Genomic DNA, 57,671 nt, shown 5'->3' with positions numbered 1-57,671 from the left:
GCGACGTGGGCTACGGCAAGACCGAGATCGCGGTCCGCGCCGCCTTCAAGGCCGTCCAGGACGGCAAGCAGGTCGCGGTCCTCGTCCCCACCACCCTCCTGGTCCAGCAGCACTTCGGCACTTTCTCCGAGCGGTACTCCCAGTTCCCGGTGAAGGTGCGCGCGCTCTCCCGGTTCCAGTCCGAGACCGACTCCAAGGCCACCCTGGAGGGCCTGCGGGACGGCGCCGTCGACATCGTCATCGGCACCCACCGCCTCTTCTCCTCCGAGACCAAGTTCAAGGACCTCGGCCTGGTCATCGTCGACGAGGAGCAGCGGTTCGGCGTCGAGCACAAGGAGCAGCTGAAGAAGCTGCGCGCCAATGTCGACGTCCTGACCATGTCCGCCACCCCCATCCCCCGGACGCTGGAGATGGCGGTGACCGGTATCCGCGAGATGTCGACCATCACCACCCCGCCGGAGGAGCGCCACCCGGTCCTCACCTTCGTCGGACCGTACGAGGAGAAGCAGATCGGCGCGGCCGTCCGCCGGGAACTCCTCCGCGAGGGCCAGGTCTTCTACATCCACAACCGGGTCGAGTCCATCGACCGGACGGCGGCCCGGCTGCGCGGCATCGTCCCCGAGGCGCGGATCGCCATCGCGCACGGCCAGATGTCGGAGTCGGCGCTCGAACAGGTCGTGGTGGACTTCTGGGAGAAGAAGTTCGACGTCCTGGTCTCCACGACGATCGTGGAGTCGGGCATCGACATCTCCAACGCCAACACCCTGATCGTCGAGCGCGGCGACAACTTCGGCCTCTCGCAGCTCCACCAGCTGCGCGGCCGGGTGGGCCGGGGCCGGGACCGGGGTTACGCCTACTTCCTCTACCCGCCGGAGAAGCCCCTCACCGAGACCGCGCACGAGCGGCTCGCGACCATCGCCCAGCACACCGAGATGGGCGCCGGCATGTATGTGGCGATGAAGGACCTGGAGATCCGGGGGGCCGGCAACCTCCTCGGCGGCGAGCAGTCCGGCCATATCGCCGGGGTCGGCTTCGATCTGTACGTACGCATGGTGGGGGAGGCCGTCGCCGACTACCGCGCCTCCCTGGCGGGCGGGGTGGAGGAGGAGCCCCCGCTGGAGGTGAAGATCGAGCTGCCGGTGGACGCGCACGTCCCGCACGACTACGCCCCCGGTGAGCGGCTGCGCCTCCAGGCGTACCGCGCCATCGCCTCCGCCACCACGGAGGAGGACATCAGGGCGGTGCGCGACGAGCTGACCGACCGCTACGGCAAGCTGCCCGAGCCGGTGGAGAATCTGCTGCTGGTGGCGGGGCTGCGGATGCTGGCGCGGGCCTGCGGGGTCGCGGAGATCGTCCTCCAGGGCGGCAACATCCGCTTCGCGCCGGTCGAGCTGCGCGAGTCGCAGGAGCTGCGGCTCAAGCGGCTCCACCCCCGGACCGTCATCAAGCCGGGGGCGAAGCAGGTGCTGGTCCCGCGCCCCACGACCGGGAAGATCGGCGGGAAGCCGGTGGTGGGACGGGAACTGCTGGGATGGACCGGGGAGTTCCTCACCACGATCCTGGGGTCCTGACCCCCCGCCTCCGCGCCGGGGCCCGGTCCGCTTCCCGGGGCCGGCCCCCTCCCGGGGGCCCTCCCCGGGCGGTTCAGCGCGCTGTGCGGCCGGCCCGGCCCCCGGGCGCGCGCGCGGTCAGTAGGCTGCGCCTGTGAGCGAACCCCGGGTCCCAGGACCCCTCGTCGTCGTCGGATGCGTGGCGGCCCTGAGCGCGGCGGTCGTGCTCACGGGCTGCGAGAGCCCCGGCCCCTCCGGCCCCTCCTCTCCCCGCGCCTCTTCGGGCTCCTCCTCCGGCACGAGCCCGCTCGCCAACCCGGACGGCACCCGCCCGGGGCTCGCCCCGCTCACCTCGGACGAGGACCGGGCCGCAGCGCGCCGGCTGATCGACCGGGTCGCGACCAAGGGCCGGGGCCCGAGGACGGGTTACGCACGGGACGAGTTCGGCTACGCCTGGATGGACACCGCCGACGGTGTGCCGCTCGCGCGCAACGGCTGCGACACCCGCAACGATCTGCTCGCCCGCGACGGCAAGCGGCTGAAGTATCGTTCCGGCTCCGACTGCGTGGTCATCGCGCTCACCCTGGACGATCCCTACACCGGGACCTCCGTCGAGTGGCGGAAGGCCGATGCGTCCGCTGTTCAGATAGACCATGTCGTTCCTCTCTCGTACAGCTGGCAGATGGGGGCGGCCCGGTGGACCGCCGAGAAGCGCCGGCGCATCGCCAACGACCCGCTGAATCTGCTTCCGGTGGACGGGCCGTCCAACAGCGCCAAGGGGGACGCGGGCCCCGCGTCCTGGCTGCCGCCGGACCGGAGCGTCCGCTGCTCCTACGCGGTGCGGATCTCCCAGGTCGCCGTCGCGTACGACATGCCGGTGACGGCCGCCGACAAGCGGGCGATGCTCGCGCAGTGCCGGTAGGGGGTTCAGCGGCCGAGGGCGCGGCGCGCCGCTTCCCTGGTGACGATGGACTCCGCCGGGGGCTTCGCGGCGCGGACCGGCTCTCCGTAGCCGGAGAAGACCATGACGAACGGGCCATCGCCGCCCTTCTGTTCCATGCGGAGCAGAACGGGCCTCCCCTCGGCGGCGAAGTCGACGCTGATGCCGATCCCGTCCTTCGCCGTGGTGATCCGCAGTGCCGCGCGGCCGTTCACCGTGGTCCTCGCGGCCTTCGCCGCGATGCCCCCGGTCTGGTCCCGGGTCGGCACGCTCGCCAGGACCAGCTCCCGGAAGTCACAGAGCCGCAGCCCCTGCTGGATCTCCGCGGATGCCGGGTCCCCCGCCATCCACCGGCCCGCGAAGGTCCTGATGTGCGAGGCCAGCCGCTCGGGGTCGGCCTCGCCCAGCTCCCGCAGACGCGCCTCGTTGAGCCGCAGATAGACGGAGCCGTCGCGGGTCCTGAGGACCTCGACGGTGCCCGGGCCACCGAAGGAGGAGGTGGTCCGGCACTCCTTGTCCCGGTTGGAACTCATCCGGACGGTGGCCTTCCGCCCGCCCCCGCCCCCGCGCATCGCCGCGTCGACCGTCACCGAGTGGGCCTTCCGGGTGCCCTCGACGCTCGCCAGGAAGCGGTCCACCCACTCCGCCTCGGTGCCGCCCGCCGGAGCGGGAGTCCTCTGCGCGGCGGGCGCCTTCTCCTCCGCCGTCTCCGGGGCCCGCGCCCCGGACTTCTCCGCGGCCTTCGCGCCGGTGCCCGGCGCCGGCCCGGCGGTCCCGGCCGGGCCGGCGCCGCACCCCGCCGCGCTCAGGGCGGTGGCGAGGGCGACGGCGGCGACGGCCAGAGGACGGCCGGTGGGGCGGGAGGGGAGGGGCATCGGTGGCTCCGGGGTGCTCGTACGGGGTGTGTACGCCGGGTCAGACCGTCAGCTCCCACACCGACGCGTCGAGGAGGAGGCCGGGGGTGACCTCGACGCTAAGGATCTTCGCACTGGCCGGAGCGGAGAAGACATGCGAGACCGTGGACTTCTTCCCCGGCAGCAGCGTGCCGCTGAAGCCGGTACCGATGCCCTCGTCGAAGACCTGCTCCGCCGCGACCCCGTCCTCCCCGGCGCGGGCCTCGGTGAGCACGAGAGTGGGCTCGAACTTCTCGCTGCCGGTGTTCTCGATGGTCACCGTCACCCGGTGGGCCTTGTTCCCCGCGGTGTGGCCGGCCGCGAACTCGCTGGGCGAGAAGGGCTTGGGGGCGGAGACCGTGACCTTCACACCATTGCGGTAGGCGGCCGTCTCCCCGGCCGTCAGCGCCTCCGACCCGGAGCCGGAGCCACCGCTCGCCCCCTTCGCCTTGCCCTTGCCCTTCTTCTTGCCCTTGTCCGTGCCGGAGGTGTCGGAGGTGTCGGAGCTGTTGGAGCCGTCGGACGTGTCGGAGCCGTCGGACCCGGACTCCGGCGCGGGCTCCTTGCTCGCCGACGCGGATCTGTTGACCTCGTCGACCGCGTCGTCCACGGCCTGGAAGGTGAGGACCGCGCCGACGATCGAGGCCCCCATCGCCAGCAGACCGAGCACGGCGCCGACGGTGGTCACCCCCTTGTTGGTCGCCTCGCCGCGCTTGGCCCGGCCCCGGCCGACCAGCCCCATGATCAGGGCGAGCAGACCGAAGGTGCCGCCCAGCCAGAAGATCAGCGGGATCGGACCGGTGATCACACCGAGGACGCCCAGCACCAGCGCGGCCGTGCCGAGGCCGTTCCGGACCGGCCGGTGCGACGGGTGTCCGTGCTGCTGCGGGTACTGCCCCTGCTGCTGCGGGTACTGGCCGTGGGGCTCCGGCCGCGGGTCCTGGGGCTGGTGGGTGGAGTGGGACATGAGCGCGTCCTCCCGGACATGGCTGTGAACTGGGGCCAATGGGGAGCCCCCCGTGGTGACGGGCCAATAAGACCAGAGGCTGTGAACCGAGTCAACATCACTCTCGTGATTCAAGTCCGGCAACGCTGTGAAGTGGGAAATCTTCTGTGGGCGGTTATGATCGGCGCCACAGCACAGGGGCAGAGAGGCGGCGCAGGTGCCGGAGAACGCAAGCGAGGTCACCGCGGCCGGAATCGCCCGGCTGGCCGGTGTCGGACGGGCCGCGGTCAGCAACTGGCGGCGCCGCCACCCCGACTTCCCCAAGCCCGTCGGAGGCACCGAGACCAGCCCCTCCTTCGCCCTCGCCGAGATCGAGCGGTGGCTGCGCGAGCAGGGCAAGCTCGCCGAGGTCCCGCTCCGCGAGCGGGTCTGGCAGCAGCTCGCCGACCACCCGGCCACCACCGGGGGCGCGCTCGTCCGCACCGGCTGCGTCCTGCTGCTCGTACGCGAGCGCCCGGCCGTCTGGGGCGAACTCACCGGCCTGACCGACCGGCGGATGGCCGAGCTGCTGCCGACCGCGCTGGAGGCGCTCCTCACCGCCCGCTTCGGCGCCACCGGTACGGAACTCTTCGGCGCGGCGCTCTCCCCCGTGCCGGGACCCGCCGCCGGCCCCGGGGCGTCCGGGCCCCCGCCGGCCGGCGTCGCCGCCCTGCGCTCCGCCGTCGAACTCGCCACCGGTCTCGGCGCCCGCGAGACCTTCGAGTTCCTGCTCGGCCGCTTCCTGGACGCCAACCTCCGGCAGTACACCCTCACCCCGGCGGGCCCCGCCGCCCTGATGGCCGCCATCGCCGTGCCCGGGGAGGGCGCGACCGTCCTCGACCCGGCCGCCGGTGCCGGAGGTCTGCTCCTCGCCGTCCCCCGGCCCGCGGCCCTGTGCGCCCAGGACGCCGACGCCGATCTCACCGCGCTCACCGCGCTCCGCCTCGCGCTGCACTCCGACGCGACCGTCCGCGCCCGCGCCGGCGACACCCTGCGCGCCGACGCCTTCGCCGACACCTCCGCCGACGCCGTGCTCTGCCACCCGCCCTTCAACGAGCGCAACTGGGGCCACGACGAACTCGCCTACGACCCCCGCTGGGAGTACGGCTTCCCGGCCCGCACCGAGTCCGAGCTGGCCTGGGTGCAGCACGCGCTCGCCCGGCTCCGCCCCGGCGGCACCGCCGTCCTGCTGATGCCGCCCGCCGCCGCCTCCCGCCGCTCCGGCCGGCGCGTCCGGGCCGGGCTGCTGCGCCGGGGCGCGCTGCGGGCCGTGATCGCCCTCCCGGCGGGCGCCGCGCCGCCCTACGGCATCCCCCTCCACCTCTGGGTGCTGCGCAGGCCCGAACCGGGCCTCGCCCCGCCCCCCGAACTGCTGCTCGTGGACACCGCCGGGGTCACCGGAGCCGCCGGCGGACGCGACCGGCTCGACTGGCGGGCCCTCCAGGAGGCCGCGCTCGACGCCTGGGGCGCCTTCGGGCGGCCGGGCGGGGACGGCCGCGCGGAACGGGACGGGATCAGCCGCTCCGTACCGGTGATCGAACTCCTCGACGACGATGTCGACCTCGCCCCCGCGCGGCACGTCCCGCCCGCCGACACCGGGGTCGGCCCCGACGAACTGCGGCGGGTGCGCGACCGGCTCGGCGAGACGCTCCGGCTGACCGGTGAACTCACCCCCTCCCCGGCGCTCCCCGCCGGACCCGGCACCCCCTGGCCCACCACCACCGTCGGCGAACTGGCCCGCGCCGGAGCCCTGCTGATCCGCGCGGGCACCACCCACCCGGGCCCCGCCCCCGGCGGCCCCGGCGGCCGGGAGGCCGTCCTCACGGAGCACGATGTCCTCACCGGGACCGAACCCTCCGGAACCCGCGCCGACACCGGCGACCCGGCCGACGGCGAACCGGTGCGCGTCGAGGCCGGCGACGCGGTGGTGCCCGTCCTCGGCGGCGGTTCCGTCGTCCGGGTCGTCGACGAGGCCACCGCCGGAGCCGTCCTCGGGCGCAACCTCCATCTGCTGCGCCCCGATCCCGCCGCGCTCGATGTCTGGTTCCTCGCCGGCTTCCTGCGCGGCACCGCCAACACCCGGCAGGCCAGCAGCCATGTCTCCAGCGCCACCCGGCTCGATGTGCGCCGGCTCCAGCTGCCCCGGCTGCCCCTGGCCGACCAGCGCCGCTACGGGGAGCGCTTCCGCGCGCTGGCCGCCTTCGAGGACACCCTGCGGCTCGCGGGCCGGCTCGGCGAGCAGTTGGTGCGCGGTCTGTACGACGGGCTGACGGACGGCACCGTACGCCCCGACTGAGCCCTGCCCCGAGTACCGGCCCGAGCCCCGCCCGGAGTACCGGCCCGAGCCCCGCCCGGTCCCGAGGGGCCCGTGTGACATGGCGCACGAACACCGGTCCCGTACAACCCGGGAGAGCGCGACGGTGTCGGTGTATACGCTCGTTCCCCACGCAGCCTCGTCCCCAGGCGTTCAGGAGCAGGAATGCACGGCCCAGGCCATGTCCCGCAGCAACCCGGCAGCCGAGCGGGGCTCGCCGCGCTCATCGCGCTGCGCGTGCTCTTCGTGGCCATGTCGATCGGCACCCTCGGCCTGCTCTCCTGGGCGCCGATGCTCCGGATCGCGATCCTGCGCCGGCAGCGCTCCGACTGGCTGCTCTTCTGGGGCTGTCTCGTCGTGGTGGTCGTCTGCTTCGTGATGATCGGCGATTTCAGCGCGGCCGAGTCGGCGTCGGGGGCCGAGGCCACGGCCACGGGCATCGAGGTCGTCTTCCTGCTCGTGCTGATGGCGGTCATGCTCGGGGTGCCCGTGCACTATCTGGTCGCCGAGATACGCCACTACCAGCAGCCCGCCCCGCACTGGGGACCCCCGCCGCCGCCCTACGGGATGACCGCCCCGGCGCACGGACCGCCCGCACAGCCGCCGGCGGGGTACGGCTATCCGCACGCCGTCCCGCAGGGCCCCCACCGCCCCGCCCCGCCCGCGCACCCTCCGTACGCGCCGCCCCCGCACGGCGCCTCCCCCTACACCTCCCCGCCCCCGCCCCCGCCCCCGCGGTCCCCGCGCCCCGGCGTCGCCCAGCAGCCGCCCGCCGCCGACAAGCCCCGCATCGCACAGGTCCGCGCCGAGCTGGACGAGCTGAGTGACTACCTCCGCAAGGAGCGGGGCCGGTGAACGGACGCGTCATCGCGGACCGCTACGAGCTGTCCACCGTCATCGGGCAGGGCGGCATGGGCCAGGTGTGGACGGCGTACGACCGGCGGCTCGACCGGCGGGTCGCCGTCAAGCTGCTGCGCCCCGACCGGATGGCCGCCGCCACCACCGCCGACGAGATCCGGCTCCGCTTCGTCCGCGAGTGCCGGGTGACCGCCCAGGTCTCCCACCCGGGCCTGGTCACCGTCCACGACGCGGGCACCGCCGGAGACGACCTCTATCTCGTCATGCAGTACGTCGAGGGGGCGGACCTCGCCGACCACCTCGCCGAGCACGAGCCCTACCCCTGGCAGTGGGCCGTCTCCGTCGCCGCCCAGCTCTGCGGGGTGCTCGCCGCCGTGCACGCCGTGCCGATCGTCCACCGCGACCTCAAGCCCCGCAATGTGATGGTCCAGCCGGACGGCACCGTCACCGTGCTGGACCTCGGGGTCGCCTCCGTCATCGACACCGACACCACCCGTCTCACCCACACCGGCTCGCCGATCGGCAGCCCCGCCTACATGGCCCCCGAGCAGGCGATGGGCGGCGCGGTCGGCCCGTACACCGATCTGTACGCCCTCGGCGTGCTCCTCCACGAACTCCTCAGCGGCGATGTGCCCTTCACCGGGCCCACCGCCCTCGGGGTCCTCCACCGCCACCTCCACGAGCCGCCGTTCCCCGTGCGCGGGCTGCGGCCCGAGATACCCGAGGCGCTGGAGGCGCTGGTGCTGCGGCTGCTCTCCAAGGACCCCCAGCACCGGCCGGGTGACGCCCAGGAGGTGTACGCGGCACTGGAACCGCTGCTGCCCGGCCGGGGCGCCCCCAGCGGGCCGCTCGACCCCACCCGGCCCTTCCTCCGCCCCTTCGCCCCCTGGCCCGAGCGCGCCGCGCCCCCGAGGACCGACGCCCCCGCCCCCGCGACGGCCCCGCGCCTCGATGTGGCCGCCGCCGTCGACGAGGTGAAGCGTCTCCTCGGCGAGGGCGGCATCACCCAGGCCGTGGACATCCTCGGCTCCATCCTCCCGGCCGCCGCCGCCGAGCACGGCGAGCACTCACCGGTCGTCAGAATCCTGCGCAAGCAGTACGCGACCACGCTGATGGACGACGGGCAGTACCGCCGGGCCCTGCCCGAGCTGCGCAGACTCGCCGACGACCGGGCCGCCGAGGCCGGTCCCTCCGACCCGGGGACCCTCCAGTTCCGCTACGACGCCGCCCAGTGCCTGGAGCAGCTCGGCGAAGCCGTCGCCGCGCTCGGCGAGTACCGCGCCCTCCTGCCGCACCACGAGGGCGGCACCGACCCGGCCCGTGCCTTCGACATCCGCCGGCGGATCGGGAATCTGCTCCTCGCCGTCGGCGACCACACGGCGGCCGGGCAGCACTTCAGGGCGCTGCTGTACGACGCCGAGCGCGGCTACGGGCCGTACCATCCGCTCGCCGTGGAGGTGCGCCGGGGGCTGGAGCACCAGCAGCGGTTCCACGGCCCGTGAACCGGCCGGCGGCGCCACCGTGTGTGGCACGCTGCCGGGGACCGCCGCACGCACGATCCGTCCACACCATCCGCACGGGGGCACAACCATGACAGTCCGGGGCCAGCTGCTGAGATTCGCCCTTGTGGGAGCCGTCAACACCGGCACGTACTACGGCCTGTACCTGCTGCTGCTCACCCGGTTGCCCTATGTGTGGGCCCATGTGGGCGCCTTTCTGCTGAGCATGGTCGGGTCCTTCTTCCTGACCTCGTACTTCACCTACCGGACCCGCCCGACCTGGCGGAAGTTCCTGCTCTTCCCGCTCACCAACGCCGCCAACTTCACCGTCACCACGGCGGGCGTCTACCTGCTGGTGGACATCCTGCGCCTCGACGACCGCCACGCCCCGCTGATCGCCTCGGCCGCCGCGATCCCGATCACCTTCGTCCTCTCCCGGACGATCATGCTCAGGCCGGAGGAGCGGCGGCGGGGAGCCCCGGCGGAGCCGGTAACGGCCGAATCAGTGGCCGCGAAGTAGTGGCCCACACCACTCCCTCCTGCCTAACATCATCTCCGCAGGCTTGTGAAGCGCAGCACAATCACGCCGGGAGGCTCCTTTGCACCGCCGCCGTCGCACCGCGATCACCGTCTCCGCCGCTCTGCTCGCCGCCGCACCCCTCCTCACGGCCTGCGGCAACGAGGCCCACCCCGGCGCCGCCGCCGTGGTCGGCGGGGAGCGGATCGAGGTGTCGTCCGTCCAGGCGAAGGTGAAGGACGTACGCACCGCGCAGCGGAGTTCGCCGCAGTCCGCGCAGCTCATCAAGGACAGCGGGCAGCTCAGCCGGGCCAAGCTCTACGACCTCATCGTGGCCCGGGTCGTCGAGCGCGCCGCCGCCGACGCGGGGGTGAGCGCCACCCGCAAGGAGGTCGCGGACGGGCGGGCCGCCCTCGCCCAGCAGGCCGGCGGGGACCAGCAGCTGACCGCCGTCTATCTCCAGCAGCGCGGGGTCGCCCCCGACCAGGTCGACGACGTGGTCCGCCGGGACATCCTCGTCGGCAAGCTCGCCCAGTCCCTGGGCGCCACCACCGCCCCCGACGGCCAGGAGCGGCTGAACGCCGTCTTCACCGCCGCGGCCAAGGCGCTCGACATCGACGTCAACCCGCGCTTCGGGAGCTGGAGCGACCAGAAGCTGGAGCTGGGCGACTACAAGGCGCCCTGGATCAGCCAGCTCTCCCGGCAGCCCGCACCGCCCGCCGAGGGAGCGTAGGGCCCCTCCCCACCGAGGTAGGTTCGTGGGGTGACCACAGACCACCCCGCCACCGGGCGCATCGTCCTGCTCACCGCCAGCCACCGGGTCGCGCCGGGACTGCTGTCCTGGCCGGCCTGGCGGACGCTGCGCGCGGCGGGCCGGGTGCTCTGCGCCGACGCCGCCCACCCGCAGCTCCCCTACCTCCGCGAGGCGGGTGTCACGGTGGAGACCGCGTCGCCCACCGCCCGGGAACTGGTGGACGCCTGCGCCGGGGACGGCGCCACCGTTGTGGTGCTCGCCTCCGGCGAGGGCGACCGGGCGCTCACCGACGGCCTGGCCCGCCTCGCCGGCTCGGGCCGTGAGCGGATGCCCGACCTGGAGCTGCTCCCCGGCTCGTACGACCTCCCCGGCGCCCGTCTCCTCGATCTCGTCCAGATCATGGACCGTATCCGCGCCGAGTGCCCCTGGTCCTCCACCCGGACCCACCGCGAGCTGGCGAAGTACGGCATCGAGGAGGCGTACGAGCTGGTGGAGGCGATCGAGGACGGCGACCGCGACGAGCTGCGCGAGGAGCTGGGGGACGTCCTCCTCCAGGTCGTCTTCCACGCCCGGATCGCCCAGGACGACGCGGACGAGCCGTTCTCGATCGACGATGTGGCGGGGACGATCGTGGAGAAGCTGATCCACCGGCACCCCCATGTCTTCGGCGACGAGCACGCCGGGACCCCGGACGAGGTGAAGGCCCTCTGGCTCCGGACGAAGGCGGTCGAGAAGCAGCGCGACTCGGTCACCGACGGCGTACCGCTCGGACAGCCCGGTCTGGCGCTCGCCGCGAAGCTCTCCTCCCGGGTGCGCTCGGCCGGTCTCGACGTGCCGCTGCCGTCCGGCGCGGGCGTCGGGTACGAGCTGCTCGCCCTCGCCGCGCGCGCGGAGGCGGAGGGGGTGGACCCGGAGGCGGCGCTGCGGGCGGCGGGCCGGGTCTACCGGGACGCGATCCGGGCGGCGGAGGGCCGGGCGGCCGGCTGAGCCTCCCGCCCCGCTCCGGGCCGGGCCTCCCGCTCGGGGCCGGACCTCCCGCTCCGGACCGCCCGCCCCGCTCCGGGCCGGACCGACCACCGCCCCGGCTCCCGGGGGGCCGCCGGGGCGGCCCCGCGGGTACCGTCGGGGAGTGAGCAGCACCCCCGCCCCCGGCCCCGTCCCCGAACTCTTCAGCTGGGAGTTCGCCACCGACCCCTACCCCGCCTACGCGCACCTCCGCGAGCACGCCCCGGTCCACCGCACCCGGCTGCCCAGCGGGGTCGAGGCCTGGCTGGTGACCCGGTACGCCGACGCCCGCCAGGCCCTCGCCGACCAGCGGCTGTCGAAGAACCCGGCGCACCACGACGAGCCCGCGCACGCCAGGGGGAAGACGGGGATTCCCGGGGAGCGCAAGGCCGAGCTGATGACCCATCTGCTCAATATCGACCCGCCCGACCACACCCGGCTGCGGCGGCTGGTCTCCAAGGCGTTCACCCCGCGCACGGTCGCCGAGTTCGCCCCCCGCGTCCAGGAGCTGACCGACCGCTTCATCGACGGCTTCATCGAGCGCGGCGAGGCGGATCTCATCCACGAGTTCGCCTTCCCGCTCCCCATCCACGCCATCTGCGATCTGCTCGGTGTGCCCCGCGAGGACCAGGACGACTTCCGCGACTGGGCCGGCATGATGATCCGTCACGGCGGCGGTCCGCGCGGCGGGGTCGCCCGCTCGGTGAAGAAGATCCGCGGCTATCTCGTCGAGCTGATCCACCGCAAGCGCGAGAACCCCGGGGACGATCTGATCTCCGGTCTGATCCGGGCGAGCGACCACGGCGAGCACCTCACCGAGAACGAGGCCGCCGCGATGGCCTTCATCCTGCTCTTCGCGGGGTTCGAGACCACCGTCAATCTGATCGGCAACGGCGCCTACGCCCTGCTGACCCACCCCGAGCAGCGCGAGCGGCTCCAGACGTCCCTGGCGGCGGGCGAGACCGGTCTGCTGGCGACCGGTGTGGAGGAGCTGCTGCGCTACGACGGGCCGGTGGAGATGGCCACCTGGCGGTTCGCCACCGAGCCGCTGGTGATCGGGGACCAGGAGATCGGAACGGGCGATCCGGTGCTCGTGGTGCTGGCCGCGGCCGACCGCGATCCGGAACGATTCTCCGAACCGGACGTACTCGACCTTTCCCGGCGTGACAACCAGCATCTGGGGTACGGGCACGGCATCCACTACTGCCTCGGGGCCCCACTGGCCCGGCTGGAGGGCCAGACCGCACTCGCGACCCTGCTCAGAAGGCTGCCGGACCTTCGGCTCGCCGCCGATCCGGCCGATTTGCGCTGGCGCGGAGGGCTGATTATGCGTGGATTGCGCACCCTGCCGGTGCGGTTCACCCCGGGGTCGATTGACGGAGCGTCAGAACTGTGACTTTTGTGTGATCTTCCCTGCACCGACTTGTGACGCGTGTTCGACTGCCGCTACGTTCACCCCCGTCTCTCAAGCAGTCAGGCGAAAGGCAACCGCATGCTCTCCGGGAATGGTCGACATCGCCGACCCCGTCAGGCTCCGGCTCTCGTTGTCGCGGCAGGGGTGACGGGATCGGCCATCGCGATTCCGCTCCTCGGCGCGGGCTCCGCGACCGCGGCCGAGACCACCACGTGGGACCGGGTCGCGGAGTGCGAGAGCGGCGGCATCTGGAGCGCCGACACCGGCAACGGCTACTACGGCGGACTCCAGTTCTCCCAGCGGACCTGGGAGGCCTTCGGCGGTACGGAGTACGCCTCCCGCGCCGATCTCGCCAGCCGCTCCCAGCAGATAGCCGTGGCCGAAAAGGTGCTCGCGGCCGAGGGCGCCAAGGCCTGGTCCGCCTGTGCCGCGATGGCCGGGCTCATCCCCGGCGGCAAGGACGGCGCGGAGAAGGACGGCGCGACGGCCTCGCCGTCCCCCGAGCCCTCCGCGAGCGCGTCCGAACCGTCCGGGCGCTCCGGCGGGAAGTCCGGCACCCCCGAGCCCGGACAGACCCAGGGCGTGGGCTCCGGCGCCGACAGATCCGCCGGTACGGGTCCGGGGGCCCGCGGCCCCGCCAAGAGCGCCGCCCCGGAGAAGAAGGCGGAGAAGGGCGCGGAGCAGGACGCCGGCTCCGGTTCCGCGGGCAAGGGCAGGCACCGGGGCGAGGCCGCCGAGGAGAAGCGGGCCGAGGCGGGCCGGCCCGGCACGGGCGAATCCACCGGGACCGGGACCGGAACCACCGGGCCCGGCGCCACTCCGCCGGACAAGCTCGACCATGAGCCCAAAACGGGTGATTCACCCGCTTCGGAGGAGACGGCGAAGGGGCGGGAGGCCGATCCCGGCCACATCTCGCGCGGTGACGGCTCCGCCCGGGACGGGATCGCCGCCCCGGGTGCCGGTGAGGGCGGGAAGGCGGCCGACGGCGCCGGGGCGGACGCCCCGGACGGCGCCTACACCGTGCGCCCCGGCGACAGCCTCTGGGCCATCGCCCAGGCGCGGAAGCTGGAGGGCGGCTGGAACGCCCTGTACGAGGGGAACCGCGAGGCCGTCGGCGACGACCCGGACCTGATCCACCCCGGCCAGAGCCTCGACCTCACGGCGGAACGCGGGTAGTTAGGGCTCCTTTGTCCGGGTCTGGGGAAATGAGACAAGGGTCTCTTCGTCCCAACTCCTCAACCCGGCCAACCGGAATCACGCATTCCATGCCCGACCTGCGAAAACGTCTCCTTCCGGAGTGGCAGGATGGGCGATTTCTCCCCGATGTTCTCTCTTGGACATCGGGGAGAGCTGTGTCTACGGTCTGAACCGCTCGCCACCGCGGGCACCAACGACCGTCACGCCGAATCCTGCCGCCGGTCGGGGGGAACAGTCGACGCGAGAGCGCCGAAGGCAGGAGCGGGGGACCCAAGGTAAGTGCCGGGCCCCGGCCGCTGAGGACAGCGGCCGGTACCGGCTAGGGGTGAAGCCGCGCGCTAGGACGCGCGGCCGGGCAACTCATCTGGCCCGAACCCGACAGCTCACCTCGTAGGCGTCGGTGAGGAGTAACTCCATGCTGTTTTCCGGCAAGGGCAAGCACCGCCGCCCCTCCAAGGCCACCCGTATCGTCACGCTCGCCGGTGTGACCGGTGCCGCTGTCGCGGCCCCGCTGATCGGCGCCTCCTCCGCCTCCGCCGCGACCGCGGCCGAGTGGGACAAGGTCGCCCAGTGCGAGTCCGGCGGCAACTGGTCCATCAACACCGGCAACGGTTACTACGGCGGCCTCCAGTTCTCGGCCTCCACCTGGGCCGCGTACGGCGGTACCGCCTTCGCCCCCACCGCCGACCAGGCCAGCAAGGCGCAGCAGATCCAGACCGCCGAGAAGGTCCTCGCGGGCCAGGGCAAGGGTGCCTGGCCGAGCTGTGGCGTGGGCCTCTCCAACGCCTCGTACACCGGTGGCGGCTCGGACTCGGGCACCACCCAGAAGGCCGCGCCGAAGGCCGAGCAGCCCAAGGCCGCGACCCCGGCGCCGCGGCAGCAGACCCAGGAGCCGCAGCGCTCCGAGGTCCCGACGACCCGCTCCGAGCGCCCGTCGGCCGCCCCGGCCCCGCAGCAGCAGCAGTCGGCGCCGGCCGCGAAGCCGCAGGGCTTCCAGAAGGGCGACGGCGAGTACAAGGTCAAGACCGGCGACACCCTGAGCATCATCGCCGACGCCGAGAAGGTCGACGGCGGCTGGGAGAAGCTCTACGAGCTGAACAAGGACATCGTCAGTGACGCCGATGTCATCTACCCGGGCCAGCAGCTCGACCTGAGCTGACCCGAGGCGGGCTCCCCCGGCTCCGGGAGCCGGCCCCCCGGCCGCACCCCCCTCCGGGGGCCGGCCCCCGATGGACCACCCCGGTCCGGCGCGCTTCCCCCCGATCGCGCCGGACCGGGGTTTCCTCTGTCCCCTCTCCTCTCCTCTTTCTTTTCTCTCCCCTTGTCTGTCGCGATCCGGCCGGGCGGTTCTGTTACCGATCGGTAGGTTCGTCCCAGGGGGCGGGCATCCGACGGACGACACCCGGCCGCCGGTTAGGCTCTTGTCGCAAGGCCAATGAGACCCTGCACATCACGCGTCACATCCCAGAAGGAGATGCTCGTGCCGTCCATCGACGTCGTCGTAGCCCGGGAAATCCTGGACTCCCGAGGCAATCCCACGGTCGAGGTCGAGGTTGGCCTCGACGACGGCAGCACCGGCCGTGCTGCTGTCCCGTCCGGCGCCTCCACCGGTGCCTTCGAAGCCCTTGAGCTTCGCGACGGCGACCAGAACCGTTACCAGGGCAAGGGTGTCGAGAAGGCCGTCCTCGCCGTCATCGAGCAGATCGGCCCCGAGCTGGTCGGCTACGACGCCACCGAGCAGCGCCTGATCGACCAGGCCATGTTCGACCTGGACGCCACCCCGGACAAGTCCTCGCTCGGCGCCAACGCCATCCTCGGCGTCTCGCTCGCCGTGGCGCACGCCGCCTCCGAGGCGTCCGACCTGCCGCTCTTCCGCTACCTCGGCGGCCCGAACGCGCACCTGCTGCCCGTTCCGATGATGAACATCCTGAACGGCGGCTCGCACGCCGACTCCAATGTGGACATCCAGGAATTCATGATCGCCCCGATCGGCGCGGAGTCCTTCTCCGAGGCGCTGCGCTGGGGCACCGAGGTCTACCACACCCTCAAGAAGGTCCTGAAGCAGAAGGGCCTCTCCACCGGCCTCGGCGACGAGGGCGGCTTCGCGCCGAACCTCGACTCCAACCGCGCCGCGCTGGACCTGATCCTTGAGGCCATCAAGGAAGCCGGCTACGCCCCCGGCCGGGACATCGCGCTCGCCCTCGACGTCGCCGCCTCCGAGTTCTACAAGGACGGCGTCTACGAGTTCGAGGGCAAGTCCCTCTCGGCCGCCGAGCTGACCGAGTACTACGAGGAGCTGGTGGCGGCCTACCCGCTCGTCTCCATCGAGGACCCGCTCTTCGAGGACGACTGGGCCGGCTGGAAGGTCCTCACCGACAAGCTGGGCACCAAGGTCCAGATCGTCGGCGACGACCTCTTCGTCACCAACCCCGAGCGTCTCGCCCGCGGCATCGACGAGGGCTCCGCCAACGCGCTGCTGGTCAAGGTCAACCAGATCGGCTCGCTGACCGAGACCCTGGACGCCGTGGAGCTGGCCCAGCGCAGCGGCTTCAAGTGCATGATGTCCCACCGCTCCGGCGAGACCGAGGACGTCACCATCGCCGACCTGGCCGTCGCCACCAACTGCGGCCAGATCAAGACCGGCGCCCCGGCGCGCTCCGAGCGCGTCGCCAAGTACAACCAGCTGCTGCGCATCGAGGAGATCCTCGACGACGCCGCGGTGTACGCGGGCCGGAGCGCGTTCCCCCGCTTCAAGGGCTGACACCACCCGGCCGACGGGTCCGGCCCCCGGGCCCGCCCCGTCGGTCGGCCGGTCCTCCGCACGTCCCCGGCCCCGGTCCCGTACCGTGTCCGGGGACGTACGCGTGTACGCGAGGGAACGCACCGGAGCAGGGGAGGCGGAACGACATGGCCGGGAAGGACCGGGACCGGTTCTCCACCGCGACCAGGCTGAGGCTGCTCGGCGAGCAGACCGCCGCCCGTGTCTACCGCTCCCAGACCCGGCGCCAGGCCCGCCGCTCCCGGCTCACCGGCCGGGCGGCGTTCCTCGCGCTCGTGGTCTGCTCCCTGGTGGTCGCCCTCGCGTACCCGATGCGGCAGTACGTCTCCCAGCGCGGGGACATGGCGGAGCAGCGCGAGCGGCTGGCGGAGGCGTCGGACCAGGTCGAGCGGCTCCGGGACGAGAAGGCGCGGCTCCAGGACGAGATGTACGTCCGGCGCCTCGCCCGGGAGCATCTGCACTATGTGATGCCCGGCGAGACCGGATACACGATGATCGACCCGGAGGCCGCACAGCAGCGGCGCGACCGGGACGGTTCGGACGACCGCGCCTGGTACTCCCATGTCTGGGAGGGCGTGGACAGCGCCGACCGCAACTGAGACCCCCCGCCGGTACGCCGTCCGTACCGGCAGCACGCGGGCGGCACGGCACCCACACCGCCGTACCGCCGGCCGAGACAGCGAAACGCAGAGCCAAGGCAGGCATGGAAACCCCTCCTCCCCACACCGACCCGACCGAGCCCACCGACGCCGACATCGCGGCCTTCAAGGAACAGCTCGGCCGCCCGCCGCGCGGGCTGCGCACCATCGCGCACCGCTGCCCGTGCGGGCTGCCGGATGTCGTCGAGACCGCGCCCCGGCTGCCCGACGGCACCCCCTTCCCCACGCTGTACTACCTGACGTGCCCGCGCGCCGCGTCGGCGATCGGCACGCTGGAGGCGAACGGTGTGATGAAGGAGATGACCGAGCGCCTGGCGTCGGACCCCGAGCTGGCGGCGGCCTACCGGGCCGCGCACGAGGACTACATCGCGCGCCGCGACGCGATCGAGGTGCTCCAGGGCTTCCCCAGCGCCGGCGGCATGCCGGACCGGGTGAAGTGCCTCCATGTCCTGGTGGGCCACTCGCTGGCGGCCGGACCCGGGGTCAATCCGCTCGGGGACGAGGCCCTCGCGATGCTGCCGGAGTGGTGGCGCAAGGGACCGTGCGTCTCCCCGTGCGCCCCCGCTGAAGCCTGACCCCTCATCCCTTCCTCCCCAGGAGCGCGCATGACCCGGGTGGCCGCCATCGACTGCGGTACCAACTCCATCCGTCTGCTGATCGCGGACGCGGACCCCGCCACGGGGTCCCTGGTGGACCTCGACCGGCGGATGACCATCGTCCGTCTCGGCCAGGGCGTCGACCGCACGGGCCGGCTGGCTCCCGAGGCGCTGGAGCGGACCTTCGCGGCGTGCCGCGAGTACGCGGCGGCGATCAAGGAGCACGGCGCGGAGACGGTCCGCTTCGTCGCCACCTCCGCCTCCCGGGACGCGGAGAACCGCGACGAGTTCGTCGGCGGGGTGCTGGAGATCCTCGGGGTCGAGCCCGAGGTGATCAGCGGTGACCAGGAGGCGGAGTTCTCCTTCACCGGCGCGACGAAGGAGCTGCCGGGCGAGGAGGAGCGGCTGGTCGTCGACATCGGCGGCGGGTCGACGGAGTTCGTCATAGGGCGGGGGCGGGTGGAGGCGGCCCGCTCCGTCGACATCGGGTGTGTCCGGCTGACCGAGCGCCACATCCGCAGCGACCCGCCCACGGCCGCGGAGCTGGCCGCCGTCCGCGCCGACGCGGAGACGGCCCTCGACCTCGCGTCGGAGACCGTCCCCCTGACGGGCGCCCGCACCCTGGTGGGCCTGGCGGGCACGGTGACCACGATCGCCGGGATCGCGCTGGGCCTGGAGGAGTACGACTCCGGGGCGATCCACCACGCCCGCGTCCCGCACGCGCGGGTCGCCGAGATCACCCGCACTCTCGCGGAGTCCACCCACGCCGAACGCGCGGCGATCCCCGTGATGCACCCCGGCCGGGTCGATGTGATCGTGGCGGGCGCGATCGTCCTCCTCTCGATCATGGAGCGGACCGGCGCCACGGAGGTCGTGGTCAGCGAGCACGACATCCTGGACGGCATCGCCTGGTCGATCGCCCGCTGACGCGGCCACGGGCCGCGTCAGCGGTCAGAGGTCGCGGTAGACGTTCCGCCGGTCGCCCACCTTGACGACGAGGATGGTGAGTGCGCCGTCCTCGACCTGGTAGGCGATCCGGTAGTTGCCGACTCGGAGCCGGTAGAGCCCTGAGGGGCCTGTGAGCTTCTTGATGTCGGCGTCCTCGCGGTACGGATCGTCGCCGAGCGCGGTCAGCGCTGCGAGGATGCGCATGGCCGCGGGCCGGTCGATGGCGCGGAGCTGCCGCTGAGCGGCGGTGGTGAAGCGGAACGCGTACTTCACGCCGCGTCGTCCTCGTGTTCGGTGAACAGGTCGGCCAGCAGTTCCGCCATGGTCACGGTCGGGCCGCCCTCGGCCAGGACCGCTTCCGCTTCCCGGGCCAGCAGCACATCGGCGGCCTCCTCAAGTGCGTCGAAGTCTGCGATCGGCACGACGGCGGCCACTGGCAGGCCATTGCGTGTGATCACCGTGGGAGTGCCCTGCTCGGCACGGTTGATGTGGTCCGCGAGGTGGGCGCGGGCCTCGCGGACGGTCACAGTGCTGTCGGTCATACAGAGAAGTGTACGCGCAAGCGTGTACACGGGGGAGGCGGCGAGGAACTCGGTCCGGGCCGCCCCCCCCGCACGGTGGCCCGGGTCAGAGCCTGCCGACCGCCCCGGACGCCAGGAACCCGACGATGAGCCCCCAGACGGCGGCGCCCACCGCGACCGGCACCCAGCCCTTTCCGGGGCCGGTCATGTGCGCCCCCAGTCGCCGTAGATCCTGCGCTCCCGGTTCCGCGCGCGCACATCGCTGCGGAGAGCGGCGAGGAGAGGGCTGTCGCCTTCGGCGTCCGGCGGTGGGGTGATCTTCTCCGGGCAGTCGGGGTTCGGGCACTCGCAGGGCGGGAAGTCGGCGGCCCGGACGAGACGGGCCGGCTCCGGGCCGCCCGCCGTGAGGTCAGCCTCGCTCATCGCGCACCCGCTCCCGGTGGGTGCGGAGCCCTGCCTCGGCGGCGAGCAGAAGCCCCCGCGACCGGGGCGCCCACCCCTGCCTCGGCGCCCAGGAGGCAAGCCCTCGGGGCCCACTCGTTCTTACGTGTGCGATCACCTCGGCGAGGTCGGCATCCACTGGGTGGGAATGATGCATGCGTTCTCCTTCGCTCGGCCCCCCTGACTCCATTGCGTGACCAGGTGAACACAACTGGCTCTAGACTTGCATCACTTGATGGCGAGGATTCCAGCCGTCCCCTTGGGCTGCCCATCACCGGTGAGCCACACATGCGAGGTCAAGTCCATGAGCGACCAGGTGCTGTCCGAGAACTTGAATCCATGGGAGTCATTCGGGCTGGATGTCAGAGAGGTGCGCAGAGCCCGGAGGATGACCATGAGTGCCCTGGGCAGGGCGACCGGGTACTCGGAGAGTTATGTGAGCAAGGTGGAGAGAGGGGTGACGCCGCCGAGTGCCAAGTTCGCCGCTGGTGCGGACCGCGTCCTCGGAACCGGAGGTCTCTTCGCCCGCCGGCACCAGCGCGTTCGGTCGGGCGACCATCCAACCTGGTTCCAGCCGTACGTCGACCTGGAGAAGGAAGCGGCGCGCATCTACGACTACTCAGTCGCCTTCATCATGGGTGCTCTTCAGACGGAGGAGTACGCACGCGCGGTGTTCCGCACCAGTGTTCCCCGGGAGGCTGCCGAAGTGATCGAGGGCAGGGTGGCGGCGCGCATACGGCGTCACGAGATCATCGAGCGCGAGGTGCCGCCTCTGCTGTGGGTCGTACTCCACGAAGCCTGCCTGCGGACGGTGGTGGGCAGCCCCGATGTGATGGCCCGCCAGCTCGACCATCTCGTGGGCGAGTCCGAGGCGCCCGCTGTCACCCTTCAGATCCTGCCCTTCTCCGGGGGCGCCCCCGCTCACGATCTGCCGTTCACCCTGCTCTGCTTCGAGGGCTCGCCCACGCTGATTCACGCCGAGGGGCCCGAGGGGGGAAGGCCGTACGACAGAAAGCACACGGTCGCCCTCGCCACCGATATGTACGATCGTCTGCGGGCGGATGCACTGTCGCCCGAAGATTCGGTATCCCTTCTCAAAGAGATCGCCAGGGAGCATCGTGAGCAGCAGAGTAACCGCGACATGGGTCCGGTCCAGCTACAGCGGTCCGAGCGGCGGACAGTGCGTCGAATGGGCCCCCGCCCACGCCTCCGGTCATGGCGTCGTCCCGGTTCGGGACAGTAAGGCGCCCGGCACGGTGCTGATGGTCTCCCCGGCCGCCTTCGCCGGGCTCGTGGAGATGGCGCGGCGCACCCCCGCGTAAGACGGAGCAAGACCGCTCAGGACAAGGCGCGGCAGCGGCGGCCCACCCCGGAACCGGGGTGGGCCGCCGTGCTGTGGAGCGCAGGTCAGCGGGGCCGGCGCCCCCCTCCCCGCACCCTTCCGCGAACAAGTTCGTGAAGTTCTTCACAAGGAAAAGCGCCCTGATGGGCGCTCTGGGGGGCCGAAAGCCCCCCTTTCGTGGGCCGTTGGGCCCTCCGGGGGGAGAAGTGCGGGGTTCAAGGGGTGTTACGGGCATGTGAAACCAGCCGGTGGTTCCCTTGTAAGGAACGGTTAAGTGCCAGCTCACAGGGGGTTCACACCGCCCTCACCAGCACAGTGGTCCCCTCGCGCCACCATGATCCGCGCAAAGCGAGCCGCGCAGTGTAGCAGAGGTCACCCCACACCTTGTGAAGGGGCTCACGAGCACCCCCCGGGGGCGGGGTGGATACTCGATGGCATGAGCACCACGGAGCGTCCCAGGATCCTCGTCGTAGGCGGTGGGTACGTAGGCCTGTACGCGGCGCGCCGCATTCTGAAGAAGATGCGGTACGGCGAGGCGACCGTCACGGTCGTCGACCCGCGCTCGTACATGACGTACCAGCCGTTCCTCCCCGAAGCCGCCGCAGGCAGCATCTCGCCGCGGCACGTCGTCGTCCCGCTGCGACGCGTGCTGCCGAAGGCTGAAGTGCTCACCGGCCGTGTCACCACCATCGACCAGGACCGCAAGGTCGCCACCATCGCCCCGCTGGTCGGCGACGCCTACGAGCTGCCCTTCGACTACCTGGTCGTCGCGCTGGGCGCGATCTCCCGGACCTTCCCGATCCCCGGCCTCGCCGAGCAGGGCATCGGCATGAAGGGCATCGAGGAGGCCATCGGGCTGCGCAACCACGTGCTGGAGCAGCTCGACAAGGCCGACTCGACCACCGACGAGGCCGTCCGCCGCAAGGCGCTCACCTTCGTCTTCGTGGGTGGCGGCTTCGCCGGCGCCGAGACCATCGGCGAGGTGGAGGACCTGGCGCGCGACGCGGCCAAGTACTACACCAACGTCAAGCGCGAGGACATGCGCTTCATCCTGGTCGACGCCGCCGACAAAATCCTTCCCGAGGTGGGGCCGAAGCTCGGCGCCTACGGCAAGGACCACCTGGAGGGCCGGGGCATCGAGATCTACCTCTCGACCTCCATGGACTCCTGTGTCGACGGCCGTGTGGTGCTCAAGAACGGCCTGGAGGTCGACTCCAGCACCATCGTGTGGACCGCCGGCGTCAAGCCCAACCCGGCGCTCGCCCGCTACGGCCTCCCGCTCGGCCCCCGCGGCCACGTGGACACCGCCACCACGCTCCAGGTGCAGGGCACCGACTACGTCTGGGCCGCCGGCGACAACGCCCAGGTCCCGGATGTCGCCGCCCGCAAGGCCGGGGTCGAGAACGCCTGGTGCCCGCCGAACGCCCAGCACGCGCTGCGTCAGGCGAAGGTCCTCGGCGACAATGTGATCTCCGGTATGCGGGGCTTCCCGCAGAAGGAGTACAGCCACGCCAACAAGGGTGCGGTCGCCGGTCTCGGCCTGCACAAGGGCGTCGCGATGATCGTCATGGGCAAGATGAAGATCAAGCTCCGCGGCCGTCTCGCCTGGTACATGCACCGTGGCTACCACGGCATGGCGATGCCGACCTGGAACCGCAAGATCCGGATCTTCGCCGACTGGACGCTCCAGATGTTCCTCAAGCGCGAGGTGGTCTCGCTCGGCGCGATCGAGTCCCCGCGCGAGGAGTTCTACGAGGCGGCCAAGCCGGCCCCCGCCCCCGCCGCGGTCACCGTGCCCGCGCCGGAGAAGGCCAAGGCGTCCTGACCGCCGCGACAGCGCGCTGAACGAAGGGCCGTCCGCCATCCGTGGTGCGGACGGCCCTTCGCCATGCCCTGGCCGGATTCGGGCTCCCGGACACCCGGCCGGTCGTGCCGGATCACCGCCGTGCGGGGGGTGCGCGCCGGAATCCGTGGGAGATCACGCCGTGGCGGGAAGCACCCACAGTGGTCGAGTTGTTCATGAAAATGGACGGGGGTGCCGGAGACCGGCGCCCCCTGGCTCAGGAACCGCGCTCAGGAACCACCACCACGGAGGTGTGCGCCATGGCCGATGCCGCACTGCGGCTGACGTCCTTCGCCGAGGAACTGCTCCAATCACCCGTCCCCCTGCGCGTCCGGGCCTGGGACGGCTCCGAGTCGGGACCCCCCGGCGGCCCGGTCCTGGTCGTCCGGCACCGCCGGGCCCTGCGCCGGCTGCTGTGGCGCCCCGGCGAGCTGGGACTCGCCCGCGCCTGGGTCGCCGGTGAGATCGACATCGAGGGCGATCTCTACACCGCGCTCGACCGGCTCGCCGGTCTCGTCTGGCAGCGCGACACCCCGCCCCTGACCCTGCGCGACGCCCGGCTGCGCACCGCCGCCCGCGCCCTCGCCCGGCTCGGCGGCGCCCTGCCCCCGCCGCGCCCGCCCGCCGAGGAGGCCCGCCGGCACGGCGGCTCGTCCCACACCAGATGGCGGGACCGCAAGGCCATCAGCCACCACTACGACGTGGGCAACCCGTTCTACGAACTGGTCCTCGGGCCCTCCATGGTCTACTCCTGCGCCTACTTCGCGGACGACACCACCTCCCTGGAGGACGCCCAGACCGCCAAACTCGACCTGGTCTGCCGCAAGCTCGGTCTCACCGAGGGCGAGCGCCTGCTCGACGTCGGCTGCGGCTGGGGCTCGATGGCCGTGCACGCCGCCCGCGAGTACGGCGTCCGGGTCACCGGCGTCACCCTCTCCCGCGAGCAGGCGGCCTACGCCCGCAAGCGCATCGCCGAGGCCGGGCTCACCGACCGGATCGACATCCGCGTCCAGGACTACCGGGACGTCCACGACGGCCCCTACGACGCCATCTCCTCCATCGGCATGGCCGAACACGTCGGCTCGGTCCGCTATCTGGAGTACGCCCAGCGGCTCCACTCCCTGCTGCGGCCCGGCGGCCGGCTGCTGAACCACCAGATCGCCCGCCGCCCGGAGCGCGACGAGGCCGCCTACCGGGTGGACTCCTTCATCGACCGCTATGTCTTCCCCGACGGTGAGCTGTCCCCCCTCGGCCGGACCGTCTCCCTCCTGGAGCAGGCCGGCTTCGAGGCCCGGGACGTCGAGTCGATCCGGGAGCACTACGGCCGCACCCTGCGCCACTGGGTGGGCCGTCTGGAGGCCGGCTGGGACGAGGCGGTACGGCTGACCTCGCCCGGCAGGGCCAGGGTCTGGCGGCTCTACATGGCCGCCTCCGCCCTCGCCTTCGAGCACAACCGGATCGGGGTCAACCAGATCCTGGCCGTGAAGACCCCGGCCGGCGGCGGGGCGGGGCTGCCGCTGCGCACCCGTACCTGGAACTGACCACCCGCACGGGGAACGAGACCCGCACGGGGAACGACACCGCACGGGGAACGAGACCCGTACGGGGAACCACGAAAGCCCCGTGGGCGGGAGCCGAAGCTCCCGCCCACGGGGCCCGCCCCACCGGGCGGCTACTCGGTCTTGATGGCCGTCAGCATGTTCAGCCGGGCGGCGCTGCGGGCCGGCCAGAGCGAGGCGAGCACCCCGACCACACCGGCGAGCAGCAGGAAGAGTCCGATCCGCTCCCACGGGACGACGAGCGCGTACCCGGGGATGGAGCTCCTGAGGGTCTCGCCGATCGCCCAGCCGAGGAAGGAGCCGAGGCCCACTCCGATCAGGGCGCCGAAGAGCGAGATCACCACCGCCTCCAGACGGATCATGCGCTTGACCTTGCCGCGCTCCAGGCCGATCGCCCGCAGCATCCCGATCTCCTGCTGGCGCTCGAAGACCGACATCGCCAGCGTGTTGACGACGCCGAGGACCGCGATGATCAGGGCCATGCCCAGCAGGCCGTACATGATGTTCAGCATCTGGTTGATCATGCCGCCGAAGGAGTTGCGGATGTCCTGCTTGTCCATGACGGTCATGCCGGGGTTGTTGCCCAGCGCGTCCACCAGGGCCTGCTCATTGGCGCCGGTCTCGCCGCCGTCCATCGTCAGCCAGACCTCCCGGATGTCCGGGGTCGAGTCGTAGGCGGCGGTGACGGAGGCGTCGACGACGTACGGGGAGACGAACTCGTTCTCGGCGAAGACCGCGGCGACCTTCAGATCCTTCTTCTCGGTCCGCGCGTCGTCGCCTTCCTTGACGAAGGAGACCGGGATGGTGTCGCCGGGCTTCCAGCCGTGCTCGTCGGCGGTCTTCTCGGCGATGGCGACCTGGCCGTCCGCGAGACCGGCCAGCGAGCCGGAGACGGGCTCCAGGTTGAAGACCTTCGCGACGTCCGGGCCGTTGACCGCGGAGGCGGCCCGCTCCTCGCCCTTGACCTTCAGATAGAACGCCTGCTGGCCGGAGACCGCCTCGACGCCCTTGGCCTTCTCCAGGGCGGCGAGCGCCGAGGAGTCCATGATGCCGCCGTTCGCCATCATCACCATGTAGTCGGCGCGGATGTTGTCCGTCGTCGCCTTGTCGATGGCCTGGCTGAGGGTGACGCCGATGACGGTCAGACCGGTGACCAGGGTGAGCCCGATGGCCAGCGCGGAGGCGGTCGCTCCGGTACGGCGGGGGTTGCGGACCGCGTTCTGCGCGGCGAGCTTGCCGGAGACCCCGAAGAGCCGCTGGAGCGCCGGCCGCACCAGGGCGATCACCGGGCGGGAGAGCAGCGGGATCAGCACGATCACACCGATCAGGGCGAGGAAGGCCCCGCCGCCGATCAGCATCCGTCCCGTGCTGTCGCCGGAGGCGGCACCCGCGACGATCCCGGCGGCGCCGGCCAGGGTGAGGACACCGCCGATGGAGTTCCGGACCACCAGGGACTTGGTGGTGGCCACCGCGTGGGCGCTGCCCATCGCGGCCACCGGGGCGATGCGAGCGGCCCGGCGGGCGGGCAGCCAGGCGGCGAACACGGTGATCAGCACACCGACGACCAGGGCGGCCAGCACCGAGGTGGGGGCGACGATCAGCTCACCCGCGGGCATCTCGGCACCGAAGGAGGACATCGCGCCGCGCAGTCCGACCGCGAGCCCGAGCCCGAGGACGAAGCCGACGACGGAGGCGAGCACGCCGACCACCGCGGCCTCCATGATCACCGAGCGCTTGACCTGGCCGCGGGAGGCGCCGACGGCGCGCAGCAGCGCCAGCTCCTTGGTGCGCTGGGCTACCAGCATGGTGAAGGTGTTGGCGATCAGGAAGACACCGACGAAGAGGGCGATGCCCGCGAAGACGAGCAGCATGGTGTTGAGGTTGCCGAGGCCGTCCTCGATGGCCTTGGCCTGCTCGTCGGCGAGGGCCGTGCCGGTGTCGGCGCCGGCGCCCTCGGGCAGCAGCGGCTCGATCGCGGCCAGCACCTTCTCGTCCGGGACGCCCGGCGCGGCGGAGACGTTGATCTCGGTGAAGAGCCCCGGCTTGAGGTAGAGCTTCTGCGCCACGGCGGTGTCGAACAGCACCAGCGAGCCGCCCGCGTTGACCGCGCCGTCCTCGGTGGTGAAGATCCCGGAGAGGGTGTACTCCTGCACCGGTCCGTTGGTGGAGACCCGCACGGTGTCGCCGACCTCGTACTCGCCCTTCCCGGCGGTCTTCCGGTCGAGGGCGATCTGCCCGGCCTCGGCGGGGCCGGTGCCGTCGGTGAAGTCGTACGAGGCGTCCTTGCCGTCCTTGCCGGGGGAGTAGTTCGCCCCGGTGTTGGACCAGCTGCTGCCGATCAGCTTGCCCTGGGGGTCGGCGACCCCGGCGAACCCGGAGACCCGGCCGGTGGCCTCGGCGACCCCGTCGGCGCCCTGGATCTTCTTGAGAGTGGCGGCGGGCAGCCCGTCGCTGGTGACGCCGCCGCCGCTGTCGCTGGTGGGGCTGGTGACCACGACGGCGGTGTTGTCGAAGCTCTTCGCGGTCTGGTTGCGGAAGGCGTTGCCGAGGGTGTCGGTGAAGACCAGGGTGCCGGAGACGAAGGCGACGCCGAGCATGACGGCGAGGACGGTCATCAGCAGCCTGGCTTTGTGCGCGAGCACATTGCGCAGGGCGGTACGGAACATGTCAGTCAGTCCTGGGGTGAGAGCCGGGGTTCTGCGGGGCGGCTGCGGGTCGGCTGATCCGGCCGGGTCAGCTGGTCCGGCCCTTGGCGTCGAACGCCTTCATCTGGTCGAGGACGCCGTCGGCGGTGGGGTGGAGCATCTCGTTCACTATCCGGCCGTCGGCGAGGAAGATCACCCGGTCGGCGTAGGAGGCGGCGACGGGGTCGTGGGTGACCATCACGACGGTCTGGCCCAGCTCGCGCACGGAGTTGCGGAGGAAGCCGAGGACCTCGGCGCCGGAGCGGGAGTCCAGGTTTCCGGTGGGCTCGTCACCGAAGATGATCTCGGGCTGGGAGGCGAGCGCGCGGGCGACGGCGACGCGCTGCTGCTGGCCGCCGGAGAGTTCGGTGGGCCGGTGGCCGAGCCGGTCGCGCAGCCCGACCATGCTGATGACGTTCTCCAGCCACTGCTTGTCGGGCTTGCGGCCGGCGATGTCCATCGGAAGCGTGATGTTCTCCAGCGCGGTGAGCGTGGGGAGCAGATTGAACGCCTGGAAGATGAAGCCGATCTTGTCCCGGCGGAGCTGGGTGAGCTGCTTGTCCTTCAGCGAGCCGAGTTCGGTCTCGCCGATGCGGACCGATCCGGAGCTGAAGGTGTCGAGGCCGGCGACGCAGTGCATCAGGGTCGACTTGCCGGAGCCGGAAGGGCCCATGATCGCGGTGAACTCGGCCTGCCGGAAGTCGACGCTGACCCGGTCCAGGGCGACCACCTGGGTCTCGCCCTGTCCGTACACCTTGGACAGATCCGTGGCGCGGGCGGCCACGGCGGTGGCGGTGGCGCGGTGTGCGAGGGGCGTGGTGGTCACGAGAGTGAACTCCTGGTTCGGGGCGGCGTGGCGCTCGGTCGGTGTGATGTCCATCCTGGTACCGCCGGGCCCGCCGGACGTCAGTCCCCGTGCCCGTTCCCGGGACACTCTTTGGTCGCATCGGCCGGGCCGCTCCTCCTCCTCTGGTATGACGGCGCCCCTGAGGCCGGGGCGGTCGCCGGGGCCGCGCGCCGGGGCGGGTGAGGAGAGGAACGAAGAGGGGAGCGAAGACAGGAGCGAAGAGGGGAACGGGGAGGGGAACAGGGTGCGCGCGGAGAGGGCGGATTCGGTGGGGGTCCTGTGCGTCCCGGTAGCGCCCGGTGCCCGCCGGGTAGCACCCGGTGGCGGACTCCGCGCGGGAGCGGGCCGACTGTCCGGTATGGCTCGCTTGCGCGTGACGCGTGGTTCCGATGCGACGAGTTTCCGTCAATCACGTCCCGGGGCGTGACGGCCCACCTGTTGGGACAGCCCCCTCCGGGGGTTCTGCCACCTGGGCTGACGCACCCTCAAGCGGCAATAAAATAAGACAAGATCGGGCCAAGGGCCGGCCGGCCTCCGGATCACCCCGGATAGGCTCATGTGCTTACGCGGAGCCACGCACCTGGCCCGGATGGTGGAATGCAGACACGGCGAGCTTAAACCTCGCTGGCCTTCATGGCCGTGCCGGTTCGAGTCCGGCTCCGGGCACTCTCCGTGACCGGATATCGGCACCGGGTAGTTGAAACCTGGACCGTCACAGGGGTCACATAGTCGCATTTCCTCCTCTCGTTGCCCACCCCTGTGAACCCCTGTGCGGAACGCCCCCGACCGGACGTTCTGTGTGGTTCGGGAGAGAGGCCCGGCCCCCGCGTGGATCGCGGGGGCCGGGCCGTTGTTTCCCGGGTGCGGGCCCGGAGGAGCGCCGCTCGGCGGCGGACCCTCACGGGCGGGCGGTCAGGAGATCAGCTTGATCGCCTGCCAGCCGCCCCAGCCGACGACGGTCGGGGTGCCGACCGTGCCCGCCTTGTTGCCGGGGAAGAACTCCAGTCCCGCCGTGGCGTTCGCCGTGGTGGTCCAGAGGTCCGGGAACGCGTCCTCGTTGGAGGAACCGCTCGCGGTGATCAGCGGCCGGGCGGCCGGGGTCCAGCCGGTGGCGTACACCGTCCGGTTGGCGGACTCGCCCAGGGACGAGGGCTCGGTGCCGTCGTCGGCCTTGCCGTTGCCGTTGAGGTCGTTGCCCTTGCCGGCGTAGAGCCAGACCGTGCCGTTGGTGGTGTCGCGGGCGATCAGATCGGTGAGGCCGTCACCGTTCATGTCACCGGGGGAGGCGAGGGTCATCCTGCCCCAGCCGCTGTCACCGATCGGGTAGCCGTACTCGACGGCACCGCCGGGAGCGCCGGGCAGGAACCAGAGCTGGTCGCCGATCACGGCCACCAGGTCCGACTCCGTGTTCTCGCCGTCCGGTGTGATGTCGCCGACCGAGACGATCTGCTTGATCGCGTCCAGGTCGTGCTCCTCACCGGTCTCCCAGTTCGGCAGGCGCTCCACCGAGTACCTCGTGGCGTCCTCGAAGTCGCTCACCCCGTTGTTCGGGTAGACCATGAGGTCCTTCCGGCCGGCCGTGGTGGCGGATTTGCCGGTGAGGACGAGCAGATCCTCGGACTCGGTCCCGTCCAGGGTGCCGCGGTGCGCCACCAGCGCCCCGTTCCAGATCTCGCTCCTGGAGACCACGACGGAGGCGGCCACCGAGCCGTTGCCGGTGCCTCCGTACAGCCGCAGATGGTTGCTGCCGTCGATCGCGAACATGTCCGGCTTGCCGTCGCCGTGGACATCGCCCGGCGTGCCCGCGATGCCGGGGCTCTTCACCACGAACACATACTCGTACGGCTTGCTGACATTGCCGCCCGCGTCATAGGCGACGACATAGAGCGTGTGCGTTCCCGGGGTCAGCGGCTTCACGGTGGCCACCGCCGGCTTGCCCTTGCCCGCGGGGTCGGCCCTGTTGTTCGGCGGGGTCCGGTCCAGGCCCCACATGTAGTAGGAGACGTCCGGGATGGTCGGGGCCGTGAACGTGAAGGTGCCCGGGGTCCCGGCCTCCTTGCCCTCCCCCTCGGACTCGGGGCTCCGCTCCGGGTAGTCGGCGGAGGTGACCTTCGGACGATCGGTCTCGCCGGGGCCGTGCGGGTCATAGCCGAAGCGGCAGCCCGGCGCGCCCTGGGTCGGGGTCCAGTCCGAGGCGAATGCCGAGTCGGCCGGGTCCTCGGCCTGCACCTTCCAGGAGAACTGGCCCCCGCTCGCCGCCAGATGCTTGACCAGCAGCTCCTTGGGGACGTCGACGTACACGGGTGAACCCTTCGGGTCCTTCGCCGAGACGGTCCTGGTGACCCTCTCGTCGAAGAACACCTTGGGCCCAGTGTCGTGCTTACCGGTCGCCCACAGATGGAACTGCGCCGTGACCGAGCCGCCGTCCGGGTCCCAGACCCGGGCCGCCAGCCGCACCGTGGTGTTGCCGAGGGTCTTATAGGTGCTGCCGTTGCCGCACTCGGTCCCGACCTTGGTGGTGGGGATGGTGTCCAGTCCCCAGGCCGCCTTCGGCGGACGGTTGAAGTCGACGATCAGCTTGGCGTCCGGCTTGAACTTCTTCCAGCTGTACGCGTCCTTGGCATCCTCCGCGCTCTGCGGGGCCCGCAGACCGAAGGTGAGGTTGCCGAGCTTGGAGGCAGCCGCCTTCTTCGCCGCGTGGTCGGCGGACAGGTCGATCGCCTTGTCCGGGCAGCCGACGCTCTCGTTGCCGTGCGCGTAGCTGCGGGTGTCCTGGCGGGTGTCCCAGGTGGGCTGCACCTTCCAGGTCGTCTTGGAGCTGATCGGGTCGGTCAGCCAGAGCTCGACCGGCTTGGCGGTGCAGGACCAGGAGTGGGTCTGGGTGATCTGGAACTGCGCGTCGACCACCTTCACACCGGCGAGGAACTTCGAGTCCACCTGGAAGAACGACCGGGCGGTCCCTCCCGAGCTGCTCTCGTAGCCGACGCGGGCCTCGCTGGTGGTGCCGCCGCTCCAGCCGGTTCCGTTCCAGTAGCTGTCGGTCGGATGGGGCTTGTACGCGATGGTCCAGGCCTGGCGGGTGCCGGTCATCCGGGGGTCGATGTAGACCGGGTAGGTGGTCTCCGGGGAGTCCAGCAGGGCCTGGTCCGGGGTCAGCCGCAGCTGCTCGTCCGTCACCTGGACACCCACCACGGCGCTGTTGGTGCCGGGGGAGAGGTCGGACGGCGGCGTCTGCGCCGGTGCGGCGGCCTTGCGGCTCTTCATCAGAGGGGCGGGCGGCTGGACCTCCGTGCCGGACGAGTCCCACATCCGGGCCGTGGAGGTCGAGAACACCGTCTGGCCGGCCGGGTTGAGCGCGCTGACGACACCGGACTCGGCGTCCTTCTTCATCGTCAGACCGTCGGCGCGCAGGCCGAAGTCGATCGTCGCCAGTTCGGGGTTGGCCGCGGCCTCGGCGTTCTTGACGATCAGCGCCTGGCTGAAGCCGTCGACGCTCGCGGCGACCGACAGATCGACCCCGGGCAGGACTTCCCGGTAGGTGGCGGTGGCGCCGTCGAGCACCGGCGCGGGCAGCGGGCGCGGCCAGCTCAGCGAGAGCTTGCGGCCCTGGTCGGCGAGGACGACCAGGGGGGCGTCACCGCCCGCCGAGAAGGTGACATTGCCTGCGGCGGCCTTGGGGGCGATCCGGCCGGCCGCTTCGGTGAGGTCGGTGTCGACCGGCAGCCAGGAGCCCTCGCGCTTCACCCGCACCGGGGAGGTGTGCTGGGTGTGGCGGATATTGCCGTTCGGGAGGGCGTAGGTCTCGCTGGTCTCGGAGCGCTCGGCCGTCACCTCGACCGGCTTGCCGGTCCGCTTGGCCTCGTCCATCGCCTGCGCTTCCGAACCGGCGGGCGCGGTGGACGCCCCGGCTTCCCGCGCCCTCTCCCCGGCCGCCGCCGGGGTGGTGAGGCCGACGGGGGCGATCCCCAGCGCGCCGGTGACGAGCACCGCGGCGAGTGCCGCGCGCGCGGTGCGACCCGCGCCCCGTCTCTTCATGCGTATGTCTGACATGGGTGGAAAACCCTTGAACCCTTCTGCTTCGAGAGCAACATCGGCGGAACAGTACACGGCCCCAAGCTGCAAATTTCTCTCTATGTCCCATCTAGGCCGTATGTATTGCTGTCTGCCCAGCTTGCTCGTGGGATTTGTTAACTCTAAGGTCAATTCGATCATGTGTTCATCTGCAGAGAATGGAAGGGTTCGTGCAACAACTCTTGCGCCAGTTGCGCTATTTGGGCCACTGGCATAGATCTGTCTCATTTGTCGTCTTCATGGCGCTTATGATTAACTTCGTGCCGGACGACCCGGCCGCCGCCACCGGTACCGGTCCGGACCTCGAAGACCTCAAGCGGGAACCCTCGGTCTCCGGCGAGGACTTCGAGCGGAAGCGGCCCGAGGTCAGGAACGACGCCGCCAAGGACTGGCGTCCGGTCGCCGGTCGGATACCCGCCGGCGACTATCTGGTCCCGGTCACCGGCCCCCAGGGCAGAACCCCCGGGAAAGCCGCCCGCTCGGCTCTGAAGACCCCCTCCGGGACGACGCTCGGTCAGTCCGAGCGCTCCCTGGAGGAGTTGCCGGTCCGCCTCCACCAGGCGAAGGCCACCGCGAAGCCGGCCGCCCAGGCCCCCGCGGGGCCCACGGCGCGGAAGTCCCCGAAGGCCCCCGCGGCCCCCGGCACCACCGCGCGCATCCAGGTCAAGGACGCGGAGACGGCCCGCAAGGCCGGCGTCGAGGGCGTACTCCTCACCGCCGCCCCGGCCGCGTCCCGTACGGCCGACGCCGCGTCGGGCACCGTGGACATCGAGCTGGACTACGCGTCCATCAAGGACTCCTACGGCGGCGACTGGGGCTCCCGGCTCCGTCTGGTCGAGCTGCCCGCCTGCGCGCTGACCACCCCGCAGAAGTCGGAGTGCCGCACCCCGACCGAGCTGAAGGGCGCCAACGACCCCGAGGACCACACGGTCAGCGCGACCGTGGACCTCGGCTCCGCCCCGAAGGCCCGCGGCTCCGCCGCACCCCGGGTGCTCGCCGCCACCGCCTCGGCCTCCGGCCCCGGCGGCAGCCACACGGCGACCTCCCTCCAGCCCTCCGGTTCCTGGATGGCCGGCAGCTCGTCCGGCGGCTTCTCCTGGACGTATCCGATCGAGGCGCAGGAGGTTCCGGGCGGTCCGCAGCCCGAGGTCGCGCTCTCGTACTCCTCGCAGGCCGTCGACGGGCGCACCGCGTCCACCAACGGCCAGTCGTCGTGGATCGCCGAGGGCTGGGACTACGAGCCCGGCTTCATCGAGCGCCGCTACCGCTCCTGCTCCGACGACAAGGGCGAGGACGACGGCAAGAAGCCCAACAACAAGGGCGACAGCGGCGACCTCTGCTACGGCTCCGACCATGTGTCGATGTCGCTCGGCGGCAACAACACCGAGCTGGTCAAGGACGCCGACGGCTCCTGGCGCCCCGCCGATGACGACGGCACCCGCGTCCAGCGCAAGACCGGCGCCGACAACGGCGACAAGACCGGCGAGTACTGGGTGGTCACCGGCACCGACGGTGTGCAGTACCACTTCGGCCTGAACAAGCTCCCGGGCGCGCCCGCCGACAAGCGGACCAACTCGGTCCAGACCGTCCCGGTGGTCAGCAACCACCCCGGCGAGCCCTGCTACGCCGCGGCGTTCACGGACTCGGAGTGCACCCAGGCGTACCGCTGGAACCTGGACTATGTCGTCGACCCGCTGGGCGACGCCATGACCCTGTGGTGGAACAAGGAGACCAACCACTACGGCCTGAACATGAAGGCCGACCAGCAGGTGAAGTACGACCGCGGCTCCTACCTGGCCCGGATCGACTACGGCCAGCGCTCGAACACCCTGTTCACCGGGCTGCCGGCGGGCCGGGTCAACTTCACCGTCGCCGAGCGCTGTGTTCCGAGCACGGGCTTCGACTGCGCCGAGTCCAAGCGGACCAAGGCCAACGCCAAGCACTGGCCGGACACCCCCCTGGACCAGGAGTGCCTGGCGGGGGCGAAGTGCACGGACAAGTTCTCGCCGACGTTCTGGTCCACCAAGCGCCTGGCGAAGATCACCACCCAGGTGCTGGTCGGGACCGCGCTGAAGAACGTCGACTCGTGGACGCTGGAGAGCTCCTTCCCGGCGACCGGTGACGGCACGTCCCCGGCGCTGTGGCTGGACTCCATCACCCGCACCGGCCACGGCGCCGGCGGTACGGCGTCGATGCCGAAGGTCACCTTCGCCGGTGTGCAGCTCGACAACCGGGTCGACGGCGTCGAGGGTCTGCCGCCGTTCTCCCGCTACCGGATCAACGCGATCGACACGGAGACCGGCGGCCGGATCGGGGTGACGTACTCGCCGCGCGAGTGCTCGGCCCTGGCGCCGAGGAAGATGCCCGCGTCGCCCGAGTCGAACACGATGCGCTGCTTCCCGCAGTACTGGATGCCCAAGGGCGCCCTGAAGCCGGTCCAGGACTGGTTCCACAAGTACCTCGTCACCGAGGTCCAGGAGATCGACCTGGTCAGCGATGCCCAGGCCAAGGTCACGAGCTATGAGTTCCTCGGCTCCCCGGCGTGGGCGTTCGACGACTCGGAGTTCGCGGAGAAGAAGTACCGCACCTGGTCGCAGTACCGGGGCTACGAGCGGGTCCGCACCCGCCTCGGCTCCGGCACCGATGTCAAGCAGCTCTCCGAGCACCGCTACTTCCGCGGCATGCACGGCGACAAGCTGCCCACCGGCACCCGTACCTCGGTCATCGAGGACTCCCGCGGCGGTTCGTACGACGACCTCCCGCACTACCAGGGACAGCTGCGCGAGCAGATCGACTACGAGTCCGACGGCGGCGCCGTCGACTCCTCGACGCTCACCACCCCCAAGGCGGTGAAGACCGCGACCCGCGCCCGCCCCGGCACCACGCCGCTGGAGGCGTGGATGACCCGTCCGGAGACGGTGTCGACGCGCGAGCGGGTCAAGGGCGATCTCTGGCGCACTTCGACGGAGACGACGAAGTACGACACGTACGGTCTGCCGACCGAGGTGGACGAGACCACCACCGGCGGCAAGCGGATGTGCTCCACCAGCACCTATCTGCGCAACACCGGCGCGCATCTGGTGGAGTCGGTGTCCCGTGAGAAGACCGTCCTCGGTGCCTGCGGCACCACCGGCGGCAAGGTCATCGAGGACACCCGGACGCACTTCGACGGCCAGGCGTTCGGCGTCGCGCCGACGAAGGGCCTGCCGACGAAGGTAGAGGAGCTGAACGCCGCCGGCGACGGCTACCTCACCATCGACCGCACCGAGTACGACATCCACGGCCGCGAGACGGCCACGTACGACGCCAAGGACAAGAAGACCAAGGTCGACTACGTCCCGGCCACGGTCGCCCGTCCCACCAAGCAGGTCTCCACGGACCCGATGGGCCTGACGGAGACCACCGAGTTCGACGACGCCCGCGGTATGCCGCTGGCGGAGATCGACGCCAACGGCAAGCGCGCCACGATGGAGTACGACCCGCTGGGCCGGCTCCTGAAGGTGTGGGAGATCGACCGCGACCCGGCGACGCAGACGCCGAACGCGACGTACGACTACACCATCAGCCGCGACAAGCCGACGATCGTCACCAGCCGGACTCTGAAGGACAACGGCGAGTACGCCGTCTCCTACGAGCTGCTCGACGGACTGCTGCGCGAGCGGCAGACCCAGGACGAGGCCGTCGGCCCCGGCCGGATCGTCAACGACACCTTCTACGACACCGCCGGACGGGCGTGGAAGACCAACGACGGCTACTACAACGAGCTGGACCCCAAGACCGAGCTGCTCCAGGTCGGTGACAACGAGGTCCCCTCGCAGAACCGCACCGAGTTCGACGGCATGGGCCAGCCCCGTGCCGAGGTCACCTACTACCGGGGCACCGAGAAGCTCCGGACGACCACCGAGCACGACGGCGATGTCTCGACCACGATCCCGCCCGGCGGCGACACGGTCACGGCGACCTACGAGAACGCCGAGGGCCAGGTCGAGAAGCTCCGCGAGTACACGAACGAGGCCCGCACCCAGTGGCGCGACACCCTCTACGAGTACGACGACCTCGACAACCTGGTGAAGGTCACCGCCCCCGGCGGCGCGGCCACCACCTTCGAGTACGACGGCCGCGGCCGTCAGACGGCGGTCACCGACCCCGACGCGGGCCGGACCAGCTACACGTACGACGACACGGACGAGGTCGTCTCGACCACGGACGCGCGGGGCAACACCCTCTTCACCGAGTACGACGAGAACGGGCGCCCCAGGTTCCTCCGCGAGGACGGCCCCACCGGGCCGAAGCGCATCGAGTGGACGTACGACTCGCTCATCAAGGGCCTGCCGACGGCGACCATCCGCCACGAGAACGGCCTTGAGTACCGCGACGAGGTGACGGCCTACGACAACGCCTACCGGGTGAAGTCGACCAAGACCGTCATCCCGGCCGAGGAGAAGGGGCTGGGCGGTGAGTACGCGTACCAGTACACGTACACGCCGACCGGCAACCTCGCCACGGCGCAGGTTCCCGGTCTCGGTGGTCTGACCACCGAGCGCGTGATCTTCCGCTACACGCCCGACGGTCTGCCCATGACCATCGCCGGTGCCACGACGTACCTCAACAACGTCTCGTACTCGGCGTTCGGCGAGATCCTGCGCACCGAGGCGGGGCCGGCGACGAAGCGGGTCTACGGCACCTACATCTACGACGAGTTCACCCGTCGCATGATGCGGACCACGTACGACCGGTCCGTCGCTCCCGGCCAGATCAGCGACACCCGCTACACCTACGACCAAGCGGGCAACGTCACCCAGATCTCGGACACGCCCGGCGCCGCGGTGGCGGCCGGCGGTCAGACGGACACCCAGTGCTTCGTCCACAACAAGCTGCGTCAGATGACGTCGGCCTGGACGACCACGAAGGAGACCTGCGACCCGGCGGGCCCGTCGAAGGAGACCGTCGGCGGTCCGGACGCCTACTGGCAGAGCTACGAGTTCGACGAGGCGGGCAACCGCAGCAAGCTGACCGAGCACGACATCACGGGCGACACCACGCAGAACGTCACCCGCGACTACGCCTACGGCAAGCCGGGAGTGGGCGGGCCCAACGCCCTCGCCACGATCAAGTCGGCCGGGCCGGGGGGTGAGCGGCTCAACGAGTTCACCTACGACGAGACCGGCAACACCAAGACCCGTCAGCACGGCGGGACCACGCAGACGCTCGACTGGGATGTCGAAGGGCAACTGCGGTCGATCTCGGAGCCCGTCGAGGGCGGCGGCACCAAGACGACGAAGTACCTGTACGACGCGGGTGGGGAACGTCTGATCCGCACAGCCCACGACGGCAGCAAGACGCTGTATCTGGGCGAGGCGGAGCTGACAGTCAGCGCGGATCTCGTTACGCAGAAGGCGGAGCGTTTCTACGCGTCGCCCGACGGCTCCACCACGATCCGTTCCACCGGTGGCGGGCGTCAGCTTCTGCTGGCGGACCACCACGGCACGTCCAACACGGTGGTCGACATGGTCGGCGCCGACATGGGTGTCACCCGGCGCAAGACCATGCCGTTCGGCGAGGAGCGCGGCGCCGCGCCGTCCACCTGGCCGGGGGCACGCGGCTTCGTCGGCGGAACGGTCGACAAGGACACCGGCCTGACCAGGCTTGGAGCCCGGGAGTACGACCCGGCGACCGGAAGGTTCCTCTCCGTCGACCCCATGGTCGACTACGACGAGCCGGCCACGATGAACCCGTACGCCTACAGCAACAACGCTCCGGCGACGTTCTCCGACCCCTCGGGACTCTTCTTCCCGATCGTGATCGGTATCGCGGCCCGGATCGCCATCCGCGCCGCGCTCAAGGCGGCGGCCCGCCGGGCCGCCCAGATCGCGGCCCGCAAGGCCGCTCAGGCGAAGGCCCGCCGTGCCGCGGCCCTCGCCCGCAAGAAGGCCCTGGAGGCGAAGAAGCGCGCGGCGGCGAAGGCCAAGCGCGAGGCGGCCCGCAAGCGGGCAGCGGCCAAGCGCGCAGCGGCCAAGCGCGCGGCTCAGCGCGCCGCGCAGAAGAAGGCGGCGCAGAAGAGGGCCGCGGCACAAGCACGCGCCAAGGCTCAGCGCGCCGCTGCCCGCAAGGCGGCGGCCAAGCGTGCGGCAGCCCGCAAGGCCGCCGCACGGCCCAAGCCGAAGCCGAAGCCGAGGGCACAGCCCAAGCCCAAGCCGAAGCCCTCACAGGCGAAGCGGCCCGCGCAGAAGGTGGCCAAGCAGGCGAAGAGCGAGGCCAGGGACGCTGTCAGAGAGGAAGCTCAGAGCGTCACCTGCGAGGACAACAGCTTTGTCCCCGGAACCCTCGTTCTGATGTCGGACGGCTCCAGGAAGCCGATCGAGAAGGTCAAGATCGGCGACAAGGTCATCGCCACGGACCCGAAGACGGGTGAGACCAAGGCCAAGACGGTCTCGGCGACGATCGTCGGCGGCGGGTTCAAGGAGCTCGTCAAGATCACGGTCCGTGACGAGTCCAGCGGATCGTCCACGACGGCACTGGCCGTTTCGGACGGCGGCAGTGGCACGGGCCCCGGCTCGGCGATCGCCGGCCCGTCCGACGCGGGCGACAACTCCGGCTCCCGGGGCTCGGTCACCGCGACGGAAGAACACCCGTTCTGGATCGAGGCCCTCGGCAAGTGGGTCAACGCGGGTGACCTCGAACCGGGCCAGCTCCTCAAAACCAGTGCCGGTACATGGGTGCAGGTCGCGACCGTTGAATCGTGGACCGCTCAGCAGCGGGTCTACAACCTCACGGTTGATGACGTCCACACCTACTACGTGCTGGCGGGCGCAGCTCCGGCTCTCGTTCACAACTGCGATGTCGGCACTATTGCCGACAGCCTTCCGACTCGCTCGAAGGGTGATCCCACAGTCGGACAGGTTGTCAAGATCGACGAATCCGGTGGTGCGACCAGAGTCGGAGACCCGTTCAAGAGCGGTGAATCCTCCTTCTCGCGCGACATCAACGATTTCCTCATGGCCTCGCCGCACATTGAGAATCCGCCGAGTGGTGACCATCCCTCGGCCACTCATGTGGAGACCAAGCTCGCCTGGCGCATGAGGAAGGCCGGTGTGACGTCAATGAACGTAGTGATCAACCATTCGGGTGGACCATGCGCGGGCAACTTCTCGTGCTCATCCGCGGTTCCGGCGATCCTTCCCAAGGGGTCGAAGCTGACCGTCTGGTTCAGGAACTCGGCAGGTATTATGCAGGGTGTCCCGCTTTCCGGCCGGGCGCGTGCTGAGTAATCAGGGAAGTGAGGGGTCGTGTTTCTGAGCGTGTTCGTCAGGGGTGAGTGGCGCTACGGCGAGGGGCCGGATGATGCATCACGGCTCATCGCCGAGGTCATGGAAGGTCTGCGAGGGGAAGAGGATGACACCGCGGGTTCCTACTTCCCCGGCGAGGACGCATGGTTCTGTCTCGCAGACCAGCGGAAGACCGAATCCGAGTCGATCGCGGGATGCAACCTGCGCGTGGCGGTGAATCGGCACCATGGCCATGGGGCCCTGGTGTGGTTTGTCGACGAGCGTTATCCGAAAGAGGGGGGGATTTATGACTCCGTTTGGATTTCTGACAATCCCGACCCGATCGGGTTCGACCCGCGGATTGTGTCGGACCCGGGGTACCCCCTTTTTCACGACCCGTCCAGTGCCTTGCCTGTTTCGAAAATTCAGGCAGCGGTGGAGGAATTCTGTCGTATGAATTCCGGAGACCGGCCCGGCTGTGTTGACTGGGTCACTGGTCACGTGAACGGTCAGCGACTCGACCGTCCATCCATCGTCGAATTCGTCGAGGACCCGGAAATCGACTGGGACAGTCTTCGCTAGTACCCTTCCCGCCACGGTCCCGGGCATTGCCGCGCGAGCGGTGAAGCTCTGGTGATCCGACGGCACGAGCATGCGTTTCAGTGGCACGTGGAAGCCCCTGCCGGACGAGGTCCGGCAGGGGCTTCTGCCGTTGTGGCGGCCGGATGGGCGGACGGCCGGGCGACGCGGACGCCGGCCGGGGGGGCGATGGACCTCGCGCGGGGCGATCGTCACCCGGATGCCCGGGGCGCGACCCGCCCCGTCCGCCTCGGGCACCCGCCCGTGCCCGGCCCCGCGCTCGTCCGAACCCGTGATCCGAGGTCACAATCCGGAAAGATCCTCCCCTGGCACTAGGGTGCTTCCTTTGCACGCCGATTACTCTTGACGCAAGGCCGCGCAGTGCGGCCATGGAGGAGTGAGATGAGGAGCAGCAACCCGGTCTTCTCGCGACGGGGGTTCAGCCGCGACAACGGCCCCGCGGGCTTCAACGCGCAGCCGCAGGCCGGGGGCCCCGTCGCAGGAAACCCCTACGACACGAGCACCACCGGCAACCCGTACGCGACCAACCCGTACGCGCCCGCCGACACCCAGCTCGGCGCGGGCCCGCAGGCGCCCGCGCGCGGTGTGATGACGATCGACGATGTGGTGACGCGCACCGCGATCACCCTCGGCACCGTCGTCCTGACCGCCGCGCTCTCCTGGTTCATGCTGCCGGTGGACACCGACAACGTCGGCAAGTCCTACGGCATCGCGATCGGCGCCGCGCTGATCGCCATGGTCTTCGGACTGATCCAGGCGTTCAAGAGCAAGCCCGTCCCGGCCCTGATCCTGGCGTACGCCGCCTTCGAGGGTGTCTTCCTCGGCGTGCTCTCCAGCGCGGTCACCACCCACATCAGCGCGGGAGCGGTCCCGCAGGCGGTGCTGGGCACCATGGCGGTCTTCGCCGGTGTGCTCATCGCCTACAAGACGCGTCTGATCCGCGTCAACCGCCGCTTCTTCGGCTTCGTGATGGCGGCCGCCATCGGCTTCGTGCTGCTGATGGCCGTCAACCTGCTGTTCGCCGTCATCGGCGGCGGCGACGGCCTGGGCTTCCGCAGCGGTGGCCTCGGCATCCTCTTCGGAGTGATCGGCGTCATCCTCGGTGCCTGCTTCCTCGCCCTGGACTTCAAGCAGGTCGAGGACGGTCTCACCTACGGCGCGCCCCGCGAGGAGTCCTGGCTGGCGGCCTTCGGCCTCACCATGACCCTGGTGTGGATCTACCTGGAGATGCTGCGACTGGTGTCGATCATCACGGGTAACGACTAGCGCGTCACCCCGGCGGCCGGCGTCCGACGGACCGGCGGCCGACAGGAAGGGCCCGCAGGCACTCCGCCTGCGGGCCCTTCCGCGTCCTCCGGATCGTCCCGGGCACTACAGCAGCTTGCGCGCGGCCCGCCTCAGGTCGTACTCGTGGATGATCGCCTTGGCGTGTCCGTGCGACAGATTGTGCTCGCTCCGGAGCCAGCTGACCTTCTCCTCGAAGCGGAAGAGGGACGGGCCGTCCTCGACGGCGCGGAGCCAGTCGGAGATCTCACGACCGGTGCATTGGGGGATTCGGGAGAGCAGATTACGGTGGGTCTCTTCGGAGAAGACTGGGGACATCGGCGCCTCCGGACGCGTTGCGCGTGTGCTCTTCCCGCCACCGTGCCTGAGCGTTCGCGTATTGGCAACAGCCCCCGGGGTGCGCATAGGGTCGCGGTGTGCTCGATACGACCGAACTGACCGCCGCAGTGGAACGCTTCGCCGACCGGCTGCGGGCCGCCCCGCAGAGCCGTCTCCAGCGGGGTGCGGCGGCCGAGGCGCTCGGGCTGGCCAGGGAATTGGCACTCCGTGCCCAGCTCGTCGAGATGCCCGGCCGGACCCCGGAGACCATGCCGGACGCGGGGGTGTTCGCGGTCGCGGACCAGCTGATGGTGGCGGGAAACGATCTGGCCGAGGCGCTGAGAACGGCCCCGTCCCGCACCGGGGCGGATGTGGACGAGGCCGTGGGGCTGGTACGCGGGGCCGCCGGGCGCGCGGGGATGTGACGGGCCCGCGCCCGGCCGCCGCCGGTCAGAACGAGGCGATGACGCGGTCCGCGAGGATGTAGACGGTCTCCTCGCCGCAGACGAAGGTCAGGGCGTACGCGCCGGAGATGCTGGAGCCGCCCAGCAGCACCGGGACGTCACCGGAGCGCAGCGCCCCGGCGAGCCGCTCGGCGGTCTCCCGGTGGCCCGGGGTCATGCACAGGGTCGTGCCGTCGGCGAAGACGTAGACGTCGAGCGTGCCCAGCGGTCCGGGCCGCACATCGGCCAGCTCGGTGCGGGCCGCGGACAGTTCCTCCAGGCGGCGGACCGTGCGCTCGTGGTCGGTGACCACCGGGGTCTGCACGGGGACGAAGTCCGGGTGCGAGGGGTGCCGGCGGCGGGCCGCGGCCAGCTCGGGGGAGTCCTCGGCGTACTCCGCGTACTCCGCGTACTCCGCGTACTCCGCGACCTCGGAGAAGTCGGCGAAGTCTGCCAGCTCGGCCAGGCCCGCCAGGTCGTCGAGCACCTCCATGGCGTCCCCGTCCGTCTCGGGCCGGTACGACTCCAGCCCCGCGAAGTCGCTCTGGCGGGGCACATAGAACGGAAGCTCCTCGCCGGGCGCGTCCATCCCCGCGCCGCCGAGCAGGGGCAGCGGGGGCTCGCCGCCGAGCCGGACCGGGGTGTCCGTGCCCTCACGGCTCTCCTGCGCGGCCCAGAACGCCCGTGCCTCGGCGAGTTCCCGCTCCCGCTCCTCGGCGAGGGCCTCGGCGACAGCGGCGCGTATCTCGGCGGCGGGGGTCTGCCGGGCCTGGGGCACGGAGGCGGCCGGGGCGGTCCGGGCGGCGAGGTGGGGGCCGGTCCCGGTGGCGGCGGACAGTTCGGTGCGCAGGGCCGTGACCTGCTTGCGGAGCCCGTGGGCGGCGTGCAGGGCGGCGGCGCCCACGGCCGTGGCAGCGGCGGTGGTCACCAGCAGGGCAAGAGACATGGCGCTCACTGACGTACTCCCGGATTTTTTCGACAACCCCGACTTCCTACATCAGCTTGCGGGGAGCGCGCGCCCCCTGTCAGTGCATTACGTCACGAAAGGGACAGGTCTTTTGGCCCGGTGTTTACCAGGGGATGGGTTTGACCTGGGGAAATGAAGCTCCCCCGGGAGTCAGATCACATCCTGGGGGAGTTTCGGTCACGACTTGGGCTCCGGCCCGTGATCGGCTCAGCTGAGCCGCTCGATGACCATGGCCATGCCCTGGCCGCCGCCCACGCACATCGTCTCCAGGCCGAACTGCTTGTCGTGGAACTGGAGGCTGTTGATCAGGGTGGTGGTGATCCGGGCGCCGGTCATGCCGTAGGGGTGGCCGACGGCGATCGCCCCGCCGTTGACGTTCAGCTTGTCGATGTCGATGCCGAGGTCCCGGTAGGAGGGGATGACCTGGGCGGCGAAGGCCTCGTTGATCTCGACCAGGTCGATGTCGCCGATGGTCAGCCCGGCACGGGTCAGCGCCTGCCGGGAGGCCTCGACCGGGCCGTACCCCATGATCTCGGGGGAGAGGCCGGAGACCCCGGTGGAGACGATCCGGGCCAGCGGGGTGAGGCCCAGCTCGGCCGCCTTGGTGTCGCTCATGATCACCAGGGCCGCGGCGCCGTCGTTGAGCGGGCAGCAGTTGCCGGCGGTCACCAGGCCGTCCGGGCGGAAGACGGGCTTCAGGCCCTGGACGCCCTCCAGGGTGACGCCCGCGCGGGGGCCGTCGTCCTGGGTGACGACGGTGCCGTCGGGGGTGGTGACGGGGGTGATCTCCCGCTCCCAGAAGCCCTTCCCGATGGCCTCCTCGGCGAGGTTCTGGGAGCGTACGCCGAACTCGTCCATCTCCTGGCGGGTGACGCCCTTGAGCCGGGCGAGGTTCTCGGCGGTCTGGCCCATGGCGATGTACGCGTCGGGGAGCAGGCCGTCCTCGCGCGGGTCGCGCCAGGAGCCGGCCCCGCCCTCGGCGGTCCGCGCGGTCCGGGCCTGCGCCTCGGCGAAGAGCGGGTTCTGGGTGTCGGGCAGCCCGTCGGACGAGCCCTTGCCGAACCGGGAGACCATCTCGACGCCGGCGGAGATGAAGACATCGCCCTCGCCGGCCCGGATGGCGTGCAGGGCCATCCGGGAGGTCTGGAGGGAGGAGGAGCAGTAGCGGGTGACCGTACAGCCGGGGAGATGGTCCATGCCGAGCTGTACGGCGACGATCCGGCCCAGGTTGTGCCCCTGCTCGCCGCCGGGGAGGCCGCAGCCGAGCATCAGGTCGTCGATGTCCTCCGGGTCGAGCCCGGGGACCTTGTCGAGCGCGGCCTGGATGATCGCCGCGGTCAGATCGTCGGCACGGAACTCCTTGAGGGAGCCCTTGAAGGCACGCCCGATGGGGGAGCGGGCGGCGGAAACGATGACGGCTTCGGGCATCGGGGGGCTCCTGGGGAGGGGAAGGGGGTTGCGTGGGAAGTTACCTGTAGGTAGTGGTGGGGTCACGGGGGGCGGGGTGTGATGAGGGCCTCAATCCTAAGCGGTTGCTCACTTGTGTGCCCGTCCCCGCCGGGATTCCCGGCGCACCCCGCGCCACGGGTGCCCCGAGCAACTCCAGCCCGTCTGGGGGTATCTCCCAGAGGCAGCTCTGGGGGAGTTTGAGGACGGCCCCTGTGCCACGGGTGGCCCGAGCGTTCTCAGCCTGTCTGGCGATTGAGGACGGACCCTGTGCCACGGGTGGCCCGCACGAACTCAGCCTGTCCGGCGATTGAGGACGGACCCTGGTCCACAGGTGCCCGCACGGTGCGGGTCCCGGTCGGGGGCCAGCCCCCGAACCCCCGCTCCTCAATCGCCGGAGGGGCTGGAGTGGTGCGGCTCAGTCGCCGGAGGGGCTGGGTTTTGTGCCTTGGGCCGCCCGGAGGGGTGGGGGTGGTGCGGCTCAGGTGCCGGAGGGGCTGGGTTTTGTGCCTTGGGCCGCCCGGAAGGGCTCGGGTGGTGCGGCTCAGGTGCCGGAAGGGCTCGGGGGGTGGGGCTCAGTCGCTGGAGGGGGTCAGGTTCGGAGGGGGGCTTGCCGGGATGTGGCGGCGGCGGCGGTGTTTCAGGAGGGCCCACGGCGCGCGAGCGCCGGTGACCTCCGTGCCCGCCTCCCGCGCCGCCGCTGCCGCCGCCTGCGCCACCGGCAACACCCCCTCGTCCCGCTCCGCCTCCGGCCGGTCCGACTCCGGCCACACCTCCAGCGCCGCGCACACCGTCGGCAGCAGCGCCATCGCCGCCGTCGCGTACCCCTCCGCCGAGGGGTGGTAGTTGTCCGCCCCGAACATCTCCCTCGGGTTCGCCGCGAACTCCGGCCCCAGCAGATCCCCGAGCGATACCGTCCGCCCGCCCTGCTCCACCGCCACAATCGTCTGCGCCGCCGCGAGCTGCCGCGACACCCTCCGCGCCAGCCACCGCAGCGGCTGGTACACCGGCTCGATCGTTCCCAGGTCGGGGCAGGTCCCCACCACCACCTCCGCCCCCGCCGTGCGCAGCCTCCGCACCGCCGACGCCAGATGGCGCACCGACTGCGTCGGCGGCATCCGGTGCGTGACATCGTTGGCACCGACCATGATCACGCAGATGTCCGGCCGCCTGGAGGCATCCGAGAGAAGCAGCGTGACCTGGCGGTCCAGGTCATCGGACTGCGCCCCCGGCAGCGCCACATTGCACACCTCCACCGGCCGCTCGGCCACCGCCGCCAGCCCCGACGCCAGCAGCGCCCCGGGCGTCTGACCGGCCCGCCGCACCCCCTGGCCGGCCGCCGTCGAATCCCCCAGCATCCCCAGCAGCAGCGGGTCGGTGCGCCCGAAGACCAGCCCGTACAGCCCGTCCGCGCGCGGCGGCAGCGGCGCGATCCCGCCGCCCACCGAACGCTTCGCCAGCTGCACCTCCGCCAGCACCACCCCCACCGTCGCCACACCGATCAGGCCGATCGATCCCCCGCCGTAGGCGGCGCCCGCGGCGATGCGCCGCGCCACCCTCGCTCTCGACAACACCGTCCGGACCTCCGCTCCTCGCCGACCGGCCAGTCCGCTGCCGCTCGTCCGCCGTGCCGGTCATGAGCTAACTGCCCCGTGGAGACCGTCGCCCAATCCCGCCCCGGTCGGCATACTCTGACCGCATTCACTACGGAGACCCCGGAGAGCACTGTGCGCATTCATGACTCGATGATCAGTCTTATCGGCAATACCCCGCTGGTGAAGCTGAACAGCGTCACCGCCGGAATCCAGGCGACTGTTCTGGCCAAGATCGAATATTTCAACCCGGGCGGTTCGGTCAAGGACCGCATCGCCGTACGCATGATCGAGGCGGCGGAGGAGAGCGGAGCGCTCCGCCCCGGTGGTGTGATCGTGGAGCCCACCAGCGGCAACACCGGTGTGGGCCTGGCGATCGTGGCCCAGCGGAAGGGCTACCGGTGTGTCTTCGTCTGCCCGGACAAGGTCTCCACCGACAAGATCAATGTGCTCCGCGCCTACGGCGCCGAGGTCGTGGTCTGCCCCGCCGCCGTCGACCCCGAGCACCCCGACTCGTACTACAAGGTCTCCGACCGCCTGGTGCGGGAGATCCCGGGTGCCTGGAAGCCGGACCAGTACTCCAACCCGAACAACCCCCGCTCGCACTATGAGACCACCGGTCCCGAGATCTGGGACCAGACCGACGGAAAGATCACCCATTTCGTCACCGGTATGGGCTCCGGCGGCACCATCTCCGGCACCGGCCGCTTCCTCAAGGAGGCGAGCGGAGGGGTGGTCAAGGTGATCGGCGCCGACCCCGAGGGCTCCGTCTTCAGCGGCGGCTCGGGCCGTCCGTATCTGGTCGAGGGGGTCGGCGAGGACTTCTGGCCGAGCGCCTACGACGCGTCCGTGACGGACGACATCGTCGCCGTCTCCGACAAGGACTCCTTCCAGATGACCCGCCGGCTGGCCAAGGAGGAGGGCCTCCTCGTCGGCGGCTCCTGCGGTATGGCGGTCGTGGCCGCGCTGCGGGTCGCGGAGCCGCTCGGTCCCGACGACGTCGTCGTGGTCCTGCTCCCGGACAGCGGGCGCGGCTATCTCTCGAAGATCTTCAACGACGAGTGGATGGCGGACTACGGCTTCCTGGAGGACTCCGGACCCTCCGCCTCCGTCGGCGATGTGCTCCGCCACAAGGAGGGCGGCGCGATCCCCAATTTGGTGCACATGCACCCGGAGGAGACCGTCGGCGAGGCGATCGAGGTGCTGCGCGAGTACGGCGTCTCCCAGATGCCGATCGTCAAGCGCGGCGCCGGGCACCCCGATGTGATGGCCGCCGAGGTCATCGGCTCGGTCGTCGAGAAGGAGCTGCTCGACGCGCTCTACGGCGGGCGGGCCCAGCTCGGCGACCCGCTGGAGAAGCATATGAGCGACCCGCTCCCGCAGGTCGGCTCCGGTGAGCCGGTCGCCGATCTGATGGCCGTGCTGGGCGTGGCCGACGCGGCGATCGTCCTGGTGGAGGGCAGGCCCACGGGCGTGGTCAGCCGCCAGGACCTGCTGTCGTTCCTGGCCGGCGGTTCGAGCGGTACGAAGTGACCCCCACGGGCCGGCCCGCGCGGGGCCGGCCGGCGCCCGCGCCCGCACGCCGGAGCTTCGCGCATTCGGTACGCGGCTGTCACGTCCCGGCAGCACCGGCTTAACACACGTCCCGCACAGTGGTGGGTGCCGGTGGGGAGACCCGCCGGCACCACGAACGGCGTCCTGACCTCCGGAGCGGCTCCCGGAGCCCGGGCGCCCTGGACGCGGCGACCGGCCCTGACCCGGGAGCGTGTCCCACGCGGGGACCGTCGCCGTCCCGCCCCCTGGCCGGCGGCCAGGGGTAGCGGCGGCCCCCGCGTCCACTTCCTCCGTCCACTTCCTCCGTCCGCGCGTCCGTGGCGATCCGCCCCGCGCCGGTGCGATTCCTCCGCCCGCTGCGGCCCGTGAGACCCGTGCGACCGGTGCGGCCCGTGAGACCCGTGCGACCGGTGCGGCCCGTGAGACCCGTGCGGCCGGTCAGTCCTCCCAGTCGGAGGACGGCGATGCCGGCTCCCCGCCACCCCGGCGCCGCAGCCAGGAGAGCCCGCCCGAGGAGTGGATCGCGTTCACCCCCACGATCCCCGCCCAGGTCACGATCAGTCCCTTCAGATCGGCGTTCACCACCGCGATGGCCGAGAGCGGCACGGCGAGGATCAGCGAGATGATCCCGAAGCCGAAGCGCTCGCCGAAGTTCGGGTCGGCGGAGTGCTGCGGCGAACGCACCCCCCGGGCGACGGCCATCTGCTGTTCGGCGAGTTGGCGGCGCAGCCGGCGGTCCACCGTGCCGTCGAGCCGCTGCTCGACCTTGGCGAGAAAGGACTCGACCAGGGCCGATTCATACTCCTCCCCCAGCTCCCGGCGGGCGTGCAGGGTGGCGTCGAGCTCCTTCTTGAGCTCCGGGTCGCGGGCTTCCATACGACTCAACGCTACGGACGGCCGGCCCCGCCGTCAGTGGGGCTACCCCCCCCTTTCCCCCTTCCCCGTCAGGCCCTTGGCGCGGGCCCACTCCCGGGCCACGTCCTCGGCGTCCTCCTTGTCCTTGTCGACCCGGCGGTTCAGCTCGGTCAGCTCCGCCGTCGTCAGGGCCGCCCCGATCCGGGCGAGCGCCCTGCGCACCCGGGAGTCGGCCCTGCGGTCGGCGATCAGCGGGACGACCCGCTGGCCGGGAATGAGGTTCCTGGGGTCGGTGAGCACCACCCACCCCTCGGCCGCGATGTCGGTGTCCGTGGTGAAGAGGTTGGCGACATCGACATCGCCCCGTTTCAGGGCGCCCTTGACCAGCGGCCCGGAGGAGTCGAGCGACCGGAACCCGGCGAACTCCACCCCGTACACCTTCTTCAGCCCCACCACGCCCACGGTCCGTGTCCTGACCTCGGGGGCGGCGCCCAGCACCAGCTTCCCGTTGTGCCGGGCGAGGTCGCCGAGGCTTCTCAGGCCGTACGCGGCGGCGGTCTCCCGGGTGACGGCGAAGACATCGGAGTTCTCGGCCCGGCCGTACGGGAGGATCTGGAGGCCCCGGGGGAGGGCGATGGCGAGCGCGTTCTGCATCTCGCCCTCCTCGGTGGCGCGGGCCTGCGGGTCGAGGTGGTGGAGCAGCGCGCCCTGGTACTCGGGGAGCAGATCGATGTCCCCCCGGCGCAGGGCCGGGACGAGGATCTCGCGGGTGCCGAGGTTCGGGCGTACCGCCGTCCGCACCCCGGCCGCCGTCAGCACGGCGGCGTAGAGATGGCCGAGGATCTGGTTCTCGGTGAAGTTGGCGGTGCCGATGGTGATCCCGCCCTCGCTCGACCCGCCGCCGCCGGACAGCTCGCCGCCGCCCTCCAGGGAGGTGATGCCGCCGGAGCAGGCCGCGAGCGCGGGGACGGAGGCGGCGGCCGTCAGCCCGCGGAGGAGGGTGCGCCGTCTCATGACGTCTCCTGTCGGTGGGTGGGTGCGCGGTGGGTGGGTGCGCGGTGGGTCGTTGCGGGGTGGGTCGTTGCGGGGTGGGTCGTTGCGGGGTGGGTCCCGGACGGGTGGGTGCCGGGGTGGTGGTTCCGGGCGCGCGGCGGGGAGAGCAGCCGCTGTACGCAGGCGAGCACCAGGTCCAGGGCGATCGCGAGGGCCGCCACCAGGACGGCCCCGCCGAGCACCTGCACCAGATCGCGCTGGGCCAGCCCGTCGAAGACATAGCGGCCGAGGCCGCCGAAGCTGACATGGGCGGCGATGGTGGCCGTCGCCACCACCTGGATCAGGGCGAGCCGCACCCCGGTCATGATCAGTGGCAGGGCGAGCGGGATCTCCACCCGCAGCAGCACCTGGTGCGCCCGCATCCCCTGGCCCCGGGCCGCGTCGCGCACCTCCGGGTCGACGGCGGAGATCCCCGCCCAGGTGTTGGTGACGACGGCCGGGACCGCGAGCGCGACCAGCGCCACATACACCGGGGTCATGGAGAGCCCGCCCGCCAGGAAGACCAGCACGACCAGACCGACGGTGGGCAGCGCCCGGCCGAACGAGGCCAGGTTGACGGCGAGGAACGCGCCCCGGCCGGTGTGTCCGATGAGCAGCCCGACCGGGAGGGCGATCACCACGGCGACGGCGGTCGCGAGAAGGGAGTACTCCAGGTGCTCGGCGAGGCGGCCGGCGATCCCGTCGGCGCCGGACCACTGGTCGCCGCTGGTGAGCCAGGCACCGAGGTCCCTCAGCAGTTCACCCACCCCGCACCGCCCCGCTTCCGCTCCCGCCGGGCTGCCGCCGGCCCCTGTTCCGGCCCCTGCCCCTGTTCCAGGGGGTGAGGAGGTACTCCACGGCCACCAGGAGCGCGTCCGCGGCCAGCGCGAGCAGCAGGGTCAGCACCACACCGGCGACGACGGGCGTGGGGAAGTCGCGCTGGAACCCGTCGGTGAAGAGCTGGCCGAGACCGCCGTCGCCGATGTACGTGGCGACCGAGACGAGCGAGATCGACATGACCGTCGCGATCCGCACCCCGGCGACGATCACCGGCAGGGCGAGCGGCAGTTCGACGGTGAGCAGGGTCCGCAGCGGGCGGGTGCCCATCGCCGTGGCGGCCTCCTTGGCGTGCGCGGGCACCGAGTCGAGACCGTCGACGGTGTTCCGCAGCAGCACGACCAGCGTGTAGACCGCGAGACCGATGACGGTGGTGGTGCGGGTCAGGCCCGAGACCGGCAGCAGCAGCACGAAGACCGCGATCGACGGGACGGTGAAGAGCACATTCGCGAGGGAGAGCAGCAGCCCGCGCAGCGCCCGGACGCGGTGCGCGAGGACGGCGAGCGGGAGGGCGAGGGCCAGCCCGACGAGGACGGCGGTCAGGGCCGCCTGGAGATGGTTGACGGTGAGGGCGGCCAGCTCGCCGCTGTGGTCGGCGATCCAGACCCAGTCGACATCGACGGTCATGGCAGCGGCCTCCCGGCACCGGCTCCACCGGCCACCGGGCCCGCGACCGGGGCCGGGGCCGGGGCCGGCGGGCGGAACCGGCCCGTGCCGGCGGTCACCGGGCGGTCCGGGCCGTCGCGTGCGCGGCGCCCGCCCGTTCGTGGATCTCCTCGCGGGAGGTGACCCCGGTCAGCGCCCCCGCCGCGTCCACCCGCGCCACCAGACCGGCCGGCGAGGCCACCGACTCGTTCAGCGCGGACAGCAGCGAGTCCGTGTCCCGCAGCGGGCGCACCGGCAGCAGCGGCGCGGTCCCCGGCGCCCGGCTGTCGCGCCAGCCCAGCGGCGCGCCGGCGGCGTCCAGCTCCAGCCGCCAGCGTCCGCCCGAGGGTGCCGGGGACGGGGCCAGCTCCGCCAGCGGGGAGAGGGAGAGCAGCTTCAGCCCGCGCTCCGCGCCCAGGAAGTCCGCCACGAAGCCGTCGGCCGGGCGGGCCAGCAGCTCCGCCGGGCCCGCGCACTGCACCAGCCGCCCGCCGGTGCCGAAGACCGCGATCCGGTCGCCGAGCCGCACCGCCTCGTCGATGTCGTGGGTGACGAAGACGATGGTCTTGCCCAGGCCCTCCTGGAGCCTGAGCAGTTCGTCCTGGAGCTGACCGCGCACCACGGGGTCGACCGCTCCGAACGGCTCGTCCATCAGCAGGACGGGAGGGTCCGCGGCGAGCGCCCGCGCCACCCCCACCCGCTGCTGCTGCCCGCCGGAGAGCTGGTGCGGATAGCGGGCGCCGGTCTCCGGGCGGAGCCCCACCGTCTCCAGCAGCTCCGCCGCCCGCGCCCGCGCCCTGCGGCGTCCCCAGCCGAGCAGCAGCGGCACGGTGGCGATGTTGTCGGCGACCGTGCGGTGCGGGAAGAGGCCGGACTGCTGGATGACGTACCCGATGGAGCGGCGCAGGAGCGCCGCGTCCTGCCGCCGTACGTCCCGGCCGCCGACCCGGACGGTGCCGGAGGTCGGCTCGACCATCCGGTTGATCATGCGCAGAGTGGTGGTCTTGCCGCATCCCGAGGGGCCGACGAGGACCGTGACGGCGCCTTCCGGTAACTCCAGGGTGAGGTCGTGGACCGCCGTGGTGCCGTTGGGGAAGCGTTTGTTCACCGCATGGAACTCGATCATCAGTCGTCCCTCGCCCGGCTGCATACTGTTATGCAGAGTTTTTGATGTTTTTGATGCCTGAATACGCTGGAGCTGTCCGGAGCCGATGTCCGAACAGGTTCTCCATGCCCCGGCCGGGCCGTGAAACGCACCAGGGCCGGGCGGCGGCGGAACGAAGGACGGGACGGACCGTGAGCACGGTGAGACCGACGACGAGAGGGACGGGATGAGCGAGAGCCCCGCCGCACGGCTCCAGCAGCTCTTCGAGGGCCACCGGCTCACCCCCACCCAGCGGCGGATCGCCCACAGCATGGTGCGCCGGGCCGCCGATGTGCCCTTCCTCTCCAGCGTGGAGCTGGCCGAGGTCGCCGGGGTGAGCCAGCCGTCCGTCACCCGGTTCGCCGTAGCCCTCGGCTTCGACGGGTATCCGGCGCTGCGCCGCCACCTCCGGGAGATCGCGCCGCCGCCGGGCGCGCCCACCGAGGCCGTCCCCAACGAGTACCAGCAGGCGGTCCGGGCCGAGATCGAGAACCTGGGCCGGCTCGCCGAACTCCTCGCCGACCCCGCCCCGGTCCTCCGCGCGGGGCGGCTGCTCGCCGCATCCCGCCCGCTGCCGGTCCTCGGGCTGCGCGCCGCCGCGGCCCAGGCCCGGGGGTTCGCCTACTTCGCGGCCAAGGTTCACCCGGATGTACGCCTCCTGGACGAGGGCGGCAGCCTGCTCGCCGACCGGATCGAGGGCGCCCGGCGCGCGGGTGCGAGCGCGCTGCTCTGCTTCGCGCTGCCCCGCCACCCCCGGGAGGTCCTGGAGGCCCTGGCCGCCGCCCGCTCGGCGGGGCTGACCGTGGTGACCGTCGCCGACTCGGCGTTCGCCCCGGTCGCCGGCCACAGCGATCTGCTCATCCCGGCGGCCGTCGGCACCGGGCTCTCCTTCGACACGGCGTGCGCGCCGATGCTGCTGGGGCGGGTGCTGCTGGAGGCGATGTGCGACGAGCTGCCCGACGCGCAGGCGCGCCTCGAGGAGTTCGACGGCAGGGCGGCGGCCCGGGGGCTCTTCGCCGAGTGAGACCGGCTCTTCCGGGGCTGATTCCGGGTTTCTCAGACGCCGCTCAGAAACCGGGGTTAATCTCCGCCCGCAACAGGACGTGGGCGCGGAGACGAGGGAGTACGGACGTGGGTCGCGGGGCGCAGTCGCAGTCGCAGTCGCTTGCGAGGGTCGCGGTGGTGGTACGGGCCGGGGCGGCGCCCCTGTGGTGGCTGGGGGTCCTGGCCGCGGCGATCGGGGTGCTGGTGCCGGGGCTCACCGGGCGCCGGATCGGGGTGCTGAGCGGGGCGGCGCTGCTGCTGGTCACGGCGGCGGTGACGGCGCTGGCGCGCCGGAGCCGCTATGCCGCTCTCGCGGAGGGGGCGGGCCGGGCGGGGCGGGGGGACTATCTCCAGGACCGGAGGGTGACCCTGCGGAGGTGGCGGAGGGCGCACCGGTGGGGGCTGCTGGGGGGATTCGTGGTGGCGGTGGGGTCGGCCTTCGTGGTGCCGGCGGCCGGGGGGATGGTGCTGGCGGGGGCGGGGGCCGGGTTGTGGGGGAAGGCGGTGTGGCTCGGGTGGTGGGAGCGGGGTGCGGAGAGGTTGTTGTGGGTTTCGGCGGACCGGGCGCTGGGGAGTCCGGCCGGGCGGCGGGTGGGGTCGTTCCGCGCCACGGGCCCGGCCGCCGGCGACGCCCGCCCCGGCGGCACCCGCCGCCGCCCGTGACCCGCGCCCGGCAGGGAGGCGGCTCTGGGGAAGCCTGAGGACGGACCCTGTGCGCCAGGAGCCCCGCACGGTGCGGGCCACGGTCGGGGGCCGCCCCCCGAACCCCCGCTCCTCAAACGCCGGAGGGGCTGGGTTTGCTCAGGTCTCCGGAGGGGCTGAAGTGGCACGGCTCAAACGCAGGCCGGGATGGGTTTGCTCAGGTTCCCGGCGGGACTGAAGTGGCACGGCTCAAACGCAGGCCGGGATGGGTTTGCTCAGGTTCCCGGCGGGACTGAAGTGGCACGGCTCGAACGCCGGAGGGGCTGAGGTGGTGTGGCTCAGCTCGCCGGAGGGGCTGACATGGTGGTGGTGTCGGCGTGGTGCTCCTCAAACACCGGACGGGCCGGGGTAGTACGGCACAAACATCGGACGGGCCAGGGCGGCACTCCTCAAACACCGGACGAGCCGGGGTAGTACAGCTCAAACACCGGACGGGCCAGGGCGGCACTCCTCAAACACCGGACGCACCGGGACAGCACCCCTCAATCGCCCGGAGGGCCGACGCACCCAGCCCGTCTGGGGGCACCCCCCAGAGGCAGCTCTGGGGGAGATTGAGGACTGAGCCCGGGGCACCGGAACCCGCACCGTGCGGGTTGTGGCGATCACGTTAGGAGCCGGCAGGCATCACCCGCGTCCCGCCGCGGTCCCCACTCCCGGATAGCTCTCAGGTATCACCCCCGCCCCCGACTCCCCCGCGCGTACGTCACACCCCGCTGACTCCGCGCCCGCCGCCCACTAGGGTCACCCTGACCGCACACCACACCCGGGCCCCCGGGAGCGCGGGAAGCACGGACCGTCACGGAGCGGCCCCGCGCCGCTCCCCGGCAGCGAGAGGCGCGGGGCCTGCCATGTCCGACTTGAGTTTCTACGGGCCCGCGGCGCTCGGCGGCCTCGCCTTCCTCATCCGATTACCCGGCCTGCTCCGCAACCCGCGCGACCCCCTGCTGCGGGCCGTGGCCCTGCTCCTGATCACGGGCTGGGGGGTGTTCTTCTTCGGCGCCATCCCCACGATCGCCTGGGTCAACGAGGTCACCGGGGTACCCAACTTCTCCGCCCCGCTCGTCTACACGATCCTCACCGCCTTCAGCGGCTCGTGCATCGTGCTGATCATCAACTGGCGCGGTGGCCCGCCCGAGCGCATCCGGCGGGCCACCCGCTGGTGCGCCGGGATCTACGGTCTGGTCGGGGTCGCGCTCTTCGTGCTGTTCTTCCTGGGGGACGCGCCGGTCGAGCGGCTGCGGGACCTGGACACGTACTACATCACCACCCCCTGCATCCGGGAGATGATCGTCCTCTATCTGCTGGCGCACACCGTGTCGGCGATCATCATGACGGTGCTGTGCAGACGCTGGTCGAGGGATGTCAGCGGGGTGCTGCGCGCGGGCCTGTTCCTCATGGTGGCGGGGTATCTGCTGACGCTGGCCTACGACGTCTGCAAGTTCGCCGCGGTCGGCGCCCGTTGGGCGGGCCACGACTGGGACGCGCTGAGCACCGGCGTCGCCCGCCCGTTCGCGTCCGCCGCCTCCTTCCTGATCGCCACCGGGCTGGGGCTGCCGCTCGTCGTGCAGCGGCTGGAGAGCCCCTGGCGCGACTGGTGCCGCTACCGGCGGCTGGGCCCCCTGTGGCGGCTGCTGGGCGAGGCGGCCGAGGGGCGCGGCAGCGCCAGGATCTCCCCGTTCTCCTCGGCCGGGGTGCGGCTGCTCCAGCGGGAGTCCGACATCCACGACGGGCTGCTGACGCTCAATCCGTACTTCGACCCCGGGGTCAGGGCCGGGGTGCTGGCCGGGGCGCTCGCCGCCGGCGCGGACCCCCGGGACGCGGAGGCGGCGGCGGAGGCCGCCATGGTCACCGCCGCGCTCGCGGCCCTGCGCGCCGACCCCGAGCACCGGGTGATCGCCTCCTCCCGGACTCTCCAGCCGGGGGCGGGGCACGCGTCGCGCGATCTGCTGCGGATGTCCCGGGCGCTGTCCGCTCCGCCCTCGGCGGGGTGCCGCCGGCCGGGCGGCGGGGGGCGGGCCCCGGACGGAGGGCGGACCGGCGGCGGGTGACCGGGACACCCCGGGTGCCCCTCGGACCCACTGAGCGATCATGGGGCCGTGGACCCGGCCGGCCGTCACCCCCCGCGCTCCCGGGCCCCGCTGACGTACCGTCCGTTGCCGACCCGACCCGCCCCCGGCGGCCTGGCAGAGAGCAGACACATGACCGACCCCGGAACATTCAGTGCGGACGCGCGTGGGCGCCGGGCCGTCGTCATCGGCGGAGGGCTGGCGGGGATGCTCGCGGCGGCGGCGCTGCGCGGAGTGGTGGACGACATCCGCGTCGTGGAGAACGACGAGCTGCCCGGCGGCCCCGTTCCCCGGCGCGGCCTGCCCCAGGCGGGCCATGTGCATCTGCTGTGGAGCGGCGGGGTGCGGGCGGTGGAGGCGCTGCTGCCCGGGGTGACCCGGCGGTGGCTGGCGGCCGGCGCGCGGCGGATACCGATCCCCACCGGGATGGTGGGGTTCAGCTCGCAGGGCTGGTTCCGGCGCTGGCAGCACGAGACCCACTTCCTGATCGCGTGCAGCCGGGACCTGCTGGACTCCGTCGTACGGGACATGGTGGTGGCCGACCGCTCGGTGCGGGTGCTGGAGCGCACCCGGGTGGAGGGGCTGACCGGCGCGGCGGGACGGGTCACCGGGGTACGGGTGCGCGAGGCCGGCGGCGCGGAGCGGGTGATCGGGGCCGACCTGGTGGTGGACGCGAGCGGGCGGGGCTCCCGTACCCCTCGGTGGCTGGTGGAGCTGGGCGCGGGACCGGTGCCCGAGCGGACGGTGGACCTCGGTCTGGTGTACGCGACCAGGGTCTTCCGGGCTCCGGAGGGCACGGCGGACTCCCCGGTGATCACCGTGCAGGCGGACTCCCGGGCCGAGCGCCCGGGGCAGAGCGCGTCGATGCTGCCGATCGAGGGGGACCGGTGGCTGGTCACCGTCTCCGGGACCCGGGGCGGGGAGCCCACGGACCGGCCGGAGGAGTTCGAGCCGTTCACCCGGCGGCTGCGGCACCCGATCGTCGGGGAGCTGATCTCCCATCTGGAGCCGCTGGGCGGGGTGACGGTCAACCGCAGCACCCGCAACCGGCGTCACTTCTACGAGAAGGCGCGGAACTGGCCCGAGCGGTTCGTGGTGATCGGCGACGCGGTGGCGACCTTCAACCCGGTCTACGGGCACGGGATGTCGATCGCGGCGCAGAGCGCGGTGGCGCTGCGGGAGGTGACGTCCCGGGAGGGTGTCACGGCGCCGGGGCTGGCCCGGCGGGTGCAGCGGGCGGTGGCCCGGCGGGTGGAGGTGGCCTGGGAGCTGGCGGTCGGGCAGGACATCTTCTTCCCCGGGGTGCGCGGAGGCGCGCCTGGCCCGGCGGACCGGCTCCTCGCCCGCTATGTGGACCGGCTGCTGAAGACTTCCACGGGGAGTTTCCTGATCACCCGGGAGTTCACCCGGGTCTCCTCGCTGGAGGCTCCGCTGAGCGCGCTCGTACGGCCGCGGGTGCTGCTGGCCGCGGCGCTGGGGCCGCGGCATCCGCCGCTCGGCGCGCCGCCGCTGACCGGGCGCGAGCTGTCCGCCATCACCGGGAGCGGGCCGCGCCGGGCCGGCTGACGGGGTCCGTACGCGCCGCGCCCCCGCCGGAGGGGACTCCCGCCGGGGCGCGGCGCCCGGCGGTGGCGCGCCCGGTTGCCCGGATACGGGCCGAT

At 71.8% G+C, this 57,671-nt stretch carries 43 protein-coding genes, 1 tRNA gene, 2 pseudogenes and 1 riboswitch (1 of these 47 running past the window's edge); of the genes and pseudogenes, 29 read left to right on the top strand and 17 right to left on the bottom strand.

Annotation, left to right across the window (positions count from 1 at the left end):
* Together mfd and ABT122_RS21595 are read left to right on the top strand one after the other, a co-directional pair.
* Positions 1-1,571, top strand: partial view of a transcription-repair coupling factor gene (gene mfd, locus ABT122_RS21600; RefSeq protein WP_351554521.1) — the end only. Its footprint begins 1,960 nt before the window's first position; the window shows 1,571 of its 3,531 coding nt (coding positions 1,961-3,531); its start codon lies beyond the left edge, outside the window; it ends in the stop codon at positions 1,569-1,571.
* Between the two features lie 133 nt (positions 1,572-1,704).
* The gene (locus ABT122_RS21595; protein ID WP_351554518.1) at positions 1,705-2,472 is read left to right on the top strand and encodes an HNH endonuclease family protein; all 768 of its coding nucleotides are present in this window, start codon (positions 1,705-1,707) and stop codon (positions 2,470-2,472) included.
* Positions 2,473-2,477: 5 nt separating this feature from the next.
* On the opposite strand, the gene ABT122_RS21590 is transcribed toward ABT122_RS21595, so the two are convergent.
* On the bottom strand, positions 2,478-3,365 hold the full coding sequence (locus ABT122_RS21590; RefSeq protein WP_351554515.1) for a hypothetical protein: 888 nt from the start codon (positions 3,363-3,365) through the stop codon (positions 2,478-2,480).
* Between the two features lie 40 nt (positions 3,366-3,405).
* Positions 3,406-4,350: a DUF4190 domain-containing protein gene (locus ABT122_RS21585; RefSeq protein WP_351554513.1), complete on the bottom strand. Its 945-nt coding sequence runs from the start codon at positions 4,348-4,350 to the stop codon at positions 3,406-3,408.
* A 196-nt stretch (positions 4,351-4,546) separates the two neighbouring features.
* On the opposite strand from ABT122_RS21585, the gene ABT122_RS21580 reads away from it, so the two are divergent.
* The 13 genes from ABT122_RS21580 (at position 4,547) to ABT122_RS21520 (ending at position 18,887) form a co-directional block, all read left to right on the top strand.
* On the top strand, positions 4,547-6,664 hold the full coding sequence (locus tag ABT122_RS21580; protein WP_351554510.1) for an N-6 DNA methylase: 2,118 nt from the start codon (positions 4,547-4,549) through the stop codon (positions 6,662-6,664).
* A 183-nt stretch (positions 6,665-6,847) separates the two neighbouring features.
* The gene (locus tag ABT122_RS21575) at positions 6,848-7,537 is read left to right on the top strand and encodes a hypothetical protein (RefSeq protein ID WP_351554507.1); all 690 of its coding nucleotides are present in this window, start codon (positions 6,848-6,850) and stop codon (positions 7,535-7,537) included.
* On the top strand, positions 7,534-9,042 hold the full coding sequence (locus tag ABT122_RS21570) for a serine/threonine-protein kinase (RefSeq protein WP_351554504.1): 1,509 nt from the start codon (positions 7,534-7,536) through the stop codon (positions 9,040-9,042). Before ABT122_RS21575 ends, ABT122_RS21570 begins: the two co-directional genes overlap by 4 nt.
* A gap of 88 nt (positions 9,043-9,130) precedes the next feature.
* Positions 9,131-9,559 (top strand): GtrA family protein, encoded by a 429-nt coding sequence (locus ABT122_RS21565; protein WP_351554502.1) that lies wholly within the window; start codon positions 9,131-9,133, stop codon positions 9,557-9,559.
* Between the two features lie 79 nt (positions 9,560-9,638).
* A complete protein-coding gene (locus tag ABT122_RS21560) occupies positions 9,639-10,289 on the top strand; it encodes a SurA N-terminal domain-containing protein (protein WP_351554499.1) in 651 nt (216 codons plus the stop codon).
* A 30-nt stretch (positions 10,290-10,319) separates the two neighbouring features.
* Positions 10,320-11,297, top strand: a complete 978-nt coding sequence (locus ABT122_RS21555; RefSeq protein ID WP_351554496.1) for a nucleoside triphosphate pyrophosphohydrolase — start codon at positions 10,320-10,322, stop codon at positions 11,295-11,297.
* A gap of 142 nt (positions 11,298-11,439) precedes the next feature.
* Positions 11,440-12,711: a cytochrome P450 family protein gene (locus tag ABT122_RS21550; protein ID WP_351554493.1), complete on the top strand. Its 1,272-nt coding sequence runs from the start codon at positions 11,440-11,442 to the stop codon at positions 12,709-12,711.
* Between the two features lie 162 nt (positions 12,712-12,873).
* Positions 12,874-13,905, top strand: coding sequence for a transglycosylase family protein (locus tag ABT122_RS21545; RefSeq protein WP_351554490.1), 1,032 nt, complete (start codon positions 12,874-12,876; stop codon positions 13,903-13,905).
* 258 nt (positions 13,906-14,163) lie between these two features.
* A riboswitch (cyclic di-AMP (ydaO/yuaA leader) is annotated at positions 14,164-14,338 on the top strand.
* A 3-nt stretch (positions 14,339-14,341) separates the two neighbouring features.
* Positions 14,342-15,085 (top strand): transglycosylase family protein, encoded by a 744-nt coding sequence (locus tag ABT122_RS21540; protein ID WP_351554487.1) that lies wholly within the window; start codon positions 14,342-14,344, stop codon positions 15,083-15,085.
* 315 nt (positions 15,086-15,400) lie between these two features.
* Positions 15,401-16,687 carry a phosphopyruvate hydratase gene (gene eno / locus ABT122_RS21535; protein ID WP_351554484.1) on the top strand — a complete coding sequence of 429 codons (1,287 nt, stop codon included), beginning with the start codon at positions 15,401-15,403 and terminating at the stop codon, positions 16,685-16,687.
* 146 nt (positions 16,688-16,833) lie between these two features.
* Positions 16,834-17,304: an FtsB family cell division protein gene (locus tag ABT122_RS21530; protein WP_351554481.1), complete on the top strand. Its 471-nt coding sequence runs from the start codon at positions 16,834-16,836 to the stop codon at positions 17,302-17,304.
* Between the two features lie 104 nt (positions 17,305-17,408).
* Entirely contained in the window at positions 17,409-17,939 is a 531-nt protein-coding gene (locus ABT122_RS21525; RefSeq protein WP_351554478.1) for a DUF501 domain-containing protein, read from the top strand.
* 30 nt (positions 17,940-17,969) lie between these two features.
* The gene (locus ABT122_RS21520; protein ID WP_351554475.1) at positions 17,970-18,887 is read left to right on the top strand and encodes a Ppx/GppA phosphatase family protein; all 918 of its coding nucleotides are present in this window, start codon (positions 17,970-17,972) and stop codon (positions 18,885-18,887) included.
* Positions 18,888-18,911: 24 nt separating this feature from the next.
* Here the strand turns inward: ABT122_RS21520 and ABT122_RS21515 are convergent, their stop codons facing one another.
* The 3 genes from ABT122_RS21515 to ABT122_RS21505 form a co-directional block, all read right to left on the bottom strand.
* Entirely contained in the window at positions 18,912-19,181 is a 270-nt protein-coding gene (locus ABT122_RS21515) for a type II toxin-antitoxin system RelE family toxin (RefSeq protein WP_351554472.1), read from the bottom strand.
* A complete protein-coding gene (locus ABT122_RS21510) occupies positions 19,178-19,450 on the bottom strand; it encodes a type II toxin-antitoxin system Phd/YefM family antitoxin (protein WP_351554469.1) in 273 nt (90 codons plus the stop codon). Before ABT122_RS21510 ends, ABT122_RS21515 begins: the two co-directional genes overlap by 4 nt.
* Positions 19,451-19,633: 183 nt before the next feature.
* Positions 19,634-19,852, bottom strand: coding sequence for a hypothetical protein (locus tag ABT122_RS21505; RefSeq protein ID WP_351554467.1), 219 nt, complete (start codon positions 19,850-19,852; stop codon positions 19,634-19,636).
* Positions 19,853-20,105: 253 nt separating this feature from the next.
* Here ABT122_RS21505 and ABT122_RS21500 point away from each other — a divergent pair.
* The 4 genes and pseudogenes from ABT122_RS21500 to ABT122_RS21485 all read left to right on the top strand — a co-directional run.
* Positions 20,106-20,912, top strand: a pseudogene (locus ABT122_RS21500) (helix-turn-helix domain-containing protein); the annotation flags it as partial.
* A gap of 76 nt (positions 20,913-20,988) precedes the next feature.
* The gene (locus tag ABT122_RS21495) at positions 20,989-21,192 is read left to right on the top strand and encodes a DUF397 domain-containing protein (protein WP_351554465.1); all 204 of its coding nucleotides are present in this window, start codon (positions 20,989-20,991) and stop codon (positions 21,190-21,192) included.
* Between the two features lie 456 nt (positions 21,193-21,648).
* Positions 21,649-23,037 carry an NAD(P)/FAD-dependent oxidoreductase gene (locus tag ABT122_RS21490; RefSeq protein WP_351554462.1) on the top strand — a complete coding sequence of 463 codons (1,389 nt, stop codon included), beginning with the start codon at positions 21,649-21,651 and terminating at the stop codon, positions 23,035-23,037.
* A gap of 278 nt (positions 23,038-23,315) precedes the next feature.
* Positions 23,316-24,596, top strand: coding sequence for a class I SAM-dependent methyltransferase (locus ABT122_RS21485; protein ID WP_351554459.1), 1,281 nt, complete (start codon positions 23,316-23,318; stop codon positions 24,594-24,596).
* A 131-nt stretch (positions 24,597-24,727) separates the two neighbouring features.
* Here the strand turns inward: ABT122_RS21485 and ABT122_RS21480 are convergent, their stop codons facing one another.
* Entirely contained in the window at positions 24,728-27,280 is a 2,553-nt protein-coding gene (locus ABT122_RS21480; protein WP_351554456.1) for an ABC transporter permease, read from the bottom strand.
* A 67-nt stretch (positions 27,281-27,347) separates the two neighbouring features.
* A complete protein-coding gene (locus ABT122_RS21475; protein WP_351554542.1) occupies positions 27,348-28,124 on the bottom strand; it encodes an ABC transporter ATP-binding protein in 777 nt (258 codons plus the stop codon).
* A 604-nt stretch (positions 28,125-28,728) separates the two neighbouring features.
* On the opposite strand from ABT122_RS21475, the gene ABT122_RS21470 reads away from it, so the two are divergent.
* A tRNA-Leu gene (locus ABT122_RS21470) sits at positions 28,729-28,811 on the top strand.
* Between the two features lie 246 nt (positions 28,812-29,057).
* On the opposite strand, the gene ABT122_RS21465 is transcribed toward ABT122_RS21470, so the two are convergent.
* Complete coding sequence (locus tag ABT122_RS21465; RefSeq protein ID WP_351554453.1) at positions 29,058-32,195, bottom strand: FG-GAP repeat domain-containing protein; 3,138 nt, start codon at positions 32,193-32,195, stop codon at positions 29,058-29,060.
* A gap of 281 nt (positions 32,196-32,476) precedes the next feature.
* Here ABT122_RS21465 and ABT122_RS21460 point away from each other — a divergent pair, with 281 nt between their 5' ends.
* From ABT122_RS21460 to ABT122_RS21450, 3 genes are all read left to right on the top strand, one after another.
* Positions 32,477-39,484, top strand: coding sequence for a polymorphic toxin-type HINT domain-containing protein (locus ABT122_RS21460; RefSeq protein WP_351554450.1), 7,008 nt, complete (start codon positions 32,477-32,479; stop codon positions 39,482-39,484).
* Between the two features lie 18 nt (positions 39,485-39,502).
* Positions 39,503-40,063 (top strand): Imm1 family immunity protein, encoded by a 561-nt coding sequence (locus ABT122_RS21455; protein ID WP_351554447.1) that lies wholly within the window; start codon positions 39,503-39,505, stop codon positions 40,061-40,063.
* 399 nt (positions 40,064-40,462) lie between these two features.
* On the top strand, positions 40,463-41,347 hold the full coding sequence (locus ABT122_RS21450; RefSeq protein WP_351554444.1) for a Bax inhibitor-1/YccA family protein: 885 nt from the start codon (positions 40,463-40,465) through the stop codon (positions 41,345-41,347).
* A 105-nt stretch (positions 41,348-41,452) separates the two neighbouring features.
* On the opposite strand, the gene ABT122_RS21445 is transcribed toward ABT122_RS21450, so the two are convergent.
* Positions 41,453-41,683 carry a DUF4287 domain-containing protein gene (locus ABT122_RS21445; RefSeq protein ID WP_351554441.1) on the bottom strand — a complete coding sequence of 77 codons (231 nt, stop codon included), beginning with the start codon at positions 41,681-41,683 and terminating at the stop codon, positions 41,453-41,455.
* Between the two features lie 98 nt (positions 41,684-41,781).
* Between ABT122_RS21445 and ABT122_RS21440 the strand changes: the two genes are divergently transcribed.
* Positions 41,782-42,108 (top strand): hypothetical protein, encoded by a 327-nt coding sequence (locus ABT122_RS21440; RefSeq protein ID WP_351554438.1) that lies wholly within the window; start codon positions 41,782-41,784, stop codon positions 42,106-42,108.
* Positions 42,109-42,133: 25 nt separating this feature from the next.
* Here ABT122_RS21440 and ABT122_RS21435 read toward each other — a convergent pair whose 3' ends face one another.
* The 3 genes from ABT122_RS21435 to ABT122_RS21425 form a co-directional block, all read right to left on the bottom strand.
* Complete coding sequence (locus tag ABT122_RS21435; RefSeq protein WP_351554435.1) at positions 42,134-43,072, bottom strand: hypothetical protein; 939 nt, start codon at positions 43,070-43,072, stop codon at positions 42,134-42,136.
* A 228-nt stretch (positions 43,073-43,300) separates the two neighbouring features.
* Positions 43,301-44,521, bottom strand: coding sequence for an acetyl-CoA C-acetyltransferase (locus tag ABT122_RS21430; RefSeq protein WP_351554432.1), 1,221 nt, complete (start codon positions 44,519-44,521; stop codon positions 43,301-43,303).
* Between the two features lie 593 nt (positions 44,522-45,114).
* Positions 45,115-46,095, bottom strand: a complete 981-nt coding sequence (locus ABT122_RS21425; RefSeq protein ID WP_351554539.1) for an SGNH/GDSL hydrolase family protein — start codon at positions 46,093-46,095, stop codon at positions 45,115-45,117.
* Between the two features lie 171 nt (positions 46,096-46,266).
* Here ABT122_RS21425 and ABT122_RS21420 point away from each other — a divergent pair, with 171 nt between their 5' ends.
* On the top strand, positions 46,267-47,664 hold the full coding sequence (locus ABT122_RS21420; protein ID WP_351554429.1) for a cystathionine beta-synthase: 1,398 nt from the start codon (positions 46,267-46,269) through the stop codon (positions 47,662-47,664).
* Between the two features lie 459 nt (positions 47,665-48,123).
* Here the strand turns inward: ABT122_RS21420 and ABT122_RS21415 are convergent, their stop codons facing one another.
* From ABT122_RS21415 to ABT122_RS21395, 5 genes and pseudogenes are all read right to left on the bottom strand, one after another.
* A complete protein-coding gene (locus ABT122_RS21415; protein WP_351554426.1) occupies positions 48,124-48,561 on the bottom strand; it encodes a hypothetical protein in 438 nt (145 codons plus the stop codon).
* Positions 48,562-48,603: 42 nt separating this feature from the next.
* Entirely contained in the window at positions 48,604-49,554 is a 951-nt protein-coding gene (locus ABT122_RS21410; protein ID WP_351554423.1) for an ABC transporter substrate-binding protein, read from the bottom strand.
* A gap of 143 nt (positions 49,555-49,697) precedes the next feature.
* Positions 49,698-50,339 (bottom strand): annotated as a pseudogene (locus ABT122_RS21405) (ABC transporter permease); the annotation flags it as partial.
* Positions 50,332-51,036, bottom strand: coding sequence for an ABC transporter permease (locus ABT122_RS21400; protein WP_351554420.1), 705 nt, complete (start codon positions 51,034-51,036; stop codon positions 50,332-50,334). The pseudogene ABT122_RS21405 and the gene ABT122_RS21400, both read right to left, overlap by 8 nt.
* A gap of 94 nt (positions 51,037-51,130) precedes the next feature.
* Positions 51,131-52,180: an ABC transporter ATP-binding protein gene (locus tag ABT122_RS21395; protein ID WP_351554417.1), complete on the bottom strand. Its 1,050-nt coding sequence runs from the start codon at positions 52,178-52,180 to the stop codon at positions 51,131-51,133.
* A gap of 205 nt (positions 52,181-52,385) precedes the next feature.
* Between ABT122_RS21395 and ABT122_RS21390 the strand changes: the two genes are divergently transcribed.
* The 4 genes from ABT122_RS21390 to ABT122_RS21375 all read left to right on the top strand — a co-directional run bounded on the left by ABT122_RS21390 (position 52,386) and on the right by ABT122_RS21375 (position 57,576).
* Positions 52,386-53,222 (top strand): MurR/RpiR family transcriptional regulator, encoded by an 837-nt coding sequence (locus tag ABT122_RS21390; RefSeq protein ID WP_351554414.1) that lies wholly within the window; start codon positions 52,386-52,388, stop codon positions 53,220-53,222.
* Positions 53,223-53,329: 107 nt separating this feature from the next.
* Positions 53,330-53,905, top strand: coding sequence for a hypothetical protein (locus tag ABT122_RS21385; RefSeq protein ID WP_351554411.1), 576 nt, complete (start codon positions 53,330-53,332; stop codon positions 53,903-53,905).
* A gap of 887 nt (positions 53,906-54,792) precedes the next feature.
* Positions 54,793-55,992: an MAB_1171c family putative transporter gene (locus ABT122_RS21380; RefSeq protein WP_351554408.1), complete on the top strand. Its 1,200-nt coding sequence runs from the start codon at positions 54,793-54,795 to the stop codon at positions 55,990-55,992.
* Between the two features lie 150 nt (positions 55,993-56,142).
* Entirely contained in the window at positions 56,143-57,576 is a 1,434-nt protein-coding gene (locus ABT122_RS21375) for an NAD(P)/FAD-dependent oxidoreductase (protein WP_351554405.1), read from the top strand.
* Positions 57,577-57,671 lie beyond the last annotated feature (95 nt).

The organism is Streptomyces sp. NPDC001985 (genome assembly GCF_040296845.1).
In the GTDB taxonomy this organism is placed as follows: domain Bacteria; phylum Actinomycetota; class Actinomycetes; order Streptomycetales; family Streptomycetaceae; genus Streptomyces.
This window is presented reverse-complemented; position numbering and strand designations above follow the sequence as displayed.

What these genes read in the sequence shown, in the direction of transcription:
- ABT122_RS21575 (WP_351554507.1), top strand. Translation starts at nt 6,848, where the DNA reads ATGCACGGCCCAGGCCATGTCCCGCAGCAACCCGGCAGCCGAGCGGGG.
- ABT122_RS21395 (WP_351554417.1), bottom strand. Translation starts at nt 52,180, where the DNA reads ATGATCGAGTTCCATGCGGTGAACAAACGCTTCCCCAACGGCACCACG.
- ABT122_RS21380 (WP_351554408.1), top strand. Translation starts at nt 54,793, where the DNA reads ATGTCCGACTTGAGTTTCTACGGGCCCGCGGCGCTCGGCGGCCTCGCC.
- ABT122_RS21465 (WP_351554453.1), bottom strand. Translation starts at nt 32,195, where the DNA reads ATGTCAGACATACGCATGAAGAGACGGGGCGCGGGTCGCACCGCGCGC.
- ABT122_RS21430 (WP_351554432.1), bottom strand. Translation starts at nt 44,521, where the DNA reads ATGCCCGAAGCCGTCATCGTTTCCGCCGCCCGCTCCCCCATCGGGCGT.
- ABT122_RS21585 (WP_351554513.1), bottom strand. Translation starts at nt 4,350, where the DNA reads ATGTCCCACTCCACCCACCAGCCCCAGGACCCGCGGCCGGAGCCCCAC.
- ABT122_RS21480 (WP_351554456.1), bottom strand. Translation starts at nt 27,280, where the DNA reads ATGTTCCGTACCGCCCTGCGCAATGTGCTCGCGCACAAAGCCAGGCTG.
- ABT122_RS21540 (WP_351554487.1), top strand. Translation starts at nt 14,342, where the DNA reads ATGCTGTTTTCCGGCAAGGGCAAGCACCGCCGCCCCTCCAAGGCCACC.
- ABT122_RS21590 (WP_351554515.1), bottom strand. Translation starts at nt 3,365, where the DNA reads ATGCCCCTCCCCTCCCGCCCCACCGGCCGTCCTCTGGCCGTCGCCGCC.
- ABT122_RS21520 (WP_351554475.1), top strand. Translation starts at nt 17,970, where the DNA reads ATGACCCGGGTGGCCGCCATCGACTGCGGTACCAACTCCATCCGTCTG.
- eno (WP_351554484.1), top strand. Translation starts at nt 15,401, where the DNA reads ATGCTCGTGCCGTCCATCGACGTCGTCGTAGCCCGGGAAATCCTGGAC.
- ABT122_RS21445 (WP_351554441.1), bottom strand. Translation starts at nt 41,683, where the DNA reads ATGTCCCCAGTCTTCTCCGAAGAGACCCACCGTAATCTGCTCTCCCGA.
- ABT122_RS21415 (WP_351554426.1), bottom strand. Translation starts at nt 48,561, where the DNA reads ATGGAAGCCCGCGACCCGGAGCTCAAGAAGGAGCTCGACGCCACCCTG.
- ABT122_RS21450 (WP_351554444.1), top strand. Translation starts at nt 40,463, where the DNA reads ATGAGGAGCAGCAACCCGGTCTTCTCGCGACGGGGGTTCAGCCGCGAC.
- ABT122_RS21490 (WP_351554462.1), top strand. Translation starts at nt 21,649, where the DNA reads ATGAGCACCACGGAGCGTCCCAGGATCCTCGTCGTAGGCGGTGGGTAC.
- ABT122_RS21530 (WP_351554481.1), top strand. Translation starts at nt 16,834, where the DNA reads ATGGCCGGGAAGGACCGGGACCGGTTCTCCACCGCGACCAGGCTGAGG.
- ABT122_RS21510 (WP_351554469.1), bottom strand. Translation starts at nt 19,450, where the DNA reads ATGACCGACAGCACTGTGACCGTCCGCGAGGCCCGCGCCCACCTCGCG.
- ABT122_RS21375 (WP_351554405.1), top strand. Translation starts at nt 56,143, where the DNA reads ATGACCGACCCCGGAACATTCAGTGCGGACGCGCGTGGGCGCCGGGCC.
- ABT122_RS21410 (WP_351554423.1), bottom strand. Translation starts at nt 49,554, where the DNA reads ATGAGACGGCGCACCCTCCTCCGCGGGCTGACGGCCGCCGCCTCCGTC.
- ABT122_RS21435 (WP_351554435.1), bottom strand. Translation starts at nt 43,072, where the DNA reads ATGTCTCTTGCCCTGCTGGTGACCACCGCCGCTGCCACGGCCGTGGGC.
- ABT122_RS21485 (WP_351554459.1), top strand. Translation starts at nt 23,316, where the DNA reads ATGGCCGATGCCGCACTGCGGCTGACGTCCTTCGCCGAGGAACTGCTC.
- ABT122_RS21400 (WP_351554420.1), bottom strand. Translation starts at nt 51,036, where the DNA reads ATGACCGTCGATGTCGACTGGGTCTGGATCGCCGACCACAGCGGCGAG.
- ABT122_RS21565 (WP_351554502.1), top strand. Translation starts at nt 9,131, where the DNA reads ATGACAGTCCGGGGCCAGCTGCTGAGATTCGCCCTTGTGGGAGCCGTC.
- ABT122_RS21505 (WP_351554467.1), bottom strand. Translation starts at nt 19,852, where the DNA reads ATGAGCGAGGCTGACCTCACGGCGGGCGGCCCGGAGCCGGCCCGTCTC.
- ABT122_RS21525 (WP_351554478.1), top strand. Translation starts at nt 17,409, where the DNA reads ATGGAAACCCCTCCTCCCCACACCGACCCGACCGAGCCCACCGACGCC.
- ABT122_RS21390 (WP_351554414.1), top strand. Translation starts at nt 52,386, where the DNA reads ATGAGCGAGAGCCCCGCCGCACGGCTCCAGCAGCTCTTCGAGGGCCAC.